The following is a 57,671-nucleotide window of genomic DNA, read 5'->3' as shown; positions in this document are numbered from 1 at the left end:
CCGCGCCTGGACCAAAAACGTGGTGCGCGACCAGGCGATTGTCAAGCTGCAATGGCTGCAGGAACTCAATGAAGGCCTGATTGCGCTGTCGGGCGCGCAGCGCGGCGCCGTCGGCCAGGCGCTGGTGCAGGGCGACAGCGCCCGAGCCATGGAATGCGCCTTGCATCTGTCAGCCATGTTTGCGCAGCGCTTTTACCTGGAGCTGCAGCGCTCCGGGCATCCCGATGACGAACGCCATGTCAGGGCCGCCGTGCAGCTGGCGGCGCAGCTCAAGCTGCCGGTGGTGGCCACGCATCCGGTCCAGTTCCTGACTTATGACGACTACGAGGCGCATGAAGCGCGCGTGTGCATTTCGGAAGGCGAAATCCTGGGCAATGCGCGCCGGGTGCGCAAGTTCACGCGCGAGCAATATTTCAAGTCGTCAAGCCAGATGGAGGCGCTGTTCGCCGATGTGCCGTCGGCGCTGGCCAACACGGTCGAAATCGCCAAGCGCTGCAACCTCACGCTGGAGCTGGGCAAGCCCATGCTGCCCGAATTCCCCACGCCCGAGGTCAATGGCGTTCGCATGGCGCCTGAAGAATATTTTCGCCACACCTCGTTCGAGGGGCTGGAGGAGCGGCTGCTTCACCTGTACCCGAGCCCGTCGGTGCGCGACGCCAAGCGGCCCGAATACGTGGCGCGGCTGGAGTTCGAGATCAACACCATCCTGAAGATGGGGTTTCCGGGCTATTTCCTGATCGTCGGCGACTTCATCCAGTGGGCCAAGGCCAACGGCTGCCCGGTCGGGCCTGGACGCGGTTCCGGCGCCGGCTCGCTGGTGGCGTATGCGCTGAAGATCACCGACCTCGACCCGCTGCGCTACAACCTGCTGTTCGAGCGGTTTTTGAATCCTGAACGCGTCTCGATGCCCGACTTTGACATCGACTTTTGCCAGAGCAACCGCGACCGCGTCATCGACTACGTCAAGGACAAGTACGGCCATGCGGCGGTCAGCCAGATCGTCACCTTCGGCACCATGGCGGCGCGCGCGGCGATTCGCGACGTCGGCCGCGTACTCGATTTTCCCTACGGCTTTTGCGACGGCATTTCCAAGCTGATCCCGAACAAGCCCGGCCAGGCCGTCACGCTGCAGCTGGTGCCGGCGGACCGCAAAAAGAACGACAAGATGGTGTATGCGCTGGAGGCAGAACCCATTCTGGCCGAGCGCGAAAGCAAGGAAGAAGACGTCCGCACGCTGCTGGAACTGGCCCGCAAGCTCGAAGGCCTGACGCGCAACGTCGGCATGCATGCAGGCGGCGTGCTGATCGCGCCGGGCAAGCTCACCGATTTTTGCCCGCTGTACCTGCAGCCCGGCAGCACGTCGGCCGTCAGCCAGTTCGACAAGAACGACGTGGAGGCGATTGGCCTGGTCAAGTTCGACTTCTTGGGGCTGGCAACGCTGACCATCCTGGAAATCGCGCGTGAGTTCATCATGGCGCGCTATCCGGCGCAAAAGGACTTCAAGTTCGAAGACCTGCCGCTCGACGATGCGCGGGTGTACCGGCTGTTTGCCGACGGCAAGACCGAGGCCGTGTTCCAGTTTGAAAGTATCGGCATGCAGCGCATGCTGAAAGACGCCCGGCCCGACCGGCTCGAAGACCTGATCGCGATGAACGCGCTTTACCGTCCCGGCCCGATGGACCTGATTCCGACCTACATTGCCCGCAAGCAGGGCAAGGAAGTGCCCGAATACCCGGACCCGCGCGTCAAGCCGATGCTGGAGGAAACCTACGGCATCATGGTCTACCAGGAGCAGGTGATGCAGACCGCGCAGATCCTGGGCGGCTATTCGCTCGGCGGCGCCGACATGCTGCGCCGCGCGATGGGCAAGAAAGACGAGAAGGAGATGGCCCAGCACAGGGAGATCTTCCGCAAGGGCGCCGGCATCAACGGCCTGAGCGAGGAAAAGGCCGACGAGGTGTTCGACCTGATGGAAAAGTTCGCCGGCTATGGCTTTAACAAGTCGCACTCCGCCGCCTACGCACTGCTGGCCTACCACACCGCCTGGCTCAAAGTGCATTTCCCGGCCGAGTTCTTCGCGGCCAACATGACCGTGGAAATGGACGACACCGACAAGCTGAAAATTTTGTTCGGCGATGCGCAGAAGATGGGCTTGAGCTTCGAAGTGCCCGACATCAACCAGGGCGACTACCGCTTCGAGCCAATCACCGCCAAATCGGTGCGTTATGGCCTGGGCGCCATCAAGGGCACCGGCCAGCAGGCGATTGCCGCCATCGTTGCCGCCCGCAAGGAAGGCGGACCGTTCACCTCGCTGTTTGATTTTTGCCTGCGCGTGGACCGCAGCAAGATGAACAAGCGCACGGTGGAAGCGCTGATCAAGGGCGGCGCTTTTGACAGTCTGCATCTGAACCGCGCCGAACTGATGGCCTCGGTCGAGCGTGCCTTCGATTTTTCCGCCGCCACCCAGGCCAACGCCAACCAGTGCGGGCTGTTCGACATGTCCGACTCGCACGCCGCCAGCACGCAGGAGCCGGAACTGGTCGAGGCGCCGATGTACGGCGTCAAGGCGCGGCTGGTGCTGGAAAAAACCGCCATCGGTTTTTACCTCTCGGGCCACTTGTTTGACGAGGTGGAACACGAAGTGCGGCAGTTCGCCAAGCGCAAGATCGACGACCTGATCGACTCGCGCGACGCGCAGCTGCTGGCCGGCATCGTGACCGACCTGCGCATCATCAACGGCAACCGCGGCAAGCTGATCATCTTCAAGCTCGACGACAAGACCGATGTGCTCGAAGCCTCGGTGGACGAGGCAACTTTCAACGCCAACCGCAACTTGCTGAAGGAAGACGAACTGGTGGTCGTGCAGGGAACGCTGCAGGGCGCGTCCGAGCGTTTTGGCCGGCGCTTCAAGCTTACGCAGGTGTGGGACCTGGAATCGGCGCGCTGCCGCTTCGGCAAGTTCCTGCGCGTCGCGGTCAACGGCACGGCGCCGGACATTTCCAGGCTGGTCAGGGACTTTCCACCGCGCCAGAGCGCCCTGGCCGATCCGTCAGAGCCGGTCCGTGGCCTGCCGGTGCGGCTCAGCCTGCGCCGCCATGGCGCGACGGCTGAGCTGCATCTGGGCGACGCCGCCCGGTTTTTTCCGACCGACGCGGCGCTGGCCAGCTGGACGGCGCAGGCCGACAACGGGCTGGCGCGCATCATTTATGAATGAAATAGTGCTTTTGCGCAGATCGGGCGGGCGTAAACAGCTATCTATTTGATAGTGATGACCGAACCGGCCTAGTTGGGCCGGAATTCAATGATCATGGGCGTCGGCACCCGGCCATCGACATCGCGCGGCAGCGAGCCGGTGCGAACGATGGCCTTGAGCACGGCATCGTCCCAGGCCTTGTTGCCGCTGGATGCGACCAGGCGCTGGCTCATGATGGTGCCATCGGCGGTGGTCCGAACCTCGACTTCCGCCTTCGGGTTGCCCGGGATGTCGTCGTTGAACACCACATTGGGCAGAACCCGCGCCCTGACCTTGCCGGCATAACCCGCCGAAGGGCCGCTGGCTTTGGCCGCGCCGGACGGCCCGTCGGAACCTCCTGCGCCAGCCATGTCCATGATGCGTTTCTGGATGGCCGCCTGGCGTGCCTTTTCCGCGCCTGCAGCGGCGGCGGTGGCCTTTTGTTTTGCGGCTGCGGTGGCCGCTGCTGCCTCTTTCTGCTTTTCGGCATTGGCCGCAGCCGTGGCGGCAGCGGCAGCAGCCTTTTGTTTTTCAGCGGCTGCCTGTTTCTGTTTTTCAGCTGCAGCGGCGGCGGCAGCAGCAGCCTGCTTTTGCTTTTCTGCAGCAGCAGCATTGGCGGCGGCGGTGCGTTTTTCCTTCTCCTTCTCTCTTTCCCTCTCGTTGGCCAGTTGCCGGGCTTCCTGCTTTTTCGCCTCGGCCTTTTCCGCTACTTCCCGGGCCTTGCGATCGGCCAGGTCTTCCCGGGCTTGCTGTTCTTTTTCCTTCTTTCGTTCCTGCTCTTTGGCTTGTCTGGCTTGAAGCTCTGCCTCGCGCTTTTCCTGCAGCTTTTGCGCCTTCAGCACTTCAGCTTCTTTTTGCTGCTGAAGCAGCTTGCGCTTCTTTTCTTTTTCCAGCGCAATGTCCACATCCGGCAGCGGCGGCGTTTCCTTGACTTCAGGCGCTTTGGCCACTGGCGGCGCAGGCCGTGGCGGCGGCGCTGGAGTGGGGGGGGCTGGCGGTGTTGGCTTTGGCGCCGGTGCTGGAGCCGACTCAGGTGCGGGCGGCGGCGGCGGTGGCGCCTGAATCTGCCGGGGCGCGGCCGGTTGCGGCACGCCCGACCACAGTTCGGCTTCAAACGAGGCCGCTTCGTCGGTGCGCTTCCAGTTCACGCCCCAGGTCAGCGCGGCGATCAGCAACGCATGGACCAGCAGCGCCAGCCCGAACGCGCGGGGCGAACCCTTGTCGCGCGGCGGGGCAAATTCAAGGCGTTCTGCGTTGCTGGACATGGCTTTCCGGGGGCGGCGTGCGGTGGTGCGGGGTGAATTATTTGCTGGTCTGTACCGACAGGCCGACACGGGCCACGCCGGCTTTTTGCAGCGTGTCCATGACCTGGACCACGGTTTCGTACTTGATCGATTTGTCGGCGCTGATCACCACCGGCACGGCTTCGGCGCCTTGCGCCTTCACGTCGGGCTCGCGGCTGACGATGTCCGCGGCCACGCCGCCCACGGTGCTTGACACCGTGTCGGTCTTGAAGCGGATCTGCAGGCTTTCATCCTTCTGGATATCGATGCGCACCGGGCTCTGGGGCTGCTTGGACGCCTGACCCACCTTGGGCAGGGCGATCATGCTCGGCGTGATCAAGGGCGCTGTCACCATGAAGATGATGAGCAGCACCAGCATCACGTCGATGAACGGCACCATGTTGATTTCGCTGATGGTGCGGCGGCCCCGGCCGCGTGAACTGACTGCTGGCATGGCGGTTTCCTTAAACTGACGGTGACGGCCGCAGCATGGGCCGCGTTATAACAAGCGTGGAGACATCTTCTCCCCACCAGCAGGGGCCGCGGAGCCGGCTTTGCCGGGCCGCAGGCGCAGCGGCCCCCTCGGGGGGCAGCGCAGTACGCGAAGCGACAAGCGTGGGGGCCATATCTTTAGTGGCCTGAAGGCGACTGCGCGCCCAGGTTGCGCTGCAAAATATTCGAGAATTCTTCGATGAAGGTTTCCAGCCGGTTCGCGATACGGTCGATGTCATGCGCAAAGCGGTTGTAGGCCACCACGGCGGGAATCGCTGCGAACAGCGCAATGGCCGTGGCCACCAGCGCCTCGGCAATGCCGGGCGCGACAGTCGCCAGCGTTACCTGCTCCATCGCCGCCAGTCCGGTGAAGGCATGCATGATGCCCCAGACCGTGCCGAACAGGCCGACGTAGGGCGACACCGAGCCAACCGTGGCCAAGAACGACAAATTCGCCTCGATCGCGTCCATCTCGCGCTGGTAGCTGGCGCGCATGGCGCGGCGCGCGCCGTCGAGCAGCGTGCCGGCGTCGCTGATGTGGCGCTCGCGCAGTTTTTGGTATTCGCGCATGCCGCTGGCAAAGATGCGTTCCATCGAGCCCGAGGTCTTGGCGTTTTGCGCTGCGCCGGCAAACAAATCGTTCAGGCTGGTGCCCGACCAGAAGCCTCGGTCAAACTCATCATTGAGTTGCTGGGCGCGCTTGAGCGCCACGATTTTGCGGAAAATCGCCGCCCAGCTGGCAATCGAAATGCCAATCAGCAGGGCGACGACGGCCTGGACAACCCAGCTGGCATGGAGAAGGAGGCTGACAATGGAGAGGTCTTGGTTCATGTTGAAGCTTTTTTTATCATCAGTTTTTCAGGCTGTCCAGTATGGAAGCGGGAATGCGCCGGGGTTTCAGGCTGTCGCCGTGGACCCAGCCAATGCGTATCAATCCTTCACACAGCAAGGTGGCCGGCCGGTGGTCTGCATGCTCTGATTTTAGTAGCGCCTGCTGCTTGAGGGTCATGGATGCGCGGCCTATTTCGATCATGCTTGCGGTCACCACCAGTTCATCATCGAGACGGGCAGGGCGGTGGTAGCGCAGCGTGGTGTCGGTCACCACGAACATGCAGCCGGTGCTGTCCTTGAGGTTTTGCTGTTGAATGCCGAGTGATCTGAGCCATTCGGTCCGCGCACGTTCAAAAAATTTCAGGTAGTTGGCATAAAAAACAATGCCGCCTGCGTCGGTATCTTCCCAATAGACGCGGATATTCCATTGAAAAATGCCTGCGGGGCGTACAGGCAAAGTCATGCCAGGACAGACTCCAGCCGCGCGACGGCTTCCTTCAGCTGCGCCATGGAGTTGGCGGTTGAAAAGCGCACAAACCGCTTGGGCGCGGCATGGCCGAAATCCCGGCCCGGCGTGACGGCCAGATGGGCGCGTTTCATCAGTTCAAAGGCAAGGTCCCAGCTGCCGCTGACGCCGAGTCGGGCCGCAGCGTTGCTGCAGTCGGCATAAGCGTAAAACGCGCCGTCGGGCATGACCGGCACACGCAAGCCCAGGCGGTTGAGTTCGGGAATGAAGTAGTCGCGGCGCGCCTTGAATTCCGCGCGCCGGCGTTCGTATTCGACCAGGCTTTCAGGCTCGAAGCAGGCCAGCGCGGCATGCTGCGCGACCGTGCTGGCGCAGATGAACAAATTTTGCGCGATGCGCTCGATGACGGGCGCCAGCGCTTCGGGCACCACCAGCCAGCCCAGGCGCCAGCCGGTCATGCTGAAATATTTGCTGAAGCTGTTGATGCTGATGACGCTCTGGCCGAGTTCGCCGGGCAGGGCCAGCGCCGAATGGCCGAAGTGTTCTTCGTAGCTCAGGCCCAGGTAAATTTCGTCGATCAGCGTGATGCCGCCCCGGCTGTGGACGAATTCGTGAATGCTTTTAAATTCTTCAGGCGCAATCGAGGTACCCGTTGGATTCGAGGGTGACGCCAGCAGCACGCCGCGCGTCTTGTCGCTCCACGCAGCTTCGACCTTTTCGCGCGTCAGCTGGAAGCGTTCGTCGGCGGTGGTCGGAATCAGCACCGACGTGCCTTCGGCAGCGCTGACGAAATGCCGGTTGCACGGGTAACTCGGGTCCGGCATCAGGATTTCATCTCCGGATTCGATCAAAGCCAGGCAGGCCAGTTGCAGCGCGGCCGAAGCGCCCGCCGTGATGACGATGCGGCTGGGCGATACGTCGGCACCAAAGCGCGACGCATACCAGCCGCTGATGCGCTCGCGCAAGGCGGGCAGGCCCATCGCCGGGGTGTACTGCGTGTTGCCCTGCGCAATGGCACGGATGGCCGCTTGCTGCACCAGCGGCGGCGCGGTGAAGTCAGGCTCGCCAATATTCAGGAAAATCATCGGCGAGGCGGTGTGGGCCACCTGCTGCGCCAGCGCGCTGGCGGCCTTGGCAACCTCCATGACGTAGAAAGGCTCGATACGGGCGGCCCGCTGGGAAATTTTCAAGGCAGGGCTTTCAGGAGGGACAAGAAACAGGTTTTCAAGCCTGGCGCGATTGGTCGGCAGCGACTTCCCTGGCGCGCAGCGAAGGCGCCATCTTGTGCAGCACGCCATTGACGTATTTGTGGCCGTCGGTGCCGCCAAAAGCCTTGGCCAGCTCGATGCATTCGTTGATCACGACGCGGTAAGGCACGTCCAGGCAATGGGTGAATTCATAGGCGCCAATCCACAAAATGGCGTGTTCGACCGGGGAAATCTCGGCCATCTTGCGGTCGAGCAAGGGCAAGATATGCTCATCCAGCACTTTTTCAGATTCAACGCAGCCGTGAAATAAGGCGTCGTAATGGGCCGAATCCGCTTTGTGAAAGCCCACCAGGTCGCGGGTGAAGGCGTCAATCGAGTCCGCCGGGTTTTGACCCACCTGGTGCTGGTACAGCGCTTGCAAGGCAAATTCACGCGCACGCGTGCGGGCCGATTTGTCGGCGGCCTTTTTGACGCCGGTATCGGTCAGGCCGGTGCGGGTTTGCGGAGGTCGTTTGGTTTTGATGAGGGGTTCGGCCATGAAGCTCCGTTTGATTTTTGTAGGAAGGGATGTTCAGGCAAGGTCGTCGAGCAGGTTCGCCATTTCGACCGCCACGCGCGCCGCGTCGCGGCCTTTTTCCTCTTGGCGCGCCTCGGCTTGCGCCAGGTTTTCAACCGTCAGGATCGCATTGGCAATCGGCAACTGGTAGTCCAGCGCCAGGCGCGTCACGGCCGAACCGCTTTCGTTGGCGACCATTTCGAAGTGGTAGGTTTCGCCGCGAATGATGCAGCCCAGGGCAATCAGCGCATCGAAACTTTCGGTTTCCGCCAGCGCCTGCAACGCGCAGGGCACTTCCAGCGCGCCAGGAACCTTGACATGGGTAATGTTTTTTTCCTTCACGCCCAGTGCTTCGAGTTCCTGAAGACACGCTGCCGCCAGGATATTGGTGATGCTTTCATTGAAGCGCGCCTGCACGATCCCGATCGAAAGTTTTGTGCCGTCGAGCTTTTCGCCCGGGCCTTTGTCTGCATTGAGCATGGAGCGCTTTCCTTAAACAGTTTCGGGTTGGGGCTGGGCCTGGGTCTTGCCGATGTAGCCGACGATCTCCAGGCCATAGCCGTTCATGCTCGGCATGCGGCGTGGATTGCCCATCAGCTGCATTTTCTGCACGCCGCATTCACGCAGGATCTGCGCGCCCACGCCGTAGGTGCGCAAGTCCATGCGGCCGCGTTCTGGCGCCTGGGCGGCTCTGGCGGTGCCTTCAAACTGCGACATGAGCTGAACAGCGCTCTCGCCGCAGTTCAGCAGCACCGCCACGCCCCGGCCTTCAGATTCGATGTGCTGCAGGCTCTGGTCCAGGCTCCACGAATGCATGGTGCGGCCGGTTTCCAGCAGGTCCAGCACCGACAGCGGCTCGTGCACGCGCACCGCCACGGTGTCGTCGGCGGCCCATTGTCCCTTGACCAGTGCAAGGTGCAGTTCGTGGCTGGTCTTGTCACGGAAGGCGTGGGCTGAAAATTCGCCGAAAGCGGTCTGCAGCGTGCGGCTGCCGACCTTTTCAAGCAGCGATTCGGTGCGGCTGCGGTGTGCGATCAGGTCAGCAATGGTGCCAATCTTCAGGCCATGCGCGGCGGCGAACACCTGCAGATCCGGCAACCGGGCCATGGTGCCGTCGTCGTTCATGATCTCGCAGATCACCGCTGCTGGCGAACAGCCGGCCATGCCTGCCAGGTCGCAACCCGCCTCGGTGTGGCCGGCGCGCATCAGCACACCGCCATCGACGGCCTGCAGCGGAAAGATGTGGCCGGGCTGCACCAGGTCGCTGGCCTTTGCATCGCTGGCCACTGCCGCCTGTACGGTGCGTGAGCGGTCTGCGGCTGAAATGCCGGTGGTCACGCCTTCTGCCGCTTCAATCGACACGGTGAAGGCGGTTGAATACTGGGCGCCGTTGCGCGCCACCATGGGCGGGAGGTGCAGCCGTTCGCAGCGCTCGCGCGTCAGGGTGAGGCAGATCAGGCCACGGCCAAACCGGGCCATGAAGTTGATGGCCTCAGGCGTCACATGGTCGGCGGCCAGCACCAGGTCGCCTTCGTTTTCACGGTCTTCTTCGTCAACCAAAATGACCATGCGGCCGGCGCGCATGTCAGCGACGATGTCTTCAACAGGAGAAATCAAGGGGGTCATTTAGAGAGTTGCTTGTTTGAGGGGAGAGTCCTGGAGCATGCGCTCGACATAGCGCGCGATCAGGTCGATTTCCAGGTTGACCGGCGAGCCCTGGGCCAGCTGGCCCAGCGCGGTATTTTCGACGGTATGGGGAATCAGGTTGATGCTGATCTCGCAGCCCGGCGCCTCGTCGGCCTCGCCCGCCAGGTCCTGCACCCGGTTCACCGTCAGGCTCACGCCGTTGACGGTGATCGAGCCTTTGTAGGCCAGGTACTTGCCCAGCGATTGCGGCGCACGGATGCGAAGCTCCCAGCTTTCGCCAACCTGGGCGAAATGCGTGACGCGGCCAATGCCATCGACATGGCCTGAGACGATGTGGCCGCCGAGCCGGTCATGGGCGCGCAGGGCTTTTTCAAGGTTGATGATGCCGGGCTCGGCCAGGCCGCAGGTCTTGTCCAGCGATTCGGCGGAGATATCAATGGTGAACTGGTTGTGGATGGGGTCCAGCGTTGTGGCCGTCATGCAGGCGCCGTTGAGCGCAATGCTGTCGCCCAAACCCACGTCATCGAGATAACCCGGAGGTGTTTCGATGGTGAGACGATTGCCATGAAGTGAAGAGCTGCCCAGGCGATGGATGGCGACGATGCGCCCCATGCCGGTGATAATTCCGGTAAACATGCGAGTATTTTCGCAGGGAAAAGAGGCAGAACGCCCGGGCGGGCATGAAAGGCATGGAAAAGGCTGTCAGATCGCTGTGAGCTGCCCTGACGAAAAGGCGGCTAGAACTGATCGCGCCCCGCGACACGGGCCACGATTCGCAAGTCGGCGCCTACCCTGTCCGTCGATTGAAACTGCAGCTCAACCGCCTCGGAAAGCGACTGCAACGGGCCGAATGAGGCCATGCCTTGGCCAGGGCCGAGCAGCTTGGGCGCCAGGTAAACCAGAAATTCATCGACCAGCCCGGCGCGGATCAGCGAGCCATTGAGCTTGCTGCCGGCCTCGACATGCAGCTCGTTGATCTCGCGGCGGCCCAAGTCAAGCATCATCGCGGCCAAGTCCACCTTGCCATTCGCGTCAGGCAGCATCACCACGGTGGCGCCGCACGCTTCGAGCGCCGTCTTTTTTGCATCATTTTGGACTGCAGCGTATATCAGGCAAACGCGGCCAGCTATGAAAAGATGAGCGTCCAGCGGCGTCTGCAGCCGGCTGTCCACCACGACGATGTGCGGCTGGCGGGGCGTGACCACTTCGCGCACGTCAAGGCGGGGGTTGTCTTCAAGCACGGTGCCGATGCCTGTCAGCACCGCGCAGGCGCGCGCGCGCCAGGCATGGCCGTCGGCGCGGGCGTCAGGCGAGGTGATCCACTGGCTCTGACCATTGGACAGCGCCGTCGTGCCATCCAGCGAAGCCGCCACTTTCATGCGCACCCACGGGGTCTTGCGAATCATGCGGCTGAAAAAGCCGATGTTGAGTTCGCGAGATTCAGCCGCGCCGGGGCCGACTTCGACCTCGATGCCGGCGGCGCGCAGGCGTGCAAAGCCCTGGCCTGAGACGAGCGGGTTGGGGTCGGCGATGGAGGCGACGACTTTTTTGATGCCTGCGGCAATCAGCGCATCGCAGCACGGGCCGGTTCGGCCGTGGTGGGAGCAGGGCTCCAGCGTAACGTAGGCGGTGGCGCCGCGTACTGAATGGCCTTGTGCTGCTGAGTCGCGCAGGGCCATGATTTCGGCGTGGGGGCTGCCTGCGCGCTGGGTGTGGCCTTGGCCAAGCGCATGCTCTGTTGATGATGTGATAACGCAGCCTACGCGCGGATTGGGAGAGGTGAGGTCAAGGCTTTGGGCGGCAAGAGCCAATGCTTGTTGGATTGAGTCGAGCATAGGACTCAATTGTCACCTGCCCTGCAGCGTTGCAATGCGAATCAGCGCCAACACTCAGCAATAACACTGGAACTGGTGGACGTAGAGACCCCCTTGGCTCCAGTGTGTTTGACTGACAAAACTCCACACTTGGTATCGTTGCTTTGCGCACCTGTCGGCGTCGCCTCAATTATGTAAGTGGACGCTGTCGGTTCGCCAGTTGCAAAAGCAAAGCCGTAGAGCCCAGTTAACTCTGCTTGGCAACCTGGCGTAGGTAGGGCTACAGCATAAGACATTGCTGTTGCATATTGCCGCTCCATGAATTGCGCCATCTCCATCAAGCACGCGCCTGCAGTCACGCGGCGAGTCCGTACAACATACTCCTGATAACTCGGCAGAGCAATGGCTGCCAAAATGCCAATGATTGCGACTGTGATCATGAGTTCAATTAACGTAAAGCCCAGCTGAAAACGTTTTTGCATAGTAATTAGTCCCTAATAATTTCACGCCAGGAAATGCGCCCCTTAAGCGGCGTAAGACCCAGATTGACGCCGACGTCTGCGACGCGTTTGTCTAGGTCTGGACTGGTGCCACCTACGACTAGTCTGCCGCCTATCAAAGTGGGTCGACTTGGCAGTCCAATCCCCAGATCAACTGATCCAATAAATAAAGTTGAGAGCAAATCATCCGTAAAATTTTTGTTGTTGTTGACATCCAGAATGCCCTTGGTAATTGAACCGCCACTGAACGGGCTGATGGCATTGAGATAACCCGAGCCTCCGGGTATGCAGGGGTCATTGGCCGCGGGGATGAGCGAGCTAGACACCAGCACTGGTATAGCCAACTTGTAAACGATGGGCTCTGTGATCATGCGCTCACCCGGGGGAGCTGTGAAATCCAAGTACCATCCCTTTTTTCCGATCATGTCACCGGTAGTAGCAGCGGAAAAGGCGCGTACCGGTTTGCCGGCAAAGGTTCCAGAGGCGGCCACGGTACGTTCACGCATTTGTGTCCGGTCAGAAATAGCGGCGCCTTCGTCAATTAATCCATACCAAGTTTCGACAGCAGTGTCAGCCGGGTCCCCCGTACGGAAATACGAGCCCGTGCCAAAAAAGACAAAGCGTTTGCCTTCGTGGGTGTCACCGCTTACGGTGTCATTCGCTACGGTGACAGGCGCAGTGATTGGTTGGCGGTTGTCTGCTGTATCTTTTGCAACAAACAACGGACTACCACTTAGAGCAACCGACCATGCGCTGCTGGTGCCTGCGCTAACGTCAAACTTCCAAACATTGCCTTTAAGGTCGCCAGCATAAATATAGTCAATGGTGCCATCGCTATTGGCATCAAATACGCTTGGTGTTGCCAAGCCATTGTCGCCGCCAGCCAAGGTGTCGATCTTTCTGACGGTGATCTGGCCGCTGCTGTCTAATAAAAAAATATACAACACAGCCTTGCCACTGGTGCTGTTGTAGCCGTTGCCTACTATGACGGCGCCTGTGCCATTGTTCATTTTTGCATAGATCGGTCGCCCCAGCATGAGTCCGAGATCTGCATCTGCGGCAGCAGCGGTGCTGCCAGCGGGCGTGTATTCCCAGAGAAAATTCGAACTGCCAAAGCTGGTTGGGGTGGTGACATTAAGCCCAAACAAACCCTTGCCACCCCGGCCAAGCGCTGCGAAAAGCAGATTGCTGTTTCCTGTTTGTGCTGTCTTGGGAGATACCACCACATCGCCATCAACCAAGAATTCATGGATGTAGCCGGGCGAGGCTCGGTTTTTGAGTCGCGATACGACTTCGGCCGGAATAAAACCAAACAACTCAGTGCCAGCACTATTTGCGACGCTGCCGTTGCTGCCTTTGAACGCATGCAGCATGCCGTCATTCGCGTTGACATAAATGGTGCCGCTGTCTTTTTCGTAAAAAGGCGACGAGTGCACGATGTCGCCTAACACGTGGGTAGACCGATTACGGAAGTTGCCCGAGTTCTTCAGCTCTTTGGTTCGCACCCCGCGCAGGTAATCGACGACATCCTGGCTGTTGTCGACTGTTGTGGATATGTCAGCATCCAGCAGAGCCTTGTCGGCAGACGCCAATTCACTCCACAAAAACTCTTTGGTGGTTGCGCTTGTGGTCCGAATAAACAGTTTGCGTGAGGCGGGTGCTGGCATCCTGGCAGAGGCTTCCCATTCGGTGCTGGTACTGACACCTGAGCTGGTCACAGGGTAAGCAACCAGATCGCCCGACCAGTAGCTGGAATCAAAGCGCGCCTGAAAAACGCGGGAATCGGTCGTTATGCTGGAGCTGTTGGCAATAACGTTGCTGGCGCTGGAGTTGGTTTCAAAGATGCTGTCGAATGCTTTCTTGAGCGATTCTTTGAGCTTCAACGGATTTTGTACGAGGAAGTACGTGTCGGGCACACCGTTGCCGTCCGCATCCCATTCGCTGGGCAGATCTGGCTTGCCGTTGTTATTTTTGTCGTTATAGCCCCCCATTTGGCGGCGAACCACAACGGATCTTTCAGCAGTGTGGCCGTGCCAGCCGTGCCGGGGCTAAAGTTTATTTGGCTTTTGTCCAGTGGGCTGGTACCGCCAATATAGGGCAGTTTCCCGCAATCCGATGGCGGATTGGTTAGGTTGCAGTAACCGGGGTCTCTGCCCGGTGGCACGTTCAAAAAATAAGGGATACTAACATTCTCGTCCTGCACAACCAAGTAAACACCGTCTTTGGAAGTGCCTGAGATGATGTAACCCATATTCTGCTGGATTCCACCTGCTTGATATAGTGGCTTAACCATAACAGTAAGCGTGTTGTCGCTATTGGCCGTGACTGCATATTCGGTAATAGCATCCATGTCGTGGTCGGCGCCCTGTTCCACGTCTTCAAAGTTGATACGGAACTTTGCGTAGTAACGTCCACCATTAACGCTGCTGTCGGCGTCACTTGTGCCTGAGTTGGCTATGGTTTCTACATAAAAATCGACTATCTGGTCTGTTGGCTGGAAATCGCCTTTGGTAGAAGAGATGCTGGAGCCGCCGACCGACTTGGCAAACGGCACCAGGGTGATGACTTTCCCGTTGGGTAGTTTGGCTTCGATGCGCGGAAGCGGCGAGGCCAACGCCACGCTGTAAGTGTCGATGTTTTGAATACCCCGCAGATCGCTGCGCAAGTCCGTGCGTTTGGCGAAGTAAGCAACCGAGGCAGAATAATAACTACCCTGTTTGGTGGGTTCTTCCGGGGCAAGCCCGCGAATTTTGCCCAGTGATGTGACGTTCTTCGCTGTTGGCGCTGAATCGTAAGCCGAGTCCGACTCTCCAATAAAACGTTTCCCGGTAATTTGTGATTCCACAGCGGTAATCGTGCCGCCTTCCGTTGTGACATTAAGGCCAGTCAGATCGCCAGAGAAACTGGCAAATGAACTGCCGGGCAGTTGGTCCGAATCAAAAGAGGGATTGATGTCCGAAATTGTCAGGAAATTGGCCTTGGCGCACCATGGGGCTTTTGCAGCACTTGTGCTGGTATAGGGGTCGTCCCACGGCACAGTGGACAAGCCAACCTGCCTGTCAATTGTTCCTGTGGAGGTGTAATCAGAAGTGGCGGCATTCTTGCCTGCAAAATAGCGTACACCCTCGTACATCATTTCGCCGATTGGGTTGCCCCAGTCCGGGAAATTACCTTCTGCCATCGCCGAGGTAGTTAGCCAGCCACCTTTGTATGACTGGTCGGTCTTGGTATTGTTGAAGTCACGAATACGGAGGCGGTCAAACGTTCCCACGATTTTTGCATTGCTGGCAAAGATGCCTGTAGACGAGTCCACTTCATCTGCGAATGAAGAAACTACTTTCCGCAGTAACCCACCCGACATATTTTTATCATAGCTGCCTGTAATTAGTCCAAACAGCATAGAGTTATTTTCACCATAGTCGTGAAGCAGGCCAATTGGTTTGTACTTGGTGCCGTATTGTTTGCAACCCTCTTTGTAAGTGTTAGTGCAGACTTCAACTCGTACGGTGTAATCATCACGCGAGCCGCCGTGCGTGCCATCTAATACGGGTCTTTCTTTAGATGCCCAATCCCATACTCGTTTGTTAGAGTCTTTTACAACTGCCAATAGTGGTGGCAAATCGCTACAATTGTTCAATGTCGAACAATCAGTACTCGCATTAGCTGTGAGGTTGCCGAAGAAATGGCGTTTACCATCTTCTGGTTGCGGAATTGGCGTGTAGTCTCTAATCCTGTAACCATCGACCGCTAGGCTCGTATATTCTTTGGCCCAAGAATGTGCATCCTGAGGAATATATGCGCGGCGCAAAATGGTTTTAGTTGCGCTGTCAACTTCGCGGTAACCGCCGTAGAGCACTTTGCGCAGTGAGTCGATGCGGCTGGTGGTAATGTAGTTAAGCCAGTTGCCGGACCACTGACCTTTGTCTCTATCGTTAGTGCATCTTCCAGTGCTGGTGGTGGATTTTGGTTCAAAATAGCCCGAATTACCCTGATCCTTGCCGTTGTCTTGGTAGCAGAGCGTTGAGTCAAACAGGCCGAAATAAGTGATGCTGGGTTTGAATCGAATATCAATGGAGCCGTCCTCATCGATATCGGCGGTATCGTTATAGGCTTCGTAAAACAGCTTGTGATCTTTTCCGGCCACCAACATCACCATCGGCTTAGCGCTGATTTGCGTGACCAAAGGTGTGTTGGGTATGGTCACTGCGATAGATGCAAAAGCGGCGAACGCTGTAGCAGTGAGCGCCACAGACTTGACGCTGAAGGCAAAGTAGTTGCTGAACTTCATGGTAGTACCTTGTTATATTGGGTTGCGTATCAGTCGGTGGCGTAAATCGACTGCAGCATGACGGATGACCTTGCGCTGCTGCCGTCATGGCTGCGTGCCGTGATGCGATAGCGCTTGCAGGTAATGCCAGACGCAGTGCCCTCACCGGGGCGACATTCGAAGTCGGATCCAAGAAACTCTACAAAATATTCCGGTGTTACAGCCAAGCTGCCGGTGCCTACTGAAGCCAATGCCGTCCAGGATGCAAAACTGTCATCCAACCAGCGTGGAGAGTCCGTTGCAACGGGAGCAGAACAGCTCATCAACCCGCTGACCACGCTACACCCGGCGCCTGCGGCGGGCGTTGGTTTATTGGCTTCCACCAGCCCTTCCACGTTACGCAAGGCAGCTTCTGTCGCTTGAAAAGCCAGGCTGCGATCTAAACTGTGGTTCGCCATTCTTTCCTGCTGAGTTATGCCGCGAATGCCAGCCAAACCCAATAGCGTCATGATCACCAAAAGAATCAGACTGATGACAAGGGCTGCCCCTTTTTGCCTGGCAGCGTGTTGCTGGTGTTTGCGTTCCGGTGTGTAAATCATGGTGGGGGCGGTGGTTCGATAAAGGTGTCACGGTTACGCAGTCCAACAACATGGATCAAATGCCGCTGAATCGGGGTCTGGCTGGTACTGACGTTGTCGGTGGTCTGCAATGTCAGGTCGATGCGGACCGCGACGACTTGTGCGGTGGCGTTGTCATCAGGCCAGTTAGTGACTGCAGTGGCCGCCACCCAATCGCTGGCAAGGATGCCGGTTGTGCCGTTTCTGGTGAGGTAGGTGATTTGCAGGTCTTGCACGCCGGGGATCATCTCATCGGGTGACATGATGATGGTTTTCCCCCCCGTACCAGACCTCGTGATTGTGCTTCTATACAAGGAGCGTTGTCCGCTTTCGCTTTTGCCTATATACCAGAATGACGAATACAGTTTGGCCACAAAGCCAGGCTCTGGTGTGGCTGGTGTTGGGGCGAATTTCTTGGCTACCGTCGGGCAAGTTGCAAATGGTGGTGTTGCGCCAAGAAAATTGCTGCAGTTCATGTTAGTGACATCTGCTTTGTGATCGAGGTTCTTGCCTTTCCCCGCTCCACTATGGGGCGATGCATCGTAGAGCTGGAATATGGCTGAACTTAGTGAGTCACACACTAAGGCAATATCATTCTCTTGAAAACCTGAAGCAGATGTTAGTGTGATCAGCGTAGTGGCAATGTCATGTATGTCAATGGTCTTTTCGTCTTGATCGGCTCTCATCACCAAAACAGCATCTGTGCCAGAAACTCGGGCATTGGTCGTTGTGCCAAAAGCTTTTATACCCGTTTCGTCTTGGGTGTTGTCATAGCCACGCAGGGTGCCTGAATTCCAATCGGCCCAAACCGGAATCGCACCAGATGAGCGCAGCACATTGGCCACTGATTTAGAGCCACATGGGTTTTGACCTGCTTCCCGGAGGTCACGCGCCATCAAATCAAACGCAGTTCTGGCGTTTTCCTGGATGCGCATTAAGTTGTCGTTGACCTTGGCTGTTTGACTGGTCGAGACGAAAATACTGAGCACGCCCCCAACGATGACCAGGCCCAGTACCATCGAGATCATCAGTTCGATCAGGGTTAGACCACGTTGGTATTGGCGTTGCTCTGGCGCAGCGGTGTTGCACTTCATGCTTGGCTGGTTTCTACAAGGCTTTAAGTGGTTCATAGATATGCCTTAAAGCCTGGAAAAGGTTTCGACAATTTGCGCCCCCAAACCACCCAAACCTTCGTCATTCCAACTCACCTGAACGCGACAATTGCCGTCCGCATCACACAACACCGCGCCGCAGGTGAATTCGTTTGCTTTTGTGGTCTTTACCTCAGATTGGAGCGAGGTTATCCAGTCTCTGAGATTGTTGTTGACCAAGGTAGTCCCAGTCACGGCTGCAGGATTGCAAATTGGCCCGATCTTGCCATCCGCGTTCAGCGAACCGGTGTTGTAAGCCAATGCTTTGGCGCTGGCGCGGTCCACGCGCATGGCGTCCAGGATGTAGTAGCTCATCACCACGGCTTGTGTTTTTTGCATGCTGCTCTGATTTCCCTTGATGGCGCGCGCTTGCAGGGCGGCCATCCCAAGCAGGCCAAAACTGGTGATTAGCAACGCCACCAGAACTTCTATCAAACTAGCACCACTTTGGGTTTTTAAAGAGTTGGGTTTCATAAGCATTTGCTTAGCCTCGACATCAGTTTTAGGTAGGCGCTGGGCAAGAAGCTGCGACACCAGTTTTTTTGACGACATTAACTCGCCCTACAGAATTGATCACGATATCTCTTGAGCGTGTGTCGTTTGTGAGTGCGGTTGAGCTGCTGCAGACACGAAGAGTGCCCGCTCCAAAGCTTCCATCCATTAGTTTTGTTTGTCCATCGGAGCTAAAAGAAACATAAGAAGGTAAGTTGGTTTTTATGATGATGTTATTTGTCAGTGCCTGGCTGATGGCAGTGATGGTTTCGTCGGTGGTATCGACCTTTGCGCTTGCGCCGCTGTGGTCGTTATCGTTGAACGTGATCCACCCCTGCGACCATTCACCTGTTGTGGTGCATTGCGTACCGTTGGCGCTCATACAGACAGTGACGCGCTTACCCCGGCGAATTGCGTCTGACCTTGCGCGCGCAAAGGTGGCAATCAAATCGTTGGTGGTGGATGTGAGGTTGGATGACGCGATCAGGCCTTGAAAACTAGGCACCGCGAGTGAAGCGAGAATCGCCACGATGGCAATCACCACCAACAATTCAATTAGGGTGAACCCTTTGGTGGAGCTGCGCAGCCTAGCAGAGTGTGTGAACATGCTTCAAGTTTATTCAGATGTAACGAGGCAAACGAGTCCGTTTGTCGCCACCGGCTGTCCTCCCGTCGGTTTGACTGTCAGGACCGTCTACCGCCCCACCTCATCCACCATCGCCCTGAATTCGTCAATATCCTCAAAACTCCGGTAAACGCTGGCGAAGCGGATATAGGCGATCTTGTCGAGCTTTTTCAATTCCAGCATGACAAGTTCGCCAAGGCGGCTAAAAACTACTTCGCGCAGGCCGAGGTTCAGCAGCTGCCGATGAGGCCAGCGTTGAAGGTGCTATTGCCCCCATAAGCTTGAAATCGGCACAGCCCAGAGGCTCTCCCCAAGTGGCAGTGTTTCAGTGCCATCGTAGAGAATCACCCCCAACCTGAACTGGTCTCCAGCAATATTCGCCAGCCGTTTGAGACCGCGCAGATCGGCTTGCCTGACCGAAGCCGTAGCCTTGATCTCCACCCCAATCAATTGGCCAACTGCGTTTTCGATGACGACATCGACTTCGAACTGATCGTGATCGCGGTAGTAAAGCAGTTGGTAGTCGCCGTCGGCGCTTGTGGCGTGCTTGAGCAGTTCCCCATACACGAAGGTTTCCAGCACATGACGAAACCGGCTGCGATCCTGCGCCACCATGGCGGGTGTCAGATCTATCAGGGTGGACATCAGGCCAGAATCGATGAACTGCACCTTGGGGGTTTTTACCACCCGGCTGAGCCGGTTCATGGCCCAAACATTGACTCGCTTGAGCAGGTACATCTGTTCAAATATGCTGACATATCGGGCTGCCGTCTTGTGATCCAGCCCGACCTGGCCGCCCAATTGTGTGTAATTGCACATCTGGCCTGAAACATGTGCCAATGCTCGCAAAAAGCGGGGCAGCTGGTCAATTCGGTCAATACCCGCCACATCGCGCACATCGCGCACATCGCGCTGGATGATGGCGTCGATGTACTGGCGAGCCCAAGCCGTGCGCCGGCGCGGTGTGGCGCCTGAAACAGCTTCAGGGTAACCGCCACGCAGCACCGCTTCTACCAGCGCCTCTCCCACCAATGGAGTGGACAATTTGGGGAGATGACCGGCAAAGGCGCTGTCCAGCCAGTTGAGGGTGGTGCCGTGCATCTCGCTTTGCGACAGGGGCAATAACATCAGGGTTTCCATCCGCCCGGCCAGCGAATCCGCCACGGCGGACAGCGCCATCAAATTGGCCGACCCCGTCAGCAGGAAGCGTCCGGGGCGCCTGTCCTCATCAACGGTTTTCTTGATGGCAAGCAGGAGAGCCGGAGCTCGCTGGACTTCATCAATGATGGCTCTATCCAGACTGCGAATCATCCCCACTGGGTCTTCCCTTGCGGCCAGCAGAGTCAGCTCATCGTCAAGCGTGAGGTAGCGTAGCTCTGGGCCAGCCATCTGGCGTACCAGTGTTGTCTTGCCGGCTTGCCTTGGACCGGCGATTAATACGACGGGCGTGTCTGTCAGGGCCTCGGCGACGCGTGCTTCGATGTGCCTTGAATAGAGTGGGGCAGGGACGTTCATGGATGCACGATAGTACCGTGCGATTGGGAATCCATCAACGTAAATCAGGGAATTTAAAGTCGTGAAATTGGGAATGCAAGGACGTTAAATTGGGAAATTTAGAAGCCTGAAAATGTGAAAGACTCATCTTAAGGTCCCGTAGATACCAAGCCTACCGCCCAACCTCATCCACCATCGCCCTGAACTCATCGATATCCTCAAAACTCCGGTACACGCTGGCGAAGCGGATGTACGCAATCTTGTCGAGCTTCTTGAGTTCTAGCATGACCAGTTCGCCCAGGCGGCTGGAGGCCACCTCGCGCAAACCCAGGCTCAGCAGCTTTTCCTCGATCTGCTCGACCGCTGCATCGATCTGGGCGGTGCTGACCGGGCGCTTGCGCAGCGCCAGGGTCATAGAACCCAAAATCTTGCTGCGCTGGTAGTCGGTGCGGCGGCCGTCTTTCTTGACGATGGACGGAAAGCTGACGTCGGCGCGCTCGTAGGTGGTGAAGCGCTTTTCGCAGGCTGCGCACTGGCGGCGGCGGCGAATGAAGTCGGCGTCTTCTGAAATCCGGGTTTCGACCACCTGGGTTTCAAGATGGCCGCAAAAAGGACATTTCATAAGTCCCCCGCGCAGGTTCTTAAGCGTTTCAGGCCGTTTGCGCAACAACCACGGGCGCAAGCAGCTATTGAATTAATAGCTGTCGCGCCCTTCATGGCGTTCAGCCGTAAACCGGAAACCGGCTGGTCAGGGCATGAACCTTAGCGCGAACCGCTTCGATGTTGGCCGCATCGCGCGGATTGTCGAGCACGTCGGCAATCAGCTGGGCCGTCATGCGCGCTTCCTCGTCGCCAAAGCCGCGCGTCGTCATGGCCGGGGTGCCAATGCGCACGCCGCTGGTGACCATCGGCTTTTCCGGGTCGTTCGGAATGGCGTTCTTGTTGATCGTCATGTGGGCGCTGCCCAGCACGGCTTCGGCTTCCTTACCAGTGATGCCCTTGGCGCGCAAATCGACCAGCATGACGTGGCTTTCGGTGCGGCCGCTGACGATGCGCAGGCCGCGCTCGGTCAACGTTTCAGCAACGATTTGCGCATTTTTCAACACTTGCTGCTGGTAAGTCTTGAACTCGGGCGACATGGCTTCCTTGAAGGCGATGGCCTTGGCGGCAATCACATGCATCAGCGGGCCACCCTGCAGGCCGGGGAAAATCGCGCTGTTGATGGCCTTTTCGTGCTGGGCCTTCATCAGGATGATGCCTCCGCGCGGGCCGCGCAGGCTTTTGTGCGTGGTTGACGTCACCACGTCGGCATGCGGCACCGGGTTGGGGTAGATGCCGGCGGCAATCAAACCGGCGTAATGCGCCATGTCCACCAGGAAAATCGCGCCGACGTCCTTGGCCACCTTGGCGAAACGCTCGAAATCAATGCGCAGGCTGTAGGCCGAAGCGCCCGCAATGATCAGCTTGGGCTTGCTTTCGTGGGCCTTGCGCTCCATCGCGTCGTAGTCGATTTCTTCCTTGTCGTTCAGGCCGTAAGACACGACATTGAACCACTTGCCGCTCATGTTGAGCGACATGCCGTGCGTCAGGTGGCCGCCTTCGGCCAGGCTCATGCCCATGATGGTGTCGCCGGGCTTCAGGAAGGCGAGGAACACGGCTTCGTTGGCCGACGCGCCGCAATGCGGCTGCACGTTGGCGGCATCGGCGCCAAAAATTTGCTTGACGCGGTCGATGGCAAGCTGTTCGGCGACATCGACATGTTCGCAACCGCCGTAGTAGCGGCGACCGGGGTAGCCTTCGGCGTATTTGTTGGTGAGCTGCGAGCCTTGCGCGGCCATGACGGCGGGCGAAGCGTAGTTTTCGCTGGCGATCAGCTCGATGTGCTGTTCCTGGCGGGCGTTTTCAGCCTGGATGGCGGCAAAGATTTCTGGGTCGGTCTGTTCGATGAGAATGTTGCGGTGGTACATGGCAGTCCTTCAAGACTTCGGTTCCTTGTCCTTTGGCTCTGTTTAAGAGCAGAGGAAGCAAGGGCTGCCCAGGCGAACGGCTGAACGCTTTTTGGCCAAATAGCCGCAAACGGTGCGCTTCCCCGTGGTGTCCCACGTCCGCACCGATGGTTGTAAAACCCCGGTGCCTATCGCCAGTCGCGCACCGCGCTAGTGTAGCGCAGGGTGCTTGTCCAGTCAGTTCTCAAGCCATCAGGACTGGTCCAGTTGCGCCACATCCTGTGAAAGTTTGCGGTCAGAGGACGGGGTCTGCGTCTCGGCTGGCAAGGAGACTGACGTGGTTCGCGCTGGTGCTGGTGCTGCAACGTAACGCGTGGTCGTGGGCGGGCGCTTGCCGCCGACCACGTCCAGCAGGCGGGCGCGTTCGGCCATCACCTTGCTCGCATAGCCGCCGTCGCTTTCCAGATTGGCGGCACCCACATAGTATTTGAGCCCGCCTTCGATGGAGCCGGCGCGTGTGATGCACTCCTGCAGCACCTTGACACCGACACGCAGGTTGGCCACCGGGTCGAAGGCGGCGAGCCTGCCGCCGATCTTGGCGTATTTGTCATGATGAACCTGCGTCATCACCTGCATCAGGCCCTGCGCGCCCACCGGGCTCTGGGCGAATGGATTGAAACCCGATTCAATGGCCATGATCGCCAGGATCAGCGTCGGGTCGAGTTTGGCGTTGTGGCCAATCTCGAAGGCTTCGGCCACCAGCGTTCCGACCGGCTCCTGCGCTACCGAATACTTCTTGCTGATCCACGAGGCAACTGCCGCCTGCTGGCTCGACAAGGCCTTGGGCTTGTCAACAACCGGACGCTCGGCCACCACCGGTTCCCTGGGTGTGAAGCTTGCGGGTTCCACCACCGGTGCGCGTCGTTCCTGCAGCCAGGCCATGAGCTTGACCTCGCCTGCGTCGCGCAGGTCGGGCCGGGCCATCAGCGTGACCACCGCAAAGGCCACGACCAGGCCCAAAAGGGCAAAACTGCTGTGCGTGATCACGAAAAATCCACGGGCAATGTCGTCGGCAACCGTCCCAAGGCCGCTTTTCACATTCTTCAGATAAGCCTTGACGTTGAAATCAGGACGGTTATTCACTAGCGCTGTCATAGCACTCCTTTCTTTGCATGCAGACCTTGGGGGGTTGCGCAGGCTTTGATTGGGTCGCCATCAAACCAGGCAGATGCCTGCTGGTTGTTGACCCTCGTTGATACTGCCGGGGAAGGCAGCGCGTTCGGGTAAGCCCTTGTCTTTGGGGAGCTTGAGCGCATTCTAGTTTTGGGTTAAATAACCTGTCAATAATAAAGAATTTAATTGATATATGAAATTATGTTTAAAGAAGGCTTTTTTTGTCAAAAAACAGTCAAATTCACGATGTTCAGTGTTTCTTTTCAAAGCTTGCTTCAGGTAACGTTTGGCACGGCAATGCCTGGGCATGGCCGGGTAATGTCTAAAGAAAATACCAATCGCTCCGGTTTGCGCGATTGAAAATTTAGGCTTGCCGGCATGATGCGGCGGCTTTAATCTGCAGTTGTCCGAGTTTTCGGACGCCAACCGGGTAACCAGTCCCGGTAATACCCGGAAGCAATCACTTGCTTCCATCGCACTGCGAGACGATTCATCTCTCCTTTTGCGAAGCCAGATGGCATGGGTTTTATGCCCGCCATCAACCCCGGCCAGTCCTGCTGACCGGGGTTTTTCTTTTTCCGGTGACCCGCTTCACAACAAGGCATTGACCTTTGGCGCCGGGTGTCAAAAACTAGGCAGCTATGACAGGCAATGCAATCAAGCCCGGGTGGTTAAACCGGCTAAACACGTTTTTGGCCGGCGCCGGTGCGGTGCTGCGTTCGCCGCGCTGGCATCGCCGTGTGGCCTGGGCCGTCGGCATCTGGCTGCTGGTCTGGGCGCTGGCTTATGCCGCCGTGCCGCTGGTCGTCAAGTCGCAGCTCGAACGCCTGGGTTCCGAGAAACTCGGGCGCCGGGTGAGCGTCGGCGCGGTGGACTTCAGGCCCTGGTCGCTCGAATTGACGGTGCATGACCTGGCGATTGCCAAGGCCGAGCCAGCTTCCCCGCAGGCCGTTCCCCAGCTGAAAATCCGGCGCCTCTATATAGATGCGGAACTGGTGTCGCTGCTGCGGCTGGCGCCCGTAGCCGATGCGCTGACGGTCGAGGAGCCAGTGGCGTCGCTGACCTATTTTGGCCAGGGACGCTCTGACATCGACGACATCCTGGAGCGGCTCAAGACGACCGACCCGCAACCGGCCGGCGAGGGCGCGCGGTTTGCGCTTTACAACCTGGTGCTGAGCGGTGGTCGCCTGGACCTTGCCGATGAATCGGCCCACGCCACGCACAGCCTGTACGACTTGCATCTGGCGGTGCCGTTTTTGAGCAATCTGCCTTCGCAGCGCGAGATCAAGACCGCGCCCCGGCTGGCGTTCGTGCTCAACGGCAGCCGGTTTGACACGGCCGCCGTGGCCACGCCGTTCGCGCCGACGCGCCAGACCGACGCAACGATCCAGCTGCGCGATCTTGATTTGCAGCCCTACCTGGCCTACTGGCCCGACAGCCTGCCGTTCCGGCTGCAAAGCGCCGTGCTGCAGGCCGACGTCCAGCTCGCGTTCGAGCAGAACCCCGCCCCAAGCTTGAAGATTTCCGGAACCGTCACCGCCGGCAAGGTCAGGCTGCTGGAAGCCAGGCCACCGGGTAGCGCGCCGGGCGCCGGCCCCGAGCTGCTGACCTTTGACCGCCTGCACCTGGTGCTCGACGATGTGCGGCCGCTGGAGCAGCTGGTCAAGCTGTCGGCGGTGGAACTGAGCGCGCCCCTGCTCTCCGTCGCGCGCGACCGGGCAGGGCGGCTCAACCTGCTGCCGGCCGAGAAGTCGGCTGCTACAAAAAGCGTAGCTGGAAGCGCAGGTCCGGCAAGCGCAGAAGGCCAAAATGATGCAGAAACGCAGGCCCCGGCACCTTCCGCCAAGCCGTGGCGCATCCAGGTGGACAGGGTGAACGTCAAGGGCGGTGCGCTCGGCTGGCTTGATGAAACGCTGCCGTCGCCGGCCCGCATCCGCCTGAAAGACCTGGCGCTCAATGCGACGTCAATCGCCTTTCCGTTTGCGGACAACGCGCCTTTCCAGTTCAGCGGCTCGCTTGGGCTGGACCCGTCGATGCCGAATCCGCCGGTAGCGGGCAAAACCGCCGCGAAGTCTTCGGTTGCCGTGGCTGCCGTGGCGCCAGCAAGCCCGCCGGGTGCGCCGCTTGTCGCCTTCAAGGGTTCGGCCACCGACACGGCCGCCGATGCCACGGCCACCATTGGCGCCTGGCCGCTCGACATGGCGGCGAAATACGTCGGCCAGTTCCTGCTGCCGGCGCTCAGTGGCCGGCTGGATGCCGACGTCGGCCTGAAATGGCAGGCCGCCCAGGCCGGCAAGCCGCAGGCCCTGCGCATCACCGCGCCCGCGCTGGCGCTCAGCGATGTGCAACTGGCGCAGGGCGGCGCTTCGCTGGTGTCGGTTCAGCGCGCGGAACTGGCCGGCGTGGACATCGACCTGCCGGGCCAGTCCTTCAGCGCCGCAAGCCTGCAACTCAGCCAGCCCCGGGCCAAGGTCGAACGCGATGCCGGCAAGCGCTGGATGGTCGAAAGCTGGCTCGTCGCTCGCGACGCGGTGCCCGCCGCCTCATCCGCCACGCCAGCGGCCGCGCCGTGGGCCGTCGCCATCGATGAAGTGGTGTTGGACGGCGGCGCCATGTCATTTTCCGACAAGGCCGGCGCCAAGCCTGTGGCCTTCGAGGTGACGGCGGCAAATGCCCGGCTCGGCGCGCTGGTGCTGGGCGACCGCCCTGCCGGGCAAAAACAGAAGCCGGCCGCGCAGGCCATGCCGCTGTCGGCTTCGCTGCGGCTGGCCACGGGCCGGTTCCCGTCCGGCAAGCTCGATTTCAAGGGCGACCTGGCCCTGGCGCCGCTGCAGGCCAAGGGCCAGCTGGCGGTCGAGCGCCTGCCGGTCCAGGCATTCGAGCCTTACTTTGCCGGCGCGCTGAACATCGACCTGCTGCGCGCCGATGCCAGCTTCAAGGGCCGGGTCGCCTTCCGCGACACCGCCGCCGGTCCGCAGGCCGAGGTGGCGGGCGACGCGGCGCTGGAGTCGTTCAGCGCCAACACCCTGGCGCCGGCCGAGGAATTGCTGGCCTGGAAGTCGCTGAACGTGCGCGGCCTGAAGGTGGCGCTGGACCCGGCCCGGGCGACGCGGGTGGACGTGCGCGAGACCGTGTTGAGCGATTTTTTTGCCCGTGTCATCGTCCTGCCCGACGGCCGCATCAACCTGCAGGACCTGGTGAAGCCGGCAACGGAAGTGGCGGGCGCAACCCCAGTCGATGCTACAAAAAATATAGCTGCTAACGCAAGTCAGACCAGCGCAAACGGCCTAAAAAGCTTAAAAAATCCGGAAATTGCCGCCGTGACAGCGCCTGCCGCCGCTGCTGCGCCATCTGGCCCAAAGCCCATCATCAACTTCGGCCCGATCAGCCTGCTCAACGGCCAGGTGCGGTTTTCCGACCGCTTCGTCAAGCCCAACTACTCAGCCGACCTGAGCGAACTGACCGGCACGCTCAGCGCGTTTTCATCGGTCGCGCCTGTCGCCGGCAATGGCGCGGCGGCGGTGCCCGCCATGGCCGACCTGGAACTGCGTGGCAAGGCCGAAGGCAGCGCGTCGCTTGAAATCACCGGCAAGCTCAACCCGCTGGTCACGCCGCTGGCGCTGGACATCACCGGCAAGGTGCGCGACCTGGAACTGCCGCCGCTGTCGCCCTATGCCATCAAGTATTCCGGCTACGGCATCGAGCGCGGCAAGATGAGCGTCGATGTGAACTATGTGGTCTTGCCCAACGGCCAACTCACCGCCAAAAACAAGCTGGTCCTGAACCAGCTCAGTTTCGGCGACAAGGCCGAGGGTTCGACGGCCAGCCTGCCGGTCAAGCTGGCCGTGGCGCTGCTGGCCGACCGCAACGGCGTGATCGACCTCGACCTGCCCATCAGCGGCTCGCTCAACGACCCGCAGTTCAGCCTCGGCCCGGTCATCGCCCGGGTGATCCTCAACGTCATCACCAAGGCGATCACCGCGCCCTTCAGCCTGCTGGCGCGCGCGCTGGGCGGCGGCGCTGACGAACTGGCGACGGTGAACTTTGCCGCTGGCAGCGCGCAGCTCACGCCGGACGCCCGCGCCGGGCTCGACAAGGTCGCCAAGGCGCTGGCCGACCGTCCGGCGCTGCAGCTGACCGTGGTCGGCACCGGCAGCCTGGATGCCGAGCGCGACGCCTTCCAGCGCGAGCAGCTGGCCGAACGCGTGCGCGCCGAAAAGCGCCGCCAGCAGGGCGGCGCAGCGACCGAAGCCGCCAGCGTCGGTGCGGACGAATACCCGGCGCTGCTTAAGGCGGTGTACCGGCAAAGCGAGCTGCCCAAGCCGCGCAACCTGGTCGGCCTGGTCAAGGACCAGCCGGTCGGCGAGATGGAAAAGCTGCTGCTCTCAAGCATTTCAGTCAGCGCCGAAGACCTGCGCCAGCTGGCGGTCAAGCGCGGCCAGGCGGTCAAGGATTACCTGGTTTCGCGTGATCTGCCGCCGGCCCGGCTGTTCCTGGGCGCGGCCCGAACCGTGCCGCCAGACGCCAAATGGACGCCGCATGCCGAACTTAATTTGGCAATGCCGTAAAAACAGCGAAAATACGCGGATTGCTTTAATGTTTAAAGCTGTAGGTAGCCAGGCCTTGCAAGCCACAAACCGAATTTTTCTTCGCTGACAGAACTTCCTGTTCTTCGCCCCTTGAGTCTTGACGCTGCCGGCAGGCACGCCCGTCGGGGGCTTTGAATGCGTGGCGCAGGTGCTGTTGCTGGCGGCTTTTTTTCCGAAACGATTGTTAACTATGCTGCGCTTTCCCTTGTCCAAATCTTCCAAAGCCGACACCACGCCGGCCGCCGCCGTGAAAACCAGCCCCGGCAAAAGTGCCGAAGTCCATCCGCTGGACGGCCTGACGGGCGGCGCTTTTTCAGCCTCCACCTCGGGCGAGCGGGCTTCCCGCATCCGCCAGTGGCTGACCACCGACCCCAGCGTCGAGCAGATGGCCGAGGTGTACAAGGACCTGGCCAACCGTGACAAGGGCGCAGCCAAGCCGCTGAAGGAAAAGCTCGACGAAGCCCGGCGCAGCAAGGGCCAGGAAGCCGTGGCCGCCGAATGGGCCGAAAAAGCCCAGGCGCTGCTGGCGCTGCCCAAGCTGAATCTGGCCAATGCCCTGGCCTGGCAGCGCGACGCCGCCAAGGCCGGCGCGCCGCTGTCCAAGGAGCCGCTGGCCGGCCTGAAGGTGCAGCTCGCCGAGCGCGTCAAGACGATTGAAGACCTGCAGCACCGCACCCAGGTGCAGCGCGAGGCCGCCGTGCTGATCGCCCAGCGCATCGAAGTGCTGTCGATCAAGCCGTGGCGCGATGCCGAGTCCGTGCTCGACACGCTGCGCACCGACGTCGCGCACTGGCAGGCCCAGGCCGACGAGCTGACGCAGGATGCCAACTGGGCCAGCGTCGATGGCAAGTTCCCGCCGCTGTTAGAGGCCTCGCGCGGCCAGCTGCTGGCCGTCTGGGAAGCTTTCCAAAGCGCCTTGGCCGTGGCCATGAAAGCCGCCGAAGATGCGACTGCGCCACTGCCCGCCGTGCCGGTCTGGGCCGACGAGCTGCGCGCTGGGCGCGGCCTGCCGACCTCGAAATCCGAACACAAGGGTGCCGCCGACGCCGGCCAGCCGGCCCGCGCGCCCAAGACCAAAATGGACCCGGCCGCGCTGAACGACCTGCGCGCCAAATCGTCCGCCTTCGTGCAGCAGGCGCTTGCCAAGCTGGAGCATGAAGTCACCGAAGGCCACGGCAAGTCCACGCCCAAGGTCGCCGCCGAACTGCGCCAGGCGCTGAAAGACAACATCCGCAACATCGACAGCAAGCTGGAGGCCGCAGCGCATGCCGCGCTGACCGCCGCTGGCGAACTCGAAGGCTGGCAGCGCTGGCGTGCCGACCAGATCCGCGAGGAACTGGTCGTCAAGGCCGAGGCGCTGCTCGCCAAGCCGCTGGGTGGTCGCAAGCAGCAGGACGCATTGCGCCACATGCGCGAGCAGTGGAAGACCAGCGACCAGGGCGGCACGCCCAACCACGCGCTGTGGAAACGTTTTGACGATGCCTGCAACGAAGCGCACAAGGTCGTCGAAGCCTGGCTGGAAAAGGTCAAGGAACAGGCCGAAGCCCACAAGGCACAGCGCCAGGCGCTGATCGACGAAGTGCTGGCCTGGGCCGAAGTACACAAGGACAACGCCGACTGGAAGATGCACATCCGCAGCCTGAACGGCTTTGTCGAAAAATGGCGCGAAGCCGGCCATCTGGGCGACAAGGCGTTTGCCGAAATCCAGCCCGTCTGGAAAGCCGCCATGGACCAGGCCGATGCCGGCCTGACCGCCGCTAGAGGCGCCAGCCTGGCGCGTCGCCGCGCCATGATCGAGGAAGCGCAGACGCTGGGCGCCGAGCCGCAGTTGCGCATCGACGCCGTCAAGTCGCTGCAGCAGCGCTGGCAGCATGAAGCGCAAAGCGTGCCGATCGAACGCAAGCAGGAACAAAAGCTCTGGGACGCGTTCCGCAAGCCGATTGACGACGCCTTCCAGCGCAAGACCGTCGAGCGCGAAAAAGCCGCCTCTGCCTTGGGCGAACACGACCGCTACGTGCTCGAAGCGGCCAAGGCCGTCGAGCTGGCCACCGCCAGTGGCGATGCGCAAAAAATCCATGCTAGCGCCAAGGCGCTGGAAGCCGCCGTGCGCGGGCAGGTTGCCGCCGCTGCAGCCGATGCCAAGACCGCCGCCGACGTGGCCGATGCCGCCGCCAGCCGCGCCGAATCCTCGGTTTCTGAGCAAAATCAGCCTTCCGCGCAGGATGCGCCTGCGCAAGCAGCTACTGAAAGCATAGCAGCCGACGCTGCAGTCGATGCCGACGGCAACCCGACGCCTGAAGCGATCGAGGCCGGTTTTTCCGAATCGTCGGAACCCGCCATCGCGCCCGCAGAGCCTGCTGCCCCGCCGAAACCTGCCCCCAAGAAGATCATCGCCATGCGCGGCGACGACCGCCCCGGCGCCCGCAAGGCCGAACCCGCCGGCGCTGCCGGCCGTGGCGGCAAGTTTGGCGACCGCAAGGACGCGCGTCCGGGCGGCAAGCCCAGCGGCCCGCGCCAGAGCACTGACAACAAGTTCGAGCCTTACCGCCCCGAGCGCACCGATCGTTTCAGCGAACGCAGCGAGCGTCCGGCATTTGAAGAGCGCGGCCCGCGCCTGGGCGATGCCGCCTTCCGCGCCCAGCGCGAGGCTTTCGAAGCCGCCAACCATGCGCTGAAAAAGCTCGCCATGCAGGCGCACGGCGAAGTGCTGACCAACCTGTTGACCGCATGGGAGAAGCGCGACCCCGAGCAGCTGCCCGCCGCGCAGGAACTGGGCAAGCAGGTCGCGCCAGCGGTGCGCAGCAGCTGGGTGAAAGCACTGGGCGAGCCGGCCGGGAAAGATGCCGCCGAAGCGCTGTTGCGCCTGGAAATGGCTGCCGAACTGCCAACGCCGGCCGAGCACATCAGCGCACGCCGCATGCTGCAACTGCAGCTGCTGACCCGCCGCAATGCGCCCGCACCGGCCGAGACCTGGGGCGAGGACACCGCCAAGGTGCTGGCCGCCGAGTTTGATGGCGCCAATGCCCGGCGCCTGCAGAACGCGCTGAAAGCCTTGCTCAAGCGCTGAAGCCTCAGGCCGAACGCCAAACACCGCCTCCACGCCGTATGGACGCCATAGCGATGCGGCGCAACCCGGCCCTGGCTCTACTTTGCCTTCCTCCTTCCCCCGCTGGGGGAAGGTTGGGATGGGGGCCTCCCCGAATCAGAAGGCTGTACGCTCGCACAACCCTGGCCGCTGCCGCGCTTTCTGGTGCCCGGCAAGGTGGCGGGTTGGCGTTTGACCACCGCTGGCCCCCATCCCCGCCTTCCCCCAGCGGGGGAAGGAGCCAGTCAGGGCGACATCGCCCTGGGTGCAACCCCATGCCCCGCCACCTTTTTCTTCCCACGCCATGACACCCCAGGACTTTATTCAAAAATGGGGTCCCGGCGGCCCGGCTTACGGCCTGAACGAAGAGCAGGGCGCGCAAAGCCATTTCCTCGACCTGTGCGAGTTGCTGGCCGTGCCCAAGCCCGGCAGCGAAGCGGGCTACCTGTTTGAGGAAAAGAACAGCGTCATCGGCGGGCGCACCGGATACGCCGACGTGTTCCGGCGCGGCGCCTTTGCCTGGGAAAACAAGGCGCCCGGCAAGAACCTCGACGCCGCTCTCAAGCAACTGCTGAGCTACCGAGCTGAATGAATACGCCGCCGAACTGGCGCGCGTCACGGTGTGGATTGGCGAACTGCAATGGCGGCTGCTGCACGGCTACGAGTTCAAGACCAACCCGGTGCTGGAGCCGCTCGACCACATCGAGTGCCGCGACGCGCTGCTGGTCTTGCTCCCCGACGCATCGGCGAATCAACTCCCTCCCCTTTGGGGGAGGGCGGGGGTGGGGGCGGACCCCGACTTCATCCGGTCGAAGCCGAGTGGCCGAAAGCCAGCGTGGTGATGGGGAATCCGCCGTTTCTGGGCGGCAGCAAGAAGCGCCGTGAACTGGGCGATGGGTATTTTGAGGCGCTGGCCAGCGTATTTGAAGGGCGCGTTCCCGCTGGTGCGGATTTGGTTTGCTACTGGTTTGACAAAGCACGCGCCGCCATTGCGCTCAATGATCTTGGCGCTGCGGGCTTTGTGGCGACGCAAAGCATCCGAAGCGACTCCAACCGCGCGGTGCTTCAGGCGATCAGAAAAAACACCCGGATTTTTGACGCCTGGAGTGACGAGGCCTGGGTGAACGAGGGCGCTGCTGTTCGCGTGTCACTGGTCAGTTTTGGCAAGGGTGAAAGCTGTTTCCTGAACGGTAAGCCGGTCGAGCAAATTACCGCAGAGCTGGGCGGTTCGGTTGAAAGCGACATGTCGCTGGCCCAGCCGCTGGCTGAAAATGCCGGCACCAGCTTTGAAGGCACCAAAAAATACGGCGACTTTGATATTGCGGGTGAATTGGCGCGCTCGTGGTTGCACCAGCCCAACCCGCATGGGCGGCCCAATTCGGATGTCGTCAAGCCTTGGCGCAACGGGCAGGGGCTTGCCAAGAGACCCGCAGATATCTGGATTATTGATTTCGGCTCCGAGATAACTGAATCTGAAGCTGTTTTGTATGAAGCGCCTTTTAAACATGTGTTGCGCTTGGTGAAACCCGAACGGGTAAAGGCAAGGCTGCCTGAGAACTGGTGGTTGCACGAACGTTCGCGCGGAGCCATGCGCATTGCCATGTCTTCCCTTTCCCGCTATGTCGCCACAGTTCGCGTCTCAAAACACCGTTATTTCTGCTTTTTAGACTCTACGGTTTTGCCGGACACTCGCCTGAACGTTTTCGCCCGCGCCGACGACACGACCTTCGGCCTATTGAGTTCGCGCGTCCACGAAGTCTGGTCGCTGGCGCAGGCGTCCATGCATGGTGTGGGCAATGATCCCACCTATAACGCCAAATCCTGCTTCGAAACCTTCCCTTTCCCGGCAGGCTTGACGCCCGCCGACACTGCGCATCAGAAAACCGAGCAAGTCGGGGTCAGCCCTCACCCCGGCCCTCTCCCAAAGGGCGAGGGAGCAAGAGTGGGCGCGCAAGCCGGTGATGCCGCCATCGTTCCTGCGGGTCTTTGCGGCGACGTGGAAACTGCTGCCACGGCCATCGCCCGCGCCGCCAAGCGCCTGAACGACCTGCGCGAACACTGGCTCAATCCGCCCGAATGGACGCAGCGCCTGCCCGAGGTGATTCCGCTGGGCATGGACGCGTCGCCGTACCCCGACCGCATCGTGCCGAAAAACGGCCATGAAAAGGAGCTGGCCGAACGCACGCTGACCAAGCTCTACAACCAGCGTCCGGCGTGGCTCAATGCCGCCCATCAGGCGCTCGACGCCGCCGTGGCCGCCGCCTACGGCTGGCTTGACTACCGCGCCGACATGGCGGATGAAGAAATTCTCAAGCGGCTGCTGGCGCTGAACCTGCAGCGCGCCAAGGCGCAAGGCGCTACCAAATAAATAGCTGCTTGCGCAAGCGGGGCGGGCGCAAACTGACTTTTTTGCTTAAGACTGGCAATGTTCAGGTGATCGGGTGCGCCTTGCCTTGCCCCGGAATAGGCCAAACGGGCTAACGGGTCGCATTGTTGGAAGCGTGTCGGGGTTCAATAATTCAGGCAATACCCCAACCACAAGCGCCACAGCATGCACAGCAGATCAGCCCCGAATGTTCTGAAATTGAGCGTCATCCTTCCATGCTTCAACGGCGCGGCCACGCTTGCCGTGCAGCTTGAAGCGCTCACGGTGCAGCACTGGCCGGGCGGCTGGGAGTTGATCGTTGTCAACAACGGCTCGACCGACGGCTCCATGGCGATGGTCGAGTCCTACCGGGCGCGGCTTCCCATGCTGCAAATCGTCGAAGCGCATGTGCCGGGCACGCCCCGGCTGGGCGTGCCGCATTCCTACAACACGGGCATCCAGGCGGCCACGGGCGATGCGTTTGTGTTTTGCGAGGCCGACGATGAAGTCGCACCTAGCTGGCTGGCCGCCATGGGCCGCGCCTTGACGGCGCACGACTTCGTGCTGGCGCGGCTGGACCACCGCAAGCTGAACGCCGACTGACTTCATCCGCCGCACGGCGAGGGCTACCAGTCGGCAGGGCTTTTCCGCATGCCTGTGGCGCCGCATTTTTTCTCGGCCAGCGCCTGCGGTTTTGGCCTGAGCCGCTCGATTTATGAAAAGCTGGGTCCGCTCAATATTGATTTTCCCATCGTGCATGACGGGGAATATTGCTGGCGGGCGCAGCTGGCCGGTTACGCGCTGCATTTTGAACCCGAAGCGCTGGTGCACTACCGCGAAAAGTCGGCGCTCATGGCCAGGTTCCGTCAAGGGCAAAACTGGGGGCGCGACACCACCCGGCTGCACCACCACTATGGAACGGCGATGGGCCGGCTCAGTTTGCCCCGGCATCTGGTTTCAATCGCCCGGTCGCTGCCGTCAGGTGCCTGGGCAGCGCTGTCGCGGGTCTTGCGCCGGCCTCAGGGGCAGGCCTTGCTGGCCGAATGGATCTGGAGTTTTGGCTGGGCTGCGGGCAAGCTGCAGCTGATTTTGCAGAAACCGGCGCTGTCGCCTAAAAAGGGAATGGCGCTGGCTGCGGCCGACCAGATTGCCTCTGGCTAAGCAGTGCGCAGGCGAGTCAGCGCGCAAACCACATGCGCTGGAAAACGCCGTCCTTGTCCACCAGCAGGTGCTTGAGCCCGGCCAGCACATGCACCGACACCAGCCCGACCAGAAGCTAGGTGGTGAACGAATGCGCCTCGAAAAAGGCTTCGGCCAGGTCGTGGTTGGCTTCAAACACGCGGGGCAGGGCGGTGCCAAAAAACACGATGCCTTTGTCGCTCAGCAGCGAACCAATGATGCCGAACACCGGCATGGCGACCATGGCGGCGTACAGCAGCCCGTGCGTTGCCCTGGACATGTTGACCTGCCAGGACGGCAGGCTGGCCGGCAGCGGTGCAGGCGTGTGCCCGAGCCGCCAGACCAGGCGCAGCAGCACCAGGCCGGCAATCACCAGTCCGACGGACTGGTGCAGGTTGAAGAACCAGGCGCTGCCCGGATCGTCTTCAATTTCCGTCATGTACCAGCCCAAGGCGACCATGCCGGTGATCAGGACGGCCAGCGTCCAGTGAAGCAGCATGGCCAGCGGCGCATAGGGGGTCGGTTTGGGCGGCGAAGTGGAGGGGCTTGACTGCATGGGGTAAATGCTCCTGGACGAGGTGGTTTCAAAAGGCCGGACGCGTGCGCCACAAACCCGTAAGGGTTTATCCTAGGTCGGCAAGATTAAGAAACGATTAAGGGCCAATTGGGCAAGCACCCCGCCTATTGCCAGCCAAAGCGCCGGATGTAGTAGCGCTTCATCAGCGTTGTCAGCAGCGCATAGCCCAGCAAGATCGCGGCCAGCCAGCCAAAGTAGGCCGGCGGCAGCGCCTGGAGCTTGAAGTAGCTGGCCAGCGAGCCCATCGGCAGAAAAATGCCTGCGGCCATGATGAGCAGCGTCATGCCCAGCAGCGGCCAGGCGGCGCGGCTTTCAATGAACGGGATTTTGGGCGTGCGGATCATGTGAACGATGAGCGTTTGCGTGAGCAGGCCGACCACGAACCAGCCCGACTGGAACAGGGTCTGCGACGCGATGGCGTTGGCCTTGAACACAAACCACATCAGCGCGAACGTGGTGATGTCGAAAATCGAGCTGATCGGCCCGAAATACACCATGAAGCGGCTAATGTCGTCCGGGTTCCATTTCAGCGGCTGGCTGACCAGGTCGGTATCGACGTTGTCAAACGGAATGGCGATTTGCGACATGTCATACAACAGGTTTTGCACCAGCAGCTGCAGCGGCAGCATAGGCAAAAACGGCAGAAACACGCTGGCCACCAGCACCGAAAACACATTGCCAAAGTTTGAGCTGGCCGTCATGCGGATGTACTTCAGCATGTTGCTGAAGGTCTTGCGGCCTTCGATCACGCCTTCTACAAGCACCATCAGGCTGCGTTTAAGCAAAATGATGTCGGCCGCTTCCTTGGCAATATCGACCGCCGTATCGACCGAAATGCCGATGTCGGCGGCCCGCAACGCCGGCGCGTCGTTGATGCCGTCGCCCATGAAGCCGACCACATGGCCGTTGGCGCGCAGGCTGCGCACGATGCGCTCCTTGTTCATCGGCGACAGCTTGGCAAAAATGGTGTGCTTCTCGACTGCTGCGGCCAGCGCCGGGTCGTCCATGGCGTCGATCTGCGGACCGAGCACAATGCCCTGCACCCCAAGGCCGACCTGGCGGCAGACTTCGGACGTCACCAGTTCGTTGTCGCCGGTCAGTATCTTGACGGTGATGCCGTGGGCCGCCAGCGCCTTGAGCGCCGGCGCGGTCGATTCCTTGGGCGGATCGAGGAAGGCGATGTAGCCCATCAGCGTCAGCGCCGACTCGTCGGCCACTGAATACACCGACTGGCTGGGCGGGATTTCCTTCATCGCCACGGCGACCACGCGCAGGCCTTTTTCGTTCAGCTCGCGCGTGACGCGGTGCACGCGCTCGAGCATGGCGGCGTCCAGCGCCACGATGTTGTCGCCGTCCCGCGCCTGCGTGCAGATGGCGGTGACTTCTTCCACCGCGCCCTTGCAGATCAGTTCGTGGTGGTGGTTGCGCTCGGACACCACGACCGACATGCGCCGGCGCTGGAAGTCAAACGGAATCTCGTCGATCTTCTGGTAGTTCTCGGCCAGCTGTAATTCTGTTTTTACCTCGACATGCTCCAGCACGGCGTGGTCGAGCAGGTTTTTCAGGCCGGTCTGGTAGTAGCTGTTGAGGTAGGCAAAGCCCAGCACTTCCTCGGATTCGTGGCCGAACACGTCGGTGTGGCGCGCCAGGGCGATCTTGTCCTGCGTCAGCGTGCCGGTCTTGTCGGTACACAGCACGTTCATGGCGCCAAAGTTCTGGATGGCGTCGAGCCGCTTGACGATGACTTGTCTGCGCGACAGCAGCACCGCGCCCTTGGCCAGCGTGGAGGTGACGATCATCGGCAGCATTTCAGGCGTGAGCCCGACCGCCACCGACAGCGCGAACAGGAAGGCTTCCGGCCAGTCACCCTTGGTGTAGCCGTTGATCAGGAAAACAATCGGCACCATGACCAGGGCAAAGCGGATCAGCAGCCAGCTGACCTGGTTGATGCCGGCCTGGAAGGCGTTGACCTCGGGCGCAGCGGCCGTGACACGCGTGGCCAGCGTGCCGAAGTAGGTGTGGTTGCCGGTGGCCAGCACAACAACGGTCGCCGAGCCCGACACCACGTTGGTGCCCATGAACACCAGGTTGGCCATTTCCAGCGCGCTGCCGGCCTTGGCTCCGGCCTCCGGAAATTTTTCGACCGGCAGGGATTCGCCGGTCATGGCCGACTGGCTGACAAACAGGTCCTTGGCGCTCATGACGCGGCCATCGGCCGGAATCATGTCGCCGGCCGACAGCAGCACGATGTCGCCGGGCACGAGCTGCCTGATCGCCAGTTCGACCTGGCCGGCAGGCGGCATGCCGGGCGCGGCGGGTGCATTGGCGCCTGCGCTGCCACGCCGGATCACGGTGGCCTGGTTGCTGACCAGCTCTTTCAGCGCCAGCGCGGCCTGGTTGGAACGCCGCTCCTGGACAAAGCGGATCAGTGTGGAAAGCGCCACCATGCTGCCGATCACGATGGCCGCCTTAAGGTCCTCGGTGACAAACGACACAACGGCCAGCACGGTCAGCAGCAGGTTGAACGGGTTCTTGTAGCTCAGCCACAGGTGCAGCCACCAGGACATCGGTTTTTCGTGCTCGACCTCGTTGGGGCCGACCCGGGCGCGAATGGCGTCGGCTTCGGCGTCGCTCAGGCCTTCCTTGCGGCTGCCCAGTTGCGTCAGCACGCTGGCCAGGTCGTCATGGGCTTGCTGCTCCAGTTGGCGGGACAAGGGGGCGGGCACGGCCCCGGCGCGGTGTTCTTTCGGCAGCGACTCGAAAATCACCCGGCGGCGAAACAGGTGGCTGGTGTGGCGCGAGGCCAGGAAACGCCCAAAAAGCTGACTGAAGAGGTTCATGGGTTTTGCCGTTTTTGTTTTTCCGCCTGCCGGTGCTTGCCGCCATCGCCCTTGCCGGACGTGGCCGGAATTTACGCTCTTTTTGTGTCGGCAAGGGCGGGCGTTACAAACACCTGGTGACGCGGGTTACCCCGTCGTTCTGGCGGGTCAGCATAAAATACTGCTCTGCTACTTAATCAATAGCAGCATGCGAATACGCAGTATGCGCAAAAGCCTATTTTGACTTGAAAAACCGGTCAAACAACGCGGTCAGGTCGGCAAAGTCTTGGGTGAAGCGTTCGCGGTTGACGAAGTAAGCCTCGCAGGCGACGGCAAAGAATTCGGCCGGCGCGCTGGCGCCATAGGCGTCCAGCCAGGGCGGCTGGGCGCCAAAGCGTTCGGCCATGGAAACCTGCTCGCAAAAGCGGTCGTAGGCAGGCTGCATCACCGCTTGCCAGTGCGCCTCGGCGGCGCGGGACGGCAGGGGCGGGCAGCCGTCGGCCGCGCCGTCCTTCATGTCGATCTTGTGGACGAATTCGTGGATCACGACGTTGTGGCCGCGCCCGGCCGATTCGCCCGACGCGGCCACGTCCTGCCAGCTCAGCGTGACCGGGCCGCCGTGCATCGCCTCGCCCAGCAGCGCTTCGCGGTAGTCGTGCACCACGCCGGCGGGGTCGATGGCCTTGCGCCGCGCCAGCATGGCGCCGGGATGCACGACGATGCCAGTGAAGTCGTCATACCAGCTCAGCCCCAGGCGCAGCACCGGCAAACACGCCTGCGCGGCAATCGCCACGGCCATTTCGTCGCTCACTTCCAGGTCGTGCGCGCCGGTGAATTCCTTGTTGAGCAAAAACCGGCCCACCAGCAGGCGAAGCGCCTGCCGGTCTGCGTCGGCAAGCCGCGCCAGGAAAGGGTAATGCTGCAGCGTGGACTGCCACAGCGCTTCGGGAATCGCCTTGGGCCGGGCGCCGGGCAGGCCCAGGGCGCCCGCCAGGTTTTGCAGCCAGTTCAGCATGGCGCCGGCCTCATGCGCAGGGCAGGGCGATGCGCCGCAGGCCGCTGCTGTCCAGGCGCAGCACCTCGGCGCGCGGCATGCTGGCCTGCGCGTCCCAGTCGCTCAGCACCACGCGCGACAGGCCGTTGCCCAGGTCGTGAAGCGCGGGCTTGTGGGTGTGGCCGTGGATCAGCGTGGGGGCCTGCGCTGCCTGTAGCCACTGGCGGGCGGCGTCACGGTCCACGTCGGCGTAGTCCAGGCCTGAGCGCTTGCGCGCCTCGCTTTGCCGGCGCATCTCGCGCGCCATGGCTTGGCGTTCGGCCAGCGGCTTAGCCAGAAAAGAGCGCTGCCAGCCGGAGCTGCGCACTTGCTGGCGGAATTCCATGTAGTCGGTGTCGTCCAGGCAGAGCGCATCGCCATGCGACAGCAGCCAGCGCTGGCCGGCAAAGCTCAGTACCGTCGGGTCGCCTAGCAAGGTGGCGTGGCAGGCGTCCATGAGGGCCGGACCGACCAGGAAGTCGCGGTTGCCGTGCATGAAGAAAAGCGCCAGCCGGCTCCCCGCCTGGGCCAGCACGCTGGCGCAGCGGTTTTCAAAACTGGTTTGCGGGTGAGTGTGAAAGTCGGCGCTGACGGCATCGTCGCCAACCCAGACTTCAAACAGGTCGCCGAGGATGAACACCGCATCGGCCGGCGTGCTCTGCAGATAGTGTTGCCACACGCTGAAGGTCGCGGGATCGTCGGCATCTAGGTGCAGGTCGGAAATGAAATCGACCGTGCGCCACGATGGCGGAGCAGCAAGCTCGGCCAGGGGAGGAACGGTCGAAAAAGGGTGCATGTCGGACTCAATCAAGCTCACACAAGCTCAGTCCGGCTGCCGAATCAGGCCAGCGCGGCGGCTTTTTCAATCACGACGTCTTCAACCGGCACGTCGTCATGAAAGCCCTTGCGGCCGGTCTTGACGGCCTTAATCTTGTCCACCACGTCGGTGCCCGAGACAACCTTGCCGAACACGGCATAACCCCAGCCCGACGCGTTCTGGCCGGTGTGGTTCAAAAAGCCGTTGTTGCCGACGTTGATGAAGAACTGCGAACTGGCCGAATGCGGCGCATTGGTGCGGGCCATGGCGACGGTGTACATGTCGTTTTTCAGGCCGTTGGTGGCTTCGTTCTCGATCTCGCCGTCGGTCGGCTTTTGCGTCATGCCGACGGCAAAGCCGCCGCCCTGGACCATGAAGCCAGGAATCACGCGGTGGAACACGGTGCCGTCGTAATGGCCCTTGTTGACATAGTTCAGGAAGTTGGCGACCGACTTGGGCGCTTTTTCAGCGTCGAGTTCCAGGGTGATGACGCCGTAGTTGGCAATGTGCAGTTCGACTTTCGGGTTGCTCATGGATGTGTCCTTTAAGGATGGGTTTAGTTGACGAGGGTTGCGGATTTGATCACGACGGGCGTCTTAGGAACGTCCGACGGGAAGGGGCCGCCGCTGCCGGTGGGCACGGACTTGATCTTGTTGACCACGTCCATGCCGCTGGTGACCTTGCCGAACACGGTGTAGCCGGGGGCCAGGGCGTTCGGGTTCAAAAAGTCATTGTCTTTCACGTTGATGAAAAACTGCGACGAGGCGGAGTTGGGCTCATTCGTGCGGGCCATGGCCAGCGTGCCGACGACGTTTTTCGAGCCGCCCTTGGCCAGCGCCTCGCGGCCTTCATGCACCACCGGGGCGCGGGTTTTCTTTTCGGCATAGGCGCTGTCGTAGCCGCCGCCCTGCACCATGAAGTTGTTGATCACGCGGTGAAATACCGTGCCGTCGTAGTGCTTGTCCTTGACGTACTGGAGAAAATTCTCGACCGTCTTGGGCGCCTTGTCGGGATAGACCTCGACCACGAAGTCGCCTTCGCTGGTGGCGAACTTGACCTTGGGCGCGGCGGGATCGGCCGCGAAGGCCACGCCGGCGCTCAGGGCGAGGGCGGCCAGCAGGAGGGATGCGCTGCGGCGGGTGAAAGCGGTGCCTGGAATGTTCATGGGGTGGATCTTTTCAAAAGGTAAGAATTGAAATCAAGGCGCCTTGGCCGGTGCGGCAGCCTTGGCGGCGGGTGTCAGCAACTGGTTGACCAGCGCCAGCTTGGGCGGCAGCGCGGCGTTGGCCGCATTGAGCTGCAGCGCGCGGCTGTAGGACTGGCTGGCCAGCCGGGCATGCACATCGCCCAGGTTTTCGTGGGCCACGGCATAGCGCGGGTTCAGGCGAATAGCCATTTCCAGCGATTCCCGGGCCTTGTCGAACTGGCCCAGGCCGGCATACAGCACGGCCAGGTTGTTGTAGGGCTCGGGCAGTTCGGGATAGTCGCGGTTGAGCTGGGCAAAGGTTTCCATGGCTTCGGCGGTCAAGGCGGTCTCGCTCTGGATCACACCCTTTAGGAAACGCATCTGCGGATCGCGCGGCTTGGTTGCCAGGTATTTGTCGGCGCTGGCCAGGGCCTGGGGAAACTGCCGGGCGCTGATCAGCCGGTTGACATCAGTGTACTCGTCGGCATGGACTCCCGGCGCGCCAAACAGCGCGAGCAGCAGCAGGCTGGCCGGCAGGAATGACAGGGGACGGCGAAAAAGGACGGCTCGCGTGGGCATAAGACTCTCGTTGTTTTTGGGGAAACAGGGGGCCACGCCGAGACGGGAGGTGGCCGGATTTGCAGAGTCGCGACAGGCGCCAGGCCCGGCTCGATATACTGATTAATTCTAGCCGAGGGGGTATAGTCACCCTCCCTGTCCTGTTGTTCCATCCCGGTTTCTTCTGAAGAATTTTGCTTTCGTTTCAGCGCCATCGCCGCCGGTGGCGCCCGGACATTCAGGTTTTTCCTTTTTTCTCCCCCCTGGCAATTCAACGTCAGACCACGCATCCAGACAATTTCCATGAGCCTTCGCATTTACAACACGCTGTCGCGTGCCGTAGAAGATTTTTCCCCTCTTGTTCCCGGCCAGGTCCGCATGTATGTTTGCGGAATGACGATTTACGACCTGTGCCACATCGGCCACGCGCGGATGATGATGGCCTTTGACGTGGTGCAGCGCTGGCTCAAGGTCAGCGGCTACCAGGTCACCTACGTGCGCAACATCACCGATATCGACGACAAGATCATCAAGCGCGCCGTCGAGCGCGGCATCACCATCCGCGCGCTGACCGACGAGATGATCGAAGCCATGCACCAGGACATCGGCGCGCTAAACATCGAGCCGCCCACGCTGGAGCCGCGCGCGACCGACTACGTGCCGCAAATGCTCGCCATGATCAGCACGCTGGAAGGCAAGGGCCTGGCCTACCGGGGGTCTAGCGGCGACATGAACTATGCGGTGCGCAAGTTTCCGGGCTACGGCAAGCTGTCGGGCAAGTCGCTGGATGAGCTGCGCGCCGGCGAGCGCGTGGCCGTGCTCGAAGGCAAGGACGACCCGCTGGACTTCGTGCTGTGGAAGTCAGCGAAAGAAAGCGAACCCGAGGACGCCAAGTGGGACAGCGCCGCGCTCGGCCACGACTACGGCCGGGGCCGGCCGGGCTGGCACATCGAATGCTCGGCCATGAGCTGCGCCACGCTGGGCGAGACTTTCGACATCCACGGCGGCGGCGCCGACCTGCAGTTTCCGCACCATGAAAACGAGATTGCCCAGAGTGAAGGCGCCAATGGCAAGCCGCTGGCGCGCTTCTGGATGCACAACGGTTTCGTGCGTGTGGACAACGAGAAGATGTCCAAGTCGCTGGGCAATTTCTTCACCATTCGCGAGGTTTTGGCCAATTACGACGCCGAAACCGTGCGCTTTTTCATCCTGCGCGCGCACTACCGCAGCGCGCTCAACTACAGCGACGCGCACCTGGACGATGCGCGCAATTCGCTCAAGCGCCTGTACACCGCGCTTGGCCTGGTGGCACCAGCTGAAGTGGAGATTGACTGGGCCGACCCGTTTGCCGCCCGCTTCAAGGCGGCGATGGATGAGGACTTTGGCACGCCCGAAGCCGTGGCCGTGCTGTTCGACCTGGCGGGCGAGGTGAACCGGACCGGTTCTGCGCAACTGGCCGGGCTGCTGAAAAGCCTGGGCGCCTGCCTGGGCTTGCTGCAAGGCGAGCCTTCGGCCTACCTGCAGGCCGGCTCCAGGCTGGACGACGCCAGCATCCAGGCCCAGATCATTCAACGCGCCGATGCCAAGAAGGCCCGGGACTTTGCAGCGGCAGACCGCATCCGCACCGAACTGCTGGACCAGGGCATCGTGCTCAAGGACTCGCCCCAAGGAACGACCTGGGAGGTGAAATCGTGAAACATTCAGTATTTTCAAGCCTTTCAGCCATTTTGCGCACGTCTAGCGGGCGTGAGCAGCTATGAAAAACATAGTAATTGCCGAAACCGCCAGCCCGGCGCCCATCGAGCTGACCGACAAGGCCGGCGCGCCCGAGCCGGCCATCGTCGTGCCGCCTTACTGGCAGGACGCCTGCAAGCATCTGGTCAAGAAGGACCGGGTCATGAAACGCCTGATTCCGCAGTTTGGCAACACCTGCCTGCAGTCGCGCGGCGACGCGTTCAGCACGCTGGCGCGTAGCATTGTCGGCCAGCAAATTTCGGTGAAGGCCGCGCAGACCGTCTGGCACCGCTTTGCCGCCTTGCCCTTAGAGATGACGCCGGCCCATGTGCTGCGCCTGAAGATCGACGACATGCGCGCGGCCGGCCTGAGCGCGCGCAAGGTCGAATACCTGGTAGATTTGTCGATTCATTTCGACGCCGGCCGAGTCCATGTGCAGGACTGGCAGGCAATGGACGATGAAACCATCATTGCCGAGCTGATCGCAATTCGCGGCATCGGCCGCTGGACGGCCGAGATGTTTTTGATGTTTTACCTGACGCGGCCCAACGTGCTGCCGCTCGATGACGTCGGGCTGATCAACGGCATCAGCCACAATTATTTTTCCGGCGAATCGGTCAGCCGCAGCGATGCGCGCGAAGTCGCCGCCGCCTGGGCGCCATACTGCAGCGTGGCGACTTGGTATATTTGGCGTTCGCTGGACCCTAAAATCGTGCCCGGCGCCTGATCAAGAATTAAGAAGTCCGAGGATTACCATGGCAAAAAAGACCTTTCTCGATTTCGAGCAGCCCATTGCGGAGCTTGAAGGAAAAATTGAAGAATTGCGTTATGTGCAAACCGAGTCGGCGGTCGATATTTCGGACGAAATCGAGCAGCTGGCCAAAAAGAGCCAGCAGCTCACCAAAGACATCTACAGCGTCCTGACGCCCTGGCAGATCACCAAGATTGCCCGCCATGCCGAGCGGCCCTACACGCTGGACTACATCCGCGACATCTTCACCGACTTTGTTGAACTGCACGGCGACCGGCATTTTGCCGACGACCTGAGCATCGTCGGCGGCCTGGCGCGCTTCAACGGCAATGCCTGCATGGTGCTGGGCCACCAGAAGGGGCGCGACACCAAGGAACGTGGCCTGCGCAACTTCGGCATGAGCAAGCCCGAGGGCTACCGCAAGGCGCTGCGCCTGATGAAGACGGCAGAAAAATTCAGGCTGCCGGTGTTCACCTTTGTCGACACGCCCGGCGCCTATCCCGGCATCGAGGCCGAGGAGCGCGGCCAGTCCGAGGCCATCGGCCGCAACATCTTTGAAATGGCGCAGCTCGAAGTTCCCATCATCACCACCATCATCGGCGAGGGCGGCTCCGGCGGCGCGCTGGCGATTTCGGTCGGCGACCAGGTGGTGATGCTGCAGTATTCGATCTACTCGGTCATCAGCCCCGAAGGCTGTGCCTCGATTCTCTGGAAAACGTCCGAAAAGGCGCAGGATGCGGCCGAAGCGCTGGGCATCACCGCGCACCGGCTCAAGGCGCTGGGCGTCATCGACAAGATCGTCAACGAACCGGTCGGCGGCGCGCACCGCGACCCGAAGCAGATGTCGGCTTTTTTAAAGCGCGCGCTCAACGATGCCTTCCGCCAGGTCAGTGACCTGCCGGTCAAGGAACTGCTCAACCGGCGCTATGACCGGCTGCAAAGCTATGGCCGCTTCACCGATACCAAAGCCGACGCCGGAAAATAGTCTCTTGCACGTGCCGCCGCCAGGCGCGGCGCGCCTTGAAAAACAGGTGAACCCGGCACGGGCGGGCATTGACGCCCTTTTTCCTGCTGATCCTCCTTTGCCTCTGGGCGTGGCCTACAGCGGCGGCGCCGACTCGACCGCCTTGCTGCTGGCAGCGAGCGAGCGCTGGCCGGGCCAGGTCGAGGCCTTTCATGTCCACCATGGGCTTCAGGCGGCTGCCGATGCGTTTGTCCGGGTTTGCGAATCGGTCTGCCAACAGATTGACCTGGTTCTGCATGTCATTCCGATCGATGCCCGCCATGCGCCCGGCGAAAGCCCTGAAGACGCGGCGCGGCGCGTGCGCTATGCGGCGCTGGCGGCTTCGGCGGCGGCGCGCGGCATGCGCGGTTTGCTGCTTGGCCAGCATGCCGACGACCAGGTCGAAACCCTGCTGCTGGCATTGAGCCGGGGCGCCGGCCTGCCGGGTCTTTCGGCCATGCCGGCGCGGTTCGAGCGCGGCGGCATGGTGTTTTACCGGCCGCTGCTGCAGATTCCTTCCGCCGTCCTGCGCGAATGGCTGGTGCGCCAGCCCATTGAATTTGTAGACGACCCGACCAACACCGACGAACGCTACACGCGCAACCGCATCCGGGCACGCTTGCTGCCCGCGCTGGCGCAGGCGTTTCCGCAATTCCGCGCCACGTTCGCGCGCAGTGCGCGCCATGCCGCGCAGGCGCAGGCGGTGCTGGTGGAAGTCGCCGCGCAGGACCTGGCCGCCGCCGGCAATCCGCCCGCCATCAAGGCCTTGCAAGGTTTTTCGCCAGCCCGCCAGGCCAATCTGCTGCGCCATTGGCTGCTGCTGCAACAGGCCACGCCGAGCGCGGCGCAACTGGATCAATTGCTGCACCAGGTCGCCGCCTGCACCACGCGCGGCCACCGGATTCATCTCAAGGTGGCGACGGGCCATGTCACGCGGCAGGGCGGCAGCCTGCACTACGCTGCCGACCCGACAGGGTGCTGAACGCAAATTGCGCTGGCTATAATTGAAGGCTTTGCTGCCGAGCTGGAAGGCGGGCTTTTTCGAAAGCTGTTTCCCGGGGCGCCGGCAGGGTAAAACAACTTCACCACCAACTCCTGATTGACCCAACCGCCATGGCTTTGATCGTTCACAAATACGGCGGCACCTCGATGGGCTCGACCGAGCGCATTCGCAATGTTGCCAAACGCGTTGCCAAGTGGGCACGCGCCGGCCACCAGATGGTCGTGGTTCCCAGCGCCATGAGCGGCGAAACCAACCGCCTGCTCGGCCTGGCCAAGGAACTGGCACCCGCGAAATCCGATGAAGCCTACGGCCGCGAACTCGACGCATTGGCCGCCACCGGCGAGCAGGCTTCCAGTGCGCTGCTGGCCATTGCCCTGCAGGCCGAGGGCATGCAGGCGGTGAGCTATGCCGGCTGGCAGGTCACCATCAAGACCAACAATGCCTACACCAAGGCGCGCATCGAGTCGATAGACGACGAAAAAGTGCGCGCCGACCTGGATGCTGGCAAGGTCGTCATCATCACAGGTTTCCAGGGCATGGACGAGGGCGGCAACGTCACCACGCTGGGTCGGGGCGGCTCAGATACCTCGGCCGTGGCAATTGCCGCCGCGCTCAAGGCGCACGAATGCCTGATCTATACCGATGTCGATGGGGTGTACACCACCGACCCGCGCGTCGTGCCCGAGGCGCGCCGCCTGCAGACCGTGAGCTTTGAGGAAATGCTGGAAATGGCATCGATGGGCTCGAAAGTTCTGCAGATCCGCTCGGTCGAGTTCGCCGGCAAGTACAAGGTGCCGCTGCGGGTGCTGTCCAGCTTCACCGACTGGGACATCAACATCGACGAAGAAGCCAAATCAGGCACATTGATCAGTTTTGAGGAAGACGAAAAAATGGAACAAGCCATCGTATCGGGCATCGCATTCAACCGCGACGAAGCCAAAATCTCGGTGCTCGGTGTGCCTGACACCCCGGGCATTGCCTACCAGATCCTGGGCGCCGTGGCCGAGGCCAACATCGAAGTCGATGTGATCATCCAGAACATCAGCAAGGACGGCAGGACCGACTTCAGCTTCACCGTGCACCGCAACGACTTTGCCAAGACGCTGGATCTGCTCAAGTCCAGGGTGGTGCCCGCGCTCGGCGCGCAGGAAGTCACCGGCGACGCCAAGATCTGCAAGGTCAGCATCGTCGGCATCGGCATGCGCAGCCATGTCGGCATTGCCAGCAAGATGTTCGGCGTGCTGGCAGAAGAGGGCATCAACATCCAGATGATCTCGACCAGCGAAATCAAGACCTCGGTCGTGATCGACGAGAAATACATGGAACTCGCCGTGCGTGCGCTGCACAAGGCTTTTGACCTGGACCAGCCCGTCGCCTGAAACCGTCTCTGAAAGTCGTGCGATAATCTTGCTATTGGAAACGTGACCGAGTGGCCGAAGGTGCTCCCCTGCTAAGGGAGTATGGGGTGTAGAGCCTCATCGAGGGTTCGAATCCCTCCGTTTCCGCCAAATTTAACGCGCAATCTTTACAGGTTGCGCGTTTTTTTTGGTCCATTTTTCCTACGAGCCCGTGGCTTTGCTACCCAATGATGAATCCCAGGCCTTTAAAGTAGATGTCCATTGTGCTTTGACCGGCTTGCACCAAGTCAAAGGCTTGCGGGTCGAGCAGCCAGTTTTGTATCAAGCCATCAATCAAGGCATGCAATCCTCGTGCGGCCAGGGCGCTGGGCACAGGCAGCGTCAGGTTTTCCTGTCGCGCGGCCGTGTCCAGACCTTGCGTTACCCGGCACAAAAAACCATTGCACGCGGTCAGGTGCCGAAGGCGAATGTTTCGGATGCCTTCCATGTATTCCACCTTTTGCGTGGCGATTTCGAGAACGCGGCGTGTCTGCGGGTCGTTCACGATCTGATGGAGCGCTTTCAGGATCGCGCTTCGCGTGTGCATGAGCGCCTGGGTGCCGGTATTGCTGCTGGTTTCCTCCGGGCTCTGTTCGTGGCTGAAGTAGCTTTCCAGGGGCAGCGTGACCCGCTCCATCATGGCGTCGAACAGGTCGGCCTTGTCCTTGAAGTGCCAATAGACAGCACCGCGTGTGGCACCTGCTTGAAGGGCAATGTCCTGCAGCGTGGTGCGTGAAACGCCTTGGGACTGAAACAGGCCTTCCGCTGAGTCAAGCAGTCTGTTGCGCGTTTCGAGCGCTTCCTCTTTGGTTCGACGGGCCATGGACATCTCCTGAAATCGATTTCAATTGGCTTTTACATACATTCAAAAACGTATGTAAACTATAGCACTCGTTAATCCTTACTATTAGATTTTTCGTTTTCGGCGAATTTGTTTTGTTCTTGCCGGGATCGCACCACTTTTTCGCCTTTTCCCTAAAAATCCGAGGAACAGATATGCCCACGCTCAGCGTTGCCCCTTCTTTTTTACCCGCCAGATTTGCGCGTCATCAACCACTGGTGCTGGTGGCCGTACTTTCTTTGTTTCTGGCTGGATGCGGCAAGGGCAATGCGCCGGCTCCCGGTGCGGGTGCAGCGCCTCCGCCGCCCCAGGTGGGGGTCGTCACGGTCACGCCGGGCGACGTCGGCCTGGTGACCGAATTGCCCGGCCGTCTGGAAGCGTCACGCGTGGCGCAGGTCCGTGCGCGTGCCGCCGGTATTTTGCAAAAGCGCCTGTTCCGCGAGGGCAGCGACGTGAAGGCCGGTCAGCCGCTGTTCACGATAGACGCCGCCCCATACGCCGCCGCCGCCGCCAGCGCCCGCGCCGGCCAAGCACGCGCCGAAGCCAACCTGGCGCAGGCAACGGCGCTTGCCGAGCGCTACAAGCCGCTGGTCGAGGCCAATGCCATCAGCAAGCAGGAATACGCTAATGCCGTCGCTGCGCAAAAACAGGCTGCAGCCGATGTCGCCGTCGGCAAGGCCAACGTGCAGACCGCCAACATCACGCTGGGCTATGCCTCGGTGACGGCGCCGATTTCAGGCCGCATTGGCCGCTCGCTGGTGACCGAAGGCGCGCTGGTGGGGCAGGGCGACGCCACACAGCTCGCCGTCATCCAGCAGATCAACCCGATGTATGTGAACTTCACGCAGTCGGCCTCCGAGGTCATGAAGCTGCGCTCTGCCTTGGCCGGCGGCCAGTTCAAGCGGGCCAGCGGCGCCGATGCGGCCAGTGTTCGCATCATGCTGGAAGACGGCACCGAATATGAGCAGCCAGGCAAATTGCTGTTTTCAGACCTGACGGTTGATGCCACCACCGGCCAGATCACCCTGCGGGCCGAAGTTCCCAACGCCGGCGGGCTGTTGCTGCCGGGGCTCTATGTGCGGGTGCGGCTGGAACAGGCCCAGGCCAGCAATGCGATTACCTTGCCGCAGCAGGCCGTCACGCGCACGGCGCAGGGCGACACCGTCATGGTGGTGGGCGGCGACGGCAAGGTTGCACCGCGCCAGATCAAGGTCGGTTCGGCCAAAGGCACGCAATGGGTGGTGCTCGAAGGCCTGAAAGCCGGCGAGCAGGTGATGGTCGATGGCTTTCAGAAGCTGCAGATGATGCCGCCCGGAACGCCGGTCAAGGCCGTGCCATGGCAGCCGGCGGGGGCAACTTCCGCTGCCCCCGCCGCTGCGGCGTCAGCTGCAGCTGCTTCGGCACCGGTCAGCGCCAGCTCATCAGCGCCCGCTGCCTCAGCGGCAGCGAAATAAGGAGCCTACCCCATGGCCAAGTTTTTTATTGACCGACCCATCTTCGCGTGGGTGATCGCCCTGTTCATCCTGGTGCTTGGCACTGTTGCTGTCACGCAGTTGCCGATTGCCCAGTACCCGCCGGTGGCGCCGCCTTCCATTGTGGTCAGCGCCAGCTACCCCGGTGCTTCCGCCAAGACGCTGGAAGACAGCGTGCTGAGTGTGATCGAGCGCGAGATGAACGGCTCGCCCGGCCTGATCTACATGGAGTCCTTGTCCCAGGCCAACGGCAGCGGCACGCTGACGCTGACCTTCGAGACCGGCACCAATCCCGACCTGGCACAGGTCGATGTGCAAAACCGGCTGTCGCGTGCCTCGCCGCGCCTGCCGCAGGCCGTGACGCAGCAAGGCGTTCGGGTCGACAAGTCGCGCTCGAACTTCCTGCTGTTCACCATGCTGTCGTCTAGCAATCCGGCGATTGACCCGGTGGCGCTGGGCGACTACGCGTCGCGCAACGTGATTCCCGAACTCCAGCGCTTGAGCGGCATCGGTCAGGCCCAGTTGTTTGGCACCGAGCGCGCCATGCGCATCTGGATCGACCCGGCCAAGATGGCGGGCTTTGCGCTGTCATCGCTTGACGTGACCAACGCCATCCGGGCACAAAACGCCCAGATCGCCTCCGGCACGATTGGCGACCTGCCCAATGTGGCCGGGCAGGGCATTGCCGCCACGGTGGTGGTCAATGGCCAGCTCTCCAGCGTCGAGCAGTTCGGCGACATCGTGCTGCGCGCCACGACCCAGGGCTCGACCGTGCGGCTCAAGGACGTGGCCCGTATCGAGTTGGGTGCGCAGGCCTATGCCACCTCGGCGCGCCTGAACGGCAAGCCGGCCACCGGCATCGGCCTGCAGTTGGCGGCGGGCGGCAATGCGCTTGACGCCGCCAAGGCCGTGCGGGCCAAGATGGAGCAGCTCAAGCCCTACTTTCCCCAGGGCGTGAACTATTCGATTCCCTACGACAGTTCGCGCTTCGTCAGCATCTCGATCCGGCAGGTGGCCACTACGCTGGTCGAGGCGGTGGTGCTGGTGTTCCTGGTGATGTTCTTGTTCCTGCAGAACTGGCGCTACACCGTCATACCGACCATCGTCGTGCCGATCGCCCTGCTGGGCACCTTTGCCACGCTGCTGGCGCTGGGCTTTTCGATCAACGTGCTGACGATGTTCGGCATGGTGCTGGTGATCGGCATCGTGGTCGATGATGCGATCGTCGTGGTCGAGAACGTCGAGCGCATCATGAGCGAGGAAGGCTTGCCGCCCCTTGAAGCCACGCGCAAGGCGATGGGCCAGATCTCGGGCGCCATCATCGGCGTGACCGTCGTGCTGATCTCGGTGTTCGTGCCGCTGGCGTTCTTTGCCGGCTCGGTGGGCAACATCTACCGCCAGTTCTCGGCCGTCATGGTCGCGTCGATCGGCTTTTCTGCCTTCCTGGCGCTGTCGCTCACGCCGGCGCTGTGCGCCACGCTGCTCAAGCCGGTCGAAGCGGGTCACCACCATGAAAAGACCGGCTTCTTCGGCTGGTTCAACCGGGGCTTTTCGCGCACCGCCAAGGGCTATGAAAGCCTGGTCGCGCGCCTGCTCAAGCGCGCCGGCCGCTACCTGATCATTTATGCGGCGATCATCGGCGTCGTGGCGTTGGTCTACACGCGCCTGCCGACCTCCTTCCTGCCGGCCGAGGACCAGGGCACGCTGCTGGTCAACGTGCAGCTGCCGCCCGGCGCCACGGTGGAGCGCACCCGCGCCGTGATGGAGCAGGTCGAAGGCTTCATGCTCAAGCAGCCCGAGGTCGAGGGCATGGTCGGCGTGCTGGGCTTCAGCTTTTCCGGGCAGGGACAAAATGCCGGACTCGCCTTCGTCACGCTCAAGGACTGGGATGAGCGCAAGGAAAAAGGCCAGCAGGCCGATGCGCTGGCCGGACGGGCGTTTGGCGCGTTTTCAAGCATTCGCGATGCGTTCGTGTTTCCGCTGAGCCCGCCGCCGATTCCTGAACTCGGTTCTGCCAGCGGCTTTACCTTCCGCCTGCAGGACCGCTCCGGCGCGGGTGGCGATGCGCTCTTGGCCGCCCGCAACCAGCTGCTTGGCATGGCCGGCAAGAACCCGGTGCTGGCGCAGGTGCGGCCCGATGGCCTGGAAGACGCGCCGCAGCTGCAGCTCGACATCGACCGCGACAAGGCCAATGCCTTGGGCGTGAGCTTTGATGCCATCAACACCGCCCTGTCCACCTCGCTTGGTTCAAGCTATGTGAATGACTTCCCGAACCAGGGCCGGCTGCAGCGTGTCGTGGTGCAGGCTGACGCGCCGGCGCGCATGCAGCCCGACGACCTGCTGCAGATCAATGCCAGCAACAGCCGGGGCGAATCGGTGCCGTTGTCGGCCTTTGCCACCACGCGCTGGGTCAAGGGGGCAATGCAGACGGTGCGCTACAACGGCTATCCGGCCATGCGCATCAGCGGCGCCGCCGCGCCGGGTTACAGCACGGGCGCGGCCATGGCCGAGATGGAAAAGATGGCGGCCCAGCTGCCGCAGGGCTTCGGTTTCGAATGGAGCGGCCAGTCGCGCGAGGAAAAGCTCGCCGGCTCGCAGGCCATGATCCTGTACGGCTTTGCGATCCTGGCAGTGTTCCTGTGCCTGGCCGCGCTCTACGAGAGCTGGTCGATTCCGCTGGCGGTGATTCTGGTCGTGCCGCTGGGCGTGGTCGGCGTGCTGTTGGCGACCCTGTTCCGGGGGTATGCGAATGACGTGTATTTCCAGGTGGGCTTGATCACCATCATCGGCCTGTCGGCAAAGAACGCGATTTTGATCATCGAGTTCGCCAAGGATCTGCAGGCGCAGGGCAAGGGCGTGATCGAGTCGGCGCTGACGGCGGCGCATCTGCGGTTCCGGCCCATCATCATGACCTCGTTCGCCTTCATGCTGGGCGTGCTGCCGCTGGCGATTGCCACCGGCGCCAGCTCGGCGAGCCAGCGGGCCATCGGTACCGGCGTGATTGGCGGCATGATCACCGGCACCGTGCTTGCCGTGATTTTCGTGCCGATTTTCTTTGTCGTGGTGCGCGGCTTTTTCAAGGGCAGCGCACGGCAGCAGCAAGTTTACGCAGAGCATGCCAAGTCGGCAGGGGTCGGCGGCCATGAATGAAAGCCAGAACATGAACCAGACAAGACTTTTCCAACGCCTGGCCGTGAGCGCCGCATTGCTGCTGGCCGGCTGCTCGATGATCCCGACCTACGAGCGTCCGGCCGCGCCCATCGCCATCGACTGGCCCGCGCTGAGCGCCACGGCTGCGGGGCCCGCAACGACGGCCAACGCCATGGCCGCCGCCGACATCGAGTGGCAGGGCTTTTTCAGCGACCCCCGGCTGCGCCAGCTGATCGACGCGTCGCTTCGCAACAACCGCGACCTGCGCATCGCCGTGCTCAACATCGAGCAGGCGCGGGCGCAGTTCCAGATTCGCCGGGCGGACCAGTTTCCGACGGTGGGCGCTGCCGCGACCGGTTCGCGCCAGCCTGGCAGCAACGACAGCATCACCAGCGTCTATACCGCCGGTCTGGCAATGACATCGTACGAGTTTGACTTTTTCGGCCGCGTCGCCAGCCTGAAGGAAGCCGCACTGAGCCAGTACCTGGCCACCGAGGAAGGACGCAAGACCACCCAGATCAGCCTGGTTGCGGCCGTGGCGAACACCTACCTCAGCCTGCTGGCCGACGAGGAACTGATCGGTATCACCCGGCAGACGCTGGCCACGCGCGAGGACTCGTTTCGCTTGAGCAAGCTGCGTTTTGACAATGGCGTGAGTTCGGAACTCGACGTTCGCCAGGCCGAGTCGCTGATTGAAGCGGCGCGCGTGTCGCTGGCGCAGCTGACGCGCCAGCGCGCGCTTGACCAGAACGCGCTGGTCCTGCTGCTGGGCCAGCCGGCCACCGGCGAGCTGGCCGTGGCCCTGCCGGCCGGCAAGGGCTTGGCCGACATGCCGGTGATGGCCGACGTGCCGGCCGGCCTGCCGTCCGACTTGCTGACGCGCCGCCCCGACGTGCGCCAGGCCGAACAGTTGCTGCTGGCGTCCAACGCCAATATCGGCGCGGCGCGGGCGGCGTTTTTCCCGAGGATTTCGCTCACCGCCAGCGCCGGCAGCGCCAGTTCGCACCTGGGCGACCTGTTCCAGAGCGGCAGCTTTGGCTGGACGCTGGCTCCCCAGTTGTTCCTGCCGATTTTTGACGCAGGCCGCAACCGTGCCGGTCTGGAATCGGCCAAGGTCGGGCGCGACATTGCCGTGGCGCAGTACGAAAAATCCATCCAGACAGCGTTTCGCGAAGTGGCCGATGCACTCGCCGGCCGCGCCACGCTGGGCGAGCAGTTGCGGGCTAGCCAAGCCCAGGCCAGTGCCGAAGGCGTTCGCTACCGGCTGTCCAACTTGCGCTACCAGAGCGGTATTGCCAGCCAGCTCGACCTGCTCGACGCGCAGCGTTCGCTGTTCACCGCGCAGCAGGCCGTGGTCCAGACCCGGCTGGCGCAGCTGCAAAGCCAGGTCACGCTGTACAAAGTGCTGGGCGGCGGTTGGAAAGAGCCCGGCGCGGCGGTTCCGTTGGCGAATGCAGCGCTTGCGCCCAGACCGTAAGCTGCCAGGCTTTCATTTCCGCCAGTGGCGCATGGCGAATAAAAAAGTGATGTTTTAGGCTGTTTGCGCACGCCGGGCGTGCGCGAAAAGCTATTAAAACGATAGTAAACCGACCGGCGCCGACAAACCCAGCCAGCGCTGCGCCGCCGCTTGCAGCACGTGCGTCTGGCTGGTGGCGAACAGGCTGACCCGTCCGGGCGGCGCGTTCGCCGCCATCAAGGCGTCGGGCAGCAGCCGCCGGGTCTGGCGCGCCACCGCTTCGCCGTTGTCGATGAACTGCACTTGCGTGCCGACCAGTGCGCGCAGGTGCTCACTGGCCAGCGGGTAATGCGTGCAGCCGAGCACCAGCGTGTCGATTTTCCCGGTTTCAGTGCCAAATTGGCCCATGGCGCTTATGTAGTGTGCGCAAAGCGCTATTATTTTAGTAGCGTCGCCGGTGCTGGCGCTGGCCTCGATGGCATGGGCCAGGCCGTCGCAGGGTTGCAGGACGAACGTGGCGTTGGCAGCTTGCGTGGCCAGCAGCGTCTGGAACTTGCCGCTGGCCAGCGTGCCGCGCGTCGCCATCACGCCGATGCGCCCGGTCCGGCTCAGTGCCACGGCGGGTTTAAGCGCCGGTTCGACGCCGATCAGCGCCAGCCCCGGATGCTCGGCGCGCAGCAGTGCAATCGCGGCGGCCGTGGCCGTGTTGCAGGCCATCACCAGCGCCTTGACGTTCTGGCTGACTAAATATTGAACGATGGCGCGCGAGCGGGCCAGCACATGCGCCGCGCCCTGCTCGCCATAGGGCGCATGGCCACTGTCAGCGATGTAGATAAAGTCCTCGTGCGGCATGTCGGCCCGCAGCGCCTTCAGCACGCTCAGGCCGCCGATGCCGCTGTCGAACACGCCGATGGCGCGGTCCATCAACGGCGGCTCACCCGGTGCGGGTAATCAGGCGTTGGTGACCGCAATGTTCTTGAACTCGCCGGTGGCAATACGTTCCTGCCACAGCGCCGGGCCGGTGATGTGGGCGCTGGTGCCACCCGAATCGACCGCCACGGTGACGGGCATGTCGACCACGTCGAATTCATAGATCGCTTCCATGCCCAGGTCGGCAAAACCGACGACTTCCGCATGCTTGATGGCCTTGGACACCAGGTAAGCGGCGCCACCGACCGCCATCAAATAAGCGCTCTTGTGCTTCTTGATGGCTTCAATCGCCACCGGGCCGCGCTCGGCCTTGCCGACCATCGAGATCAGGCCGGTCTGCGCCAGCATCATTTCGGTGAAACCGTCCATGCGCGTGGCCGTCGTCGGGCCGGCGGGGCCGACCGCTTCGCCCTTGACCGGATCGACCGGGCCGACGTAGTAGATCACGCGGTTGGTGAAATCGACCGGCAGTTTTTCGCCCTTGGCCAGCATGTCGGCAATGCGCTTGTGCGCGGCGTCGCGGCCGGTGAGCATCTTGCCGTTGAGCAGCAGGGTCTGGCCCGGCGTCCAGCTGGCGACTTCTTCCTTCGTTAAGGTGTTGAGGTCGACCTTCTTGCTCTTGACGTAGTCGGGCGTCCAGTTCACGTCGGGCCAGGTGTCGAGCGACGGCGGCGTCAGGTAGACCGGACCGCTGCCGTCCATCACGAAATGCGCGTGGCGCGTGGCGGCGCAGTTCGGAATCATGGCGACCGGCTTGCTGGCCGCGTGCGTCGGGTACATCTTGATCTTGACGTCGAGCACGGTGGTCAGGCCGCCCAGGCCCTGCGCGCCAATGCCCAGGGCGTTGACCTTCTCGAACAGTTCCAGGCGCAGCGCCTCGACCTTGGTCAGCGCTTCGCCGGCGGCTGATTTGGCCTGCAGTTCGTACATGTCCAGGTCGTCCATCAGGCTTTCCTTGGCCATCAGCACGGCTTTTTCGGCGGTGCCACCGATGCCAATGCCGAGCATGCCGGGCGGGCACCAGCCAGCGCCCATGGTGGGAACGGTTTTCAGGACCCAATCGACCACCGAGTCGCCGGGGTTGAGCATGACCATTTTGGATTTGTTCTCGGAGCCGCCGCCCTTGGCTGCGACCGTGACTTCCACCGTGTTGCCGGGAACGATCTCGGTGAAGATCACGGCCGGCGTGTTGTCTTTGGTGTTCTTGCGGTCGAACTGCGGATCGGCCACGACAGACGCGCGCAGCGTGTTGTCCGGGTGGTTGTAGCCTTGGCGCACGCCTTCGTTGATGGCGTCGTCAAGGCTGCCGGTGAAGCCGTCCCAGCGCACGTCCATGCCGACCTTCAGGAACACGTTGACGATGCCGGTATCCTGGCAGATCGGGCGGTGGCCGGTCGCGCTCATCTTGCTGTTGGTCAGGATTTGCGCAATCGCGTCCTTGGCGGCCGGGCTTTGCTCGCGCTCGTAGGCGCGGGCGAGGTGGGCGATGTAGTCGGCCGGGTGGTAATAGCTGATGAATTGCAGGGCGGCGGCAACGGATTCGATGAGGTCGGCTTGTTTGATGGTGGTCATGGCTTTTGTCAGAGTGGCAGGGGGATAGCCAATTATCCCGCACAGTGCTGAGCACGCTCTTACAACGTTAAAAGCACGCTACAGGGACGCTGTAAAAGCTGCTCGCTCCTCCGGTACGGGGCTGCGAACTGCACAAAATCTGCGCACAAGTACCCAACAAATAGATTGATCCTATTGAACCTTGTGATCTGAGGCGGCAATGACTTGTCGTTAGTAGCTCAACGGTAATAATCGAGACATGCTTACCGATATTTTTGCTTACCGCTATGCCGACTAAGGTGGGCCCCTGAGTCAAGACAAATTTGAACTCAGTTTAAGTTGCACTCGATTCCACTCGCAGCTGGACGGCGCTGCCCCGGT

General features: G+C 61.6%; 47 protein-coding genes, 1 tRNA gene, 1 pseudogene and 1 riboswitch (1 of these 50 running past the window's edge). Of the genes and pseudogenes, 16 read left to right on the top strand and 33 right to left on the bottom strand.

The annotated features are described in order from the left end of the window. Positions 1-3,214, top strand: the 3' portion of a protein-coding gene (dnaE, locus tag ACP7AD_RS14350) for a DNA polymerase III subunit alpha (RefSeq protein ID WP_426148386.1). The gene continues 299 nt to the left of window position 1, outside the view; only the last 3,214 of its 3,513 coding nucleotides appear in the window; the start codon falls outside the window, past its left edge; its stop codon occupies positions 3,212-3,214. Positions 3,215-3,282: 68 nt separating this feature from the next. On the opposite strand, the gene tolA is transcribed toward dnaE, so the two are convergent. The 23 genes and pseudogenes from tolA to ACP7AD_RS14235 form a co-directional block, all read right to left on the bottom strand. Further along, the gene (tolA, locus tag ACP7AD_RS14345; protein WP_426148387.1) at positions 3,283-4,497 is read right to left on the bottom strand and encodes a cell envelope integrity protein TolA; all 1,215 of its coding nucleotides are present in this window, start codon (positions 4,495-4,497) and stop codon (positions 3,283-3,285) included. Between the two features lie 37 nt (positions 4,498-4,534). Continuing rightward, positions 4,535-4,969 (bottom strand): biopolymer transporter ExbD, encoded by a 435-nt coding sequence (locus ACP7AD_RS14340; protein ID WP_426148388.1) that lies wholly within the window; start codon positions 4,967-4,969, stop codon positions 4,535-4,537. Positions 4,970-5,145: 176 nt separating this feature from the next. After that, on the bottom strand, positions 5,146-5,838 hold the full coding sequence (tolQ, locus tag ACP7AD_RS14335; RefSeq protein WP_029524047.1) for a protein TolQ: 693 nt from the start codon (positions 5,836-5,838) through the stop codon (positions 5,146-5,148). A 19-nt stretch (positions 5,839-5,857) separates the two neighbouring features. Beyond that, positions 5,858-6,301: a tol-pal system-associated acyl-CoA thioesterase gene (gene ybgC / locus ACP7AD_RS14330; RefSeq protein WP_426148389.1), complete on the bottom strand. Its 444-nt coding sequence runs from the start codon at positions 6,299-6,301 to the stop codon at positions 5,858-5,860. Beyond that, on the bottom strand, positions 6,298-7,494 hold the full coding sequence (locus tag ACP7AD_RS14325) for a pyridoxal phosphate-dependent aminotransferase (protein ID WP_426148390.1): 1,197 nt from the start codon (positions 7,492-7,494) through the stop codon (positions 6,298-6,300). Before ACP7AD_RS14325 ends, ybgC begins: the two co-directional genes overlap by 4 nt. A gap of 34 nt (positions 7,495-7,528) precedes the next feature. Next, the gene (nusB, locus tag ACP7AD_RS14320) at positions 7,529-8,050 is read right to left on the bottom strand and encodes a transcription antitermination factor NusB (RefSeq protein ID WP_426148391.1); all 522 of its coding nucleotides are present in this window, start codon (positions 8,048-8,050) and stop codon (positions 7,529-7,531) included. A gap of 33 nt (positions 8,051-8,083) precedes the next feature. Further along, complete coding sequence (gene ribH, locus ACP7AD_RS14315) at positions 8,084-8,548, bottom strand: 6,7-dimethyl-8-ribityllumazine synthase (protein ID WP_426148392.1); 465 nt, start codon at positions 8,546-8,548, stop codon at positions 8,084-8,086. 12 nt (positions 8,549-8,560) lie between these two features. Then, entirely contained in the window at positions 8,561-9,694 is a 1,134-nt protein-coding gene (gene ribBA, locus ACP7AD_RS14310) for a bifunctional 3,4-dihydroxy-2-butanone-4-phosphate synthase/GTP cyclohydrolase II (protein ID WP_426148393.1), read from the bottom strand. After that, positions 9,695-10,351: a riboflavin synthase gene (locus ACP7AD_RS14305; RefSeq protein ID WP_426148394.1), complete on the bottom strand. Its 657-nt coding sequence runs from the start codon at positions 10,349-10,351 to the stop codon at positions 9,695-9,697. It lies immediately after the preceding gene. Positions 10,352-10,452: 101 nt separating this feature from the next. Next, a complete protein-coding gene (gene ribD, locus ACP7AD_RS14300) occupies positions 10,453-11,550 on the bottom strand; it encodes a bifunctional diaminohydroxyphosphoribosylaminopyrimidine deaminase/5-amino-6-(5-phosphoribosylamino)uracil reductase RibD (protein WP_426148395.1) in 1,098 nt (365 codons plus the stop codon). Positions 11,551-11,591: 41 nt separating this feature from the next. Further along, positions 11,592-12,011: a type IV pilin protein gene (locus ACP7AD_RS14295; RefSeq protein ID WP_426148396.1), complete on the bottom strand. Its 420-nt coding sequence runs from the start codon at positions 12,009-12,011 to the stop codon at positions 11,592-11,594. 5 nt (positions 12,012-12,016) lie between these two features. Further along, positions 12,017-14,020, bottom strand: a complete 2,004-nt coding sequence (locus ACP7AD_RS14290) for a pilus assembly protein (protein ID WP_426148434.1) — start codon at positions 14,018-14,020, stop codon at positions 12,017-12,019. After that, positions 13,909-16,317 (bottom strand): hypothetical protein, encoded by a 2,409-nt coding sequence (locus tag ACP7AD_RS14285; RefSeq protein WP_426148397.1) that lies wholly within the window; start codon positions 16,315-16,317, stop codon positions 13,909-13,911. Before ACP7AD_RS14285 ends, ACP7AD_RS14290 begins: the two co-directional genes overlap by 112 nt. Positions 16,318-16,346: 29 nt before the next feature. Beyond that, on the bottom strand, positions 16,347-16,895 hold the full coding sequence (locus ACP7AD_RS14280) for a pilus assembly PilX family protein (protein WP_426148398.1): 549 nt from the start codon (positions 16,893-16,895) through the stop codon (positions 16,347-16,349). Further along, the gene (locus ACP7AD_RS14275) at positions 16,892-18,007 is read right to left on the bottom strand and encodes a PilW family protein (protein ID WP_426148399.1); all 1,116 of its coding nucleotides are present in this window, start codon (positions 18,005-18,007) and stop codon (positions 16,892-16,894) included. Before ACP7AD_RS14275 ends, ACP7AD_RS14280 begins: the two co-directional genes overlap by 4 nt. A gap of 45 nt (positions 18,008-18,052) precedes the next feature. Next, positions 18,053-18,538 (bottom strand): type IV pilus modification protein PilV, encoded by a 486-nt coding sequence (pilV, locus tag ACP7AD_RS14270; protein ID WP_426148400.1) that lies wholly within the window; start codon positions 18,536-18,538, stop codon positions 18,053-18,055. Between the two features lie 28 nt (positions 18,539-18,566). After that, positions 18,567-19,163 (bottom strand): GspH/FimT family pseudopilin, encoded by a 597-nt coding sequence (locus ACP7AD_RS14265; protein ID WP_426148401.1) that lies wholly within the window; start codon positions 19,161-19,163, stop codon positions 18,567-18,569. Positions 19,164-19,250: 87 nt separating this feature from the next. After that, positions 19,251-19,421, bottom strand: a pseudogene (locus ACP7AD_RS14260) (transcriptional regulator NrdR); the annotation flags it as partial. Between the two features lie 24 nt (positions 19,422-19,445). Further along, positions 19,446-20,696 (bottom strand): ATP-binding protein, encoded by a 1,251-nt coding sequence (locus ACP7AD_RS14255; protein WP_426148402.1) that lies wholly within the window; start codon positions 20,694-20,696, stop codon positions 19,446-19,448. Between the two features lie 151 nt (positions 20,697-20,847). Then, positions 20,848-21,297: a transcriptional regulator NrdR gene (gene nrdR / locus ACP7AD_RS14250; RefSeq protein WP_426148403.1), complete on the bottom strand. Its 450-nt coding sequence runs from the start codon at positions 21,295-21,297 to the stop codon at positions 20,848-20,850. 100 nt (positions 21,298-21,397) lie between these two features. Continuing rightward, entirely contained in the window at positions 21,398-22,642 is a 1,245-nt protein-coding gene (glyA, locus tag ACP7AD_RS14245; protein WP_426148404.1) for a serine hydroxymethyltransferase, read from the bottom strand. A 59-nt stretch (positions 22,643-22,701) separates the two neighbouring features. Next, positions 22,702-22,833, bottom strand: a riboswitch (ZMP/ZTP riboswitch). A 40-nt stretch (positions 22,834-22,873) separates the two neighbouring features. Then, positions 22,874-23,776 (bottom strand): transglycosylase SLT domain-containing protein, encoded by a 903-nt coding sequence (locus ACP7AD_RS14240; RefSeq protein WP_426148405.1) that lies wholly within the window; start codon positions 23,774-23,776, stop codon positions 22,874-22,876. 162 nt (positions 23,777-23,938) lie between these two features. After that, a complete protein-coding gene (locus tag ACP7AD_RS14235) occupies positions 23,939-24,268 on the bottom strand; it encodes a hypothetical protein (RefSeq protein WP_426148406.1) in 330 nt (109 codons plus the stop codon). A 167-nt stretch (positions 24,269-24,435) separates the two neighbouring features. Here ACP7AD_RS14235 and ACP7AD_RS14230 point away from each other — a divergent pair, with 167 nt between their 5' ends. From ACP7AD_RS14230 to ACP7AD_RS14205, 6 genes are all read left to right on the top strand, one after another. Continuing rightward, the gene (locus ACP7AD_RS14230; protein WP_426148407.1) at positions 24,436-28,362 is read left to right on the top strand and encodes a DUF748 domain-containing protein; all 3,927 of its coding nucleotides are present in this window, start codon (positions 24,436-24,438) and stop codon (positions 28,360-28,362) included. A 211-nt stretch (positions 28,363-28,573) separates the two neighbouring features. Next, a complete protein-coding gene (locus tag ACP7AD_RS14225; RefSeq protein WP_426148435.1) occupies positions 28,574-31,450 on the top strand; it encodes a DUF349 domain-containing protein in 2,877 nt (958 codons plus the stop codon). A gap of 322 nt (positions 31,451-31,772) precedes the next feature. Continuing rightward, positions 31,773-32,060 carry a hypothetical protein gene (locus ACP7AD_RS14220; protein ID WP_426148408.1) on the top strand — a complete coding sequence of 96 codons (288 nt, stop codon included), beginning with the start codon at positions 31,773-31,775 and terminating at the stop codon, positions 32,058-32,060. Positions 32,061-32,309: 249 nt separating this feature from the next. Next, positions 32,310-33,836, top strand: coding sequence for a DNA methyltransferase (locus ACP7AD_RS14215; protein ID WP_426148409.1), 1,527 nt, complete (start codon positions 32,310-32,312; stop codon positions 33,834-33,836). A 216-nt stretch (positions 33,837-34,052) separates the two neighbouring features. Then, the gene (locus ACP7AD_RS14210) at positions 34,053-34,436 is read left to right on the top strand and encodes a glycosyltransferase family 2 protein (RefSeq protein ID WP_426148410.1); all 384 of its coding nucleotides are present in this window, start codon (positions 34,053-34,055) and stop codon (positions 34,434-34,436) included. Positions 34,437-34,484: 48 nt separating this feature from the next. After that, a complete protein-coding gene (locus tag ACP7AD_RS14205) occupies positions 34,485-34,994 on the top strand; it encodes a glycosyltransferase family 2 protein (protein ID WP_426148411.1) in 510 nt (169 codons plus the stop codon). Between the two features lie 115 nt (positions 34,995-35,109). Here ACP7AD_RS14205 and ACP7AD_RS14200 read toward each other — a convergent pair whose 3' ends face one another. The 7 genes from ACP7AD_RS14200 to ACP7AD_RS14170 all read right to left on the bottom strand — a co-directional run bounded on the left by ACP7AD_RS14200 (position 35,110) and on the right by ACP7AD_RS14170 (position 42,023). Next, positions 35,110-35,568 (bottom strand): cytochrome b, encoded by a 459-nt coding sequence (locus tag ACP7AD_RS14200; RefSeq protein WP_426148412.1) that lies wholly within the window; start codon positions 35,566-35,568, stop codon positions 35,110-35,112. Between the two features lie 125 nt (positions 35,569-35,693). Continuing rightward, on the bottom strand, positions 35,694-38,429 hold the full coding sequence (gene mgtA / locus ACP7AD_RS14195; protein WP_426148413.1) for a magnesium-translocating P-type ATPase: 2,736 nt from the start codon (positions 38,427-38,429) through the stop codon (positions 35,694-35,696). A gap of 214 nt (positions 38,430-38,643) precedes the next feature. After that, positions 38,644-39,423 carry a zinc-dependent peptidase gene (locus ACP7AD_RS14190; protein ID WP_426148414.1) on the bottom strand — a complete coding sequence of 260 codons (780 nt, stop codon included), beginning with the start codon at positions 39,421-39,423 and terminating at the stop codon, positions 38,644-38,646. 10 nt (positions 39,424-39,433) lie between these two features. Next, on the bottom strand, positions 39,434-40,237 hold the full coding sequence (locus ACP7AD_RS14185) for a UDP-2,3-diacylglucosamine diphosphatase (protein WP_426148415.1): 804 nt from the start codon (positions 40,235-40,237) through the stop codon (positions 39,434-39,436). A 44-nt stretch (positions 40,238-40,281) separates the two neighbouring features. Continuing rightward, the gene (locus tag ACP7AD_RS14180; protein WP_426148416.1) at positions 40,282-40,791 is read right to left on the bottom strand and encodes a peptidylprolyl isomerase; all 510 of its coding nucleotides are present in this window, start codon (positions 40,789-40,791) and stop codon (positions 40,282-40,284) included. A gap of 23 nt (positions 40,792-40,814) precedes the next feature. Next, complete coding sequence (locus ACP7AD_RS14175) at positions 40,815-41,423, bottom strand: peptidylprolyl isomerase (protein ID WP_426148417.1); 609 nt, start codon at positions 41,421-41,423, stop codon at positions 40,815-40,817. A gap of 33 nt (positions 41,424-41,456) precedes the next feature. Next, a complete protein-coding gene (locus ACP7AD_RS14170) occupies positions 41,457-42,023 on the bottom strand; it encodes a tetratricopeptide repeat protein (RefSeq protein WP_426148418.1) in 567 nt (188 codons plus the stop codon). A 282-nt stretch (positions 42,024-42,305) separates the two neighbouring features. Here ACP7AD_RS14170 and cysS point away from each other — a divergent pair, with 282 nt between their 5' ends. The 6 genes from cysS (at position 42,306) to ACP7AD_RS14140 (ending at position 48,001) form a co-directional block, all read left to right on the top strand. After that, entirely contained in the window at positions 42,306-43,697 is a 1,392-nt protein-coding gene (cysS, locus tag ACP7AD_RS14165) for a cysteine--tRNA ligase (protein ID WP_426148419.1), read from the top strand. Between the two features lie 61 nt (positions 43,698-43,758). After that, positions 43,759-44,463: a DNA-3-methyladenine glycosylase family protein gene (locus tag ACP7AD_RS14160; RefSeq protein ID WP_426148420.1), complete on the top strand. Its 705-nt coding sequence runs from the start codon at positions 43,759-43,761 to the stop codon at positions 44,461-44,463. 28 nt (positions 44,464-44,491) lie between these two features. After that, positions 44,492-45,472 (top strand): acetyl-CoA carboxylase carboxyltransferase subunit alpha, encoded by a 981-nt coding sequence (locus ACP7AD_RS14155; RefSeq protein ID WP_426148421.1) that lies wholly within the window; start codon positions 44,492-44,494, stop codon positions 45,470-45,472. A 4-nt stretch (positions 45,473-45,476) separates the two neighbouring features. Further along, a complete protein-coding gene (tilS, locus tag ACP7AD_RS14150; RefSeq protein ID WP_426148423.1) occupies positions 45,477-46,472 on the top strand; it encodes a tRNA lysidine(34) synthetase TilS in 996 nt (331 codons plus the stop codon). 131 nt (positions 46,473-46,603) lie between these two features. Next, a complete protein-coding gene (locus tag ACP7AD_RS14145; RefSeq protein ID WP_426148424.1) occupies positions 46,604-47,872 on the top strand; it encodes an aspartate kinase in 1,269 nt (422 codons plus the stop codon). A gap of 36 nt (positions 47,873-47,908) precedes the next feature. Next, positions 47,909-48,001, top strand: a tRNA-Ser gene (locus tag ACP7AD_RS14140). A gap of 70 nt (positions 48,002-48,071) precedes the next feature. Here ACP7AD_RS14140 and ACP7AD_RS14135 read toward each other — a convergent pair. Beyond that, positions 48,072-48,713, bottom strand: coding sequence for a TetR family transcriptional regulator (locus tag ACP7AD_RS14135; protein WP_426148425.1), 642 nt, complete (start codon positions 48,711-48,713; stop codon positions 48,072-48,074). Between the two features lie 173 nt (positions 48,714-48,886). Between ACP7AD_RS14135 and ACP7AD_RS14130 the strand changes: the two genes are divergently transcribed. From ACP7AD_RS14130 to ACP7AD_RS14120, 3 genes are read left to right on the top strand one after another with little or no spacing between them, the layout of a single operon-like run. Next, positions 48,887-50,185 (top strand): efflux RND transporter periplasmic adaptor subunit, encoded by a 1,299-nt coding sequence (locus ACP7AD_RS14130; RefSeq protein WP_426148426.1) that lies wholly within the window; start codon positions 48,887-48,889, stop codon positions 50,183-50,185. A gap of 12 nt (positions 50,186-50,197) precedes the next feature. Next, a complete protein-coding gene (locus tag ACP7AD_RS14125) occupies positions 50,198-53,353 on the top strand; it encodes an efflux RND transporter permease subunit (protein WP_426148427.1) in 3,156 nt (1,051 codons plus the stop codon). Positions 53,354-53,363: 10 nt separating this feature from the next. Next, positions 53,364-54,830 (top strand): efflux transporter outer membrane subunit, encoded by a 1,467-nt coding sequence (locus ACP7AD_RS14120; protein WP_426148428.1) that lies wholly within the window; start codon positions 53,364-53,366, stop codon positions 54,828-54,830. 93 nt (positions 54,831-54,923) lie between these two features. Here ACP7AD_RS14120 and murI read toward each other — a convergent pair whose 3' ends face one another. Further along, entirely contained in the window at positions 54,924-55,733 is an 810-nt protein-coding gene (murI, locus tag ACP7AD_RS14115) for a glutamate racemase (RefSeq protein ID WP_426148429.1), read from the bottom strand. A gap of 27 nt (positions 55,734-55,760) precedes the next feature. Next, a complete protein-coding gene (locus ACP7AD_RS14110; RefSeq protein ID WP_426148431.1) occupies positions 55,761-57,311 on the bottom strand; it encodes a fumarate hydratase in 1,551 nt (516 codons plus the stop codon). Positions 57,312-57,671: the final 360 nt, after the last annotated feature.

The sequence above is a fragment of the Polaromonas sp. DSP2-3-2b2 genome, from assembly GCF_049895905.1.
Lineage (GTDB): Bacteria > Pseudomonadota > Gammaproteobacteria > Burkholderiales > Burkholderiaceae_C > Polaromonas.
This window is presented reverse-complemented; position numbering and strand designations above follow the sequence as displayed.

Coding starts and splice junctions, on each gene's coding strand:
- ACP7AD_RS14255 (WP_426148402.1), bottom strand. CDS start 20,696: ATGAACGTCCCTGCCCCACTCTATTCAAGGCACATCGAAGCACGCGTC.
- ribD (WP_426148395.1), bottom strand. CDS start 11,550: ATGCTCGACTCAATCCAACAAGCATTGGCTCTTGCCGCCCAAAGCCTT.
- ACP7AD_RS14185 (WP_426148415.1), bottom strand. CDS start 40,237: ATGCACCCTTTTTCGACCGTTCCTCCCCTGGCCGAGCTTGCTGCTCCG.
- ribH (WP_426148392.1), bottom strand. CDS start 8,548: ATGCTCAATGCAGACAAAGGCCCGGGCGAAAAGCTCGACGGCACAAAA.
- ACP7AD_RS14155 (WP_426148421.1), top strand. CDS start 44,492: ATGGCAAAAAAGACCTTTCTCGATTTCGAGCAGCCCATTGCGGAGCTT.
- ybgC (WP_426148389.1), bottom strand. CDS start 6,301: ATGACTTTGCCTGTACGCCCCGCAGGCATTTTTCAATGGAATATCCGC.
- ACP7AD_RS14175 (WP_426148417.1), bottom strand. CDS start 41,423: ATGAACATTCCAGGCACCGCTTTCACCCGCCGCAGCGCATCCCTCCTG.
- ACP7AD_RS14130 (WP_426148426.1), top strand. CDS start 48,887: ATGCCCACGCTCAGCGTTGCCCCTTCTTTTTTACCCGCCAGATTTGCG.
- pilV (WP_426148400.1), bottom strand. CDS start 18,538: ATGAAACCCAACTCTTTAAAAACCCAAAGTGGTGCTAGTTTGATAGAA.
- ACP7AD_RS14225 (WP_426148435.1), top strand. CDS start 28,574: ATGCTGCGCTTTCCCTTGTCCAAATCTTCCAAAGCCGACACCACGCCG.
- ACP7AD_RS14280 (WP_426148398.1), bottom strand. CDS start 16,895: ATGATTTACACACCGGAACGCAAACACCAGCAACACGCTGCCAGGCAA.
- ACP7AD_RS14305 (WP_426148394.1), bottom strand. CDS start 10,351: ATGTTTACCGGAATTATCACCGGCATGGGGCGCATCGTCGCCATCCAT.
- ACP7AD_RS14205 (WP_426148411.1), top strand. CDS start 34,485: ATGCCTGTGGCGCCGCATTTTTTCTCGGCCAGCGCCTGCGGTTTTGGC.
- ACP7AD_RS14295 (WP_426148396.1), bottom strand. CDS start 12,011: ATGCAAAAACGTTTTCAGCTGGGCTTTACGTTAATTGAACTCATGATC.
- mgtA (WP_426148413.1), bottom strand. CDS start 38,429: ATGAACCTCTTCAGTCAGCTTTTTGGGCGTTTCCTGGCCTCGCGCCAC.
- ACP7AD_RS14200 (WP_426148412.1), bottom strand. CDS start 35,568: ATGCAGTCAAGCCCCTCCACTTCGCCGCCCAAACCGACCCCCTATGCG.
- ACP7AD_RS14170 (WP_426148418.1), bottom strand. CDS start 42,023: ATGCCCACGCGAGCCGTCCTTTTTCGCCGTCCCCTGTCATTCCTGCCG.
- ACP7AD_RS14145 (WP_426148424.1), top strand. CDS start 46,604: ATGGCTTTGATCGTTCACAAATACGGCGGCACCTCGATGGGCTCGACC.
- nusB (WP_426148391.1), bottom strand. CDS start 8,050: ATGGCCGAACCCCTCATCAAAACCAAACGACCTCCGCAAACCCGCACC.
- ACP7AD_RS14110 (WP_426148431.1), bottom strand. CDS start 57,311: ATGACCACCATCAAACAAGCCGACCTCATCGAATCCGTTGCCGCCGCC.
- ACP7AD_RS14285 (WP_426148397.1), bottom strand. CDS start 16,317: ATGAAGTTCAGCAACTACTTTGCCTTCAGCGTCAAGTCTGTGGCGCTC.
- ACP7AD_RS14275 (WP_426148399.1), bottom strand. CDS start 18,007: ATGAAGTGCAACACCGCTGCGCCAGAGCAACGCCAATACCAACGTGGT.
- glyA (WP_426148404.1), bottom strand. CDS start 22,642: ATGTACCACCGCAACATTCTCATCGAACAGACCGACCCAGAAATCTTT.
- ACP7AD_RS14125 (WP_426148427.1), top strand. CDS start 50,198: ATGGCCAAGTTTTTTATTGACCGACCCATCTTCGCGTGGGTGATCGCC.
- ACP7AD_RS14135 (WP_426148425.1), bottom strand. CDS start 48,713: ATGGCCCGTCGAACCAAAGAGGAAGCGCTCGAAACGCGCAACAGACTG.
- murI (WP_426148429.1), bottom strand. CDS start 55,733: ATGGACCGCGCCATCGGCGTGTTCGACAGCGGCATCGGCGGCCTGAGC.
- ACP7AD_RS14235 (WP_426148406.1), bottom strand. CDS start 24,268: ATGGAAGCAAGTGATTGCTTCCGGGTATTACCGGGACTGGTTACCCGG.
- ACP7AD_RS14180 (WP_426148416.1), bottom strand. CDS start 40,791: ATGAGCAACCCGAAAGTCGAACTGCACATTGCCAACTACGGCGTCATC.
- ACP7AD_RS14120 (WP_426148428.1), top strand. CDS start 53,364: ATGAACCAGACAAGACTTTTCCAACGCCTGGCCGTGAGCGCCGCATTG.
- ACP7AD_RS14190 (WP_426148414.1), bottom strand. CDS start 39,423: ATGCTGAACTGGCTGCAAAACCTGGCGGGCGCCCTGGGCCTGCCCGGC.
- ACP7AD_RS14215 (WP_426148409.1), top strand. CDS start 32,310: ATGGGGAATCCGCCGTTTCTGGGCGGCAGCAAGAAGCGCCGTGAACTG.
- ACP7AD_RS14240 (WP_426148405.1), bottom strand. CDS start 23,776: ATGACAGCGCTAGTGAATAACCGTCCTGATTTCAACGTCAAGGCTTAT.
- ribBA (WP_426148393.1), bottom strand. CDS start 9,694: ATGACCCCCTTGATTTCTCCTGTTGAAGACATCGTCGCTGACATGCGC.
- nrdR (WP_426148403.1), bottom strand. CDS start 21,297: ATGAAATGTCCTTTTTGCGGCCATCTTGAAACCCAGGTGGTCGAAACC.
- ACP7AD_RS14340 (WP_426148388.1), bottom strand. CDS start 4,969: ATGCCAGCAGTCAGTTCACGCGGCCGGGGCCGCCGCACCATCAGCGAA.
- tolQ (WP_029524047.1), bottom strand. CDS start 5,838: ATGAACCAAGACCTCTCCATTGTCAGCCTCCTTCTCCATGCCAGCTGG.
- cysS (WP_426148419.1), top strand. CDS start 42,306: ATGAGCCTTCGCATTTACAACACGCTGTCGCGTGCCGTAGAAGATTTT.
- ACP7AD_RS14220 (WP_426148408.1), top strand. CDS start 31,773: ATGACACCCCAGGACTTTATTCAAAAATGGGGTCCCGGCGGCCCGGCT.
- ACP7AD_RS14265 (WP_426148401.1), bottom strand. CDS start 19,163: ATGTTCACACACTCTGCTAGGCTGCGCAGCTCCACCAAAGGGTTCACC.
- ACP7AD_RS14290 (WP_426148434.1), bottom strand. CDS start 14,020: ATGGGGGGCTATAACGACAAAAATAACAACGGCAAGCCAGATCTGCCC.
- tolA (WP_426148387.1), bottom strand. CDS start 4,497: ATGTCCAGCAACGCAGAACGCCTTGAATTTGCCCCGCCGCGCGACAAG.
- ACP7AD_RS14230 (WP_426148407.1), top strand. CDS start 24,436: ATGACAGGCAATGCAATCAAGCCCGGGTGGTTAAACCGGCTAAACACG.
- ACP7AD_RS14160 (WP_426148420.1), top strand. CDS start 43,759: ATGAAAAACATAGTAATTGCCGAAACCGCCAGCCCGGCGCCCATCGAG.